55 protein-coding genes are annotated in these 55834 nt (G+C 62.5%); 19 read left to right on the top strand and 36 right to left on the bottom strand.

Annotated elements, in window-relative coordinates:
- Nucleotides 1-61: 61 nt before the first annotated feature.
- Nucleotides 62-1009, bottom strand: coding sequence for a LysR family transcriptional regulator (locus tag VNT00_RS15755; RefSeq protein ID WP_325589174.1), 948 nt, complete (start codon nucleotides 1007-1009; stop codon nucleotides 62-64).
- 285 nt (nucleotides 1010-1294) lie between these two features.
- Here VNT00_RS15755 and VNT00_RS15750 point away from each other — a divergent pair, with 285 nt between their 5' ends.
- From VNT00_RS15750 to VNT00_RS15730, 5 genes are all read left to right on the top strand, one after another.
- Nucleotides 1295-2461 (top strand): ABC transporter substrate-binding protein, encoded by a 1167-nt coding sequence (locus tag VNT00_RS15750; RefSeq protein WP_325589172.1) that lies wholly within the window; start codon nucleotides 1295-1297, stop codon nucleotides 2459-2461.
- Nucleotides 2462-2664: 203 nt separating this feature from the next.
- Nucleotides 2665-3114 (top strand): azurin, encoded by a 450-nt coding sequence (gene azu, locus VNT00_RS15745; protein ID WP_325589170.1) that lies wholly within the window; start codon nucleotides 2665-2667, stop codon nucleotides 3112-3114.
- A gap of 454 nt (nucleotides 3115-3568) precedes the next feature.
- Complete coding sequence (locus VNT00_RS15740) at nucleotides 3569-5557, top strand: acetoacetate--CoA ligase (protein ID WP_325589168.1); 1989 nt, start codon at nucleotides 3569-3571, stop codon at nucleotides 5555-5557.
- A gap of 40 nt (nucleotides 5558-5597) precedes the next feature.
- Nucleotides 5598-6059 (top strand): MarR family winged helix-turn-helix transcriptional regulator, encoded by a 462-nt coding sequence (locus VNT00_RS15735; RefSeq protein ID WP_325589166.1) that lies wholly within the window; start codon nucleotides 5598-5600, stop codon nucleotides 6057-6059.
- 131 nt (nucleotides 6060-6190) lie between these two features.
- A complete protein-coding gene (locus tag VNT00_RS15730; protein WP_325589164.1) occupies nucleotides 6191-6616 on the top strand; it encodes a universal stress protein in 426 nt (141 codons plus the stop codon).
- 74 nt (nucleotides 6617-6690) lie between these two features.
- Here VNT00_RS15730 and VNT00_RS15725 read toward each other — a convergent pair whose 3' ends face one another.
- The 6 genes from VNT00_RS15725 to VNT00_RS15700 form a co-directional block, all read right to left on the bottom strand.
- On the bottom strand, nucleotides 6691-7125 hold the full coding sequence (locus tag VNT00_RS15725; RefSeq protein WP_325589163.1) for an EamA family transporter: 435 nt from the start codon (nucleotides 7123-7125) through the stop codon (nucleotides 6691-6693).
- A gap of 18 nt (nucleotides 7126-7143) precedes the next feature.
- Nucleotides 7144-8523: an ATP-binding protein gene (locus VNT00_RS15720; protein ID WP_325589161.1), complete on the bottom strand. Its 1380-nt coding sequence runs from the start codon at nucleotides 8521-8523 to the stop codon at nucleotides 7144-7146.
- A complete protein-coding gene (locus tag VNT00_RS15715) occupies nucleotides 8499-9164 on the bottom strand; it encodes a response regulator transcription factor (protein WP_325589159.1) in 666 nt (221 codons plus the stop codon). The genes VNT00_RS15720 and VNT00_RS15715 overlap by 25 nt, the downstream gene beginning before the upstream one ends.
- A 28-nt stretch (nucleotides 9165-9192) precedes the next feature.
- Nucleotides 9193-9960 (bottom strand): COG4705 family protein, encoded by a 768-nt coding sequence (locus VNT00_RS15710; RefSeq protein WP_325589157.1) that lies wholly within the window; start codon nucleotides 9958-9960, stop codon nucleotides 9193-9195.
- A gap of 161 nt (nucleotides 9961-10121) precedes the next feature.
- Nucleotides 10122-10970 (bottom strand): slipin family protein, encoded by an 849-nt coding sequence (locus VNT00_RS15705; protein ID WP_325589155.1) that lies wholly within the window; start codon nucleotides 10968-10970, stop codon nucleotides 10122-10124.
- Nucleotides 10971-11021: 51 nt separating this feature from the next.
- On the bottom strand, nucleotides 11022-12389 hold the full coding sequence (locus VNT00_RS15700; RefSeq protein ID WP_325589153.1) for an NfeD family protein: 1368 nt from the start codon (nucleotides 12387-12389) through the stop codon (nucleotides 11022-11024).
- Between the two features lie 103 nt (nucleotides 12390-12492).
- Here VNT00_RS15700 and VNT00_RS15695 point away from each other — a divergent pair, with 103 nt between their 5' ends.
- The gene (locus VNT00_RS15695; protein WP_325589151.1) at nucleotides 12493-12726 is read left to right on the top strand and encodes a hypothetical protein; all 234 of its coding nucleotides are present in this window, start codon (nucleotides 12493-12495) and stop codon (nucleotides 12724-12726) included.
- 42 nt (nucleotides 12727-12768) lie between these two features.
- On the opposite strand, the gene VNT00_RS15690 is transcribed toward VNT00_RS15695, so the two are convergent.
- From VNT00_RS15690 to VNT00_RS15675, 4 genes are all read right to left on the bottom strand, one after another.
- Nucleotides 12769-13155, bottom strand: coding sequence for a DUF488 domain-containing protein (locus VNT00_RS15690; RefSeq protein WP_325589149.1), 387 nt, complete (start codon nucleotides 13153-13155; stop codon nucleotides 12769-12771).
- Between the two features lie 65 nt (nucleotides 13156-13220).
- On the bottom strand, nucleotides 13221-14618 hold the full coding sequence (gene fumC / locus VNT00_RS15685) for a class II fumarate hydratase (protein ID WP_325589147.1): 1398 nt from the start codon (nucleotides 14616-14618) through the stop codon (nucleotides 13221-13223).
- A gap of 102 nt (nucleotides 14619-14720) precedes the next feature.
- Nucleotides 14721-15773 carry a type I glyceraldehyde-3-phosphate dehydrogenase gene (locus tag VNT00_RS15680; protein WP_325589145.1) on the bottom strand — a complete coding sequence of 351 codons (1053 nt, stop codon included), beginning with the start codon at nucleotides 15771-15773 and terminating at the stop codon, nucleotides 14721-14723.
- A gap of 7 nt (nucleotides 15774-15780) precedes the next feature.
- Nucleotides 15781-16551: an SDR family oxidoreductase gene (locus tag VNT00_RS15675; protein WP_325589143.1), complete on the bottom strand. Its 771-nt coding sequence runs from the start codon at nucleotides 16549-16551 to the stop codon at nucleotides 15781-15783.
- Nucleotides 16552-16718: 167 nt separating this feature from the next.
- Here VNT00_RS15675 and VNT00_RS15670 point away from each other — a divergent pair, with 167 nt between their 5' ends.
- Nucleotides 16719-17327 carry a glutathione S-transferase family protein gene (locus VNT00_RS15670; protein ID WP_325589141.1) on the top strand — a complete coding sequence of 203 codons (609 nt, stop codon included), beginning with the start codon at nucleotides 16719-16721 and terminating at the stop codon, nucleotides 17325-17327.
- Between the two features lie 73 nt (nucleotides 17328-17400).
- Here the strand turns inward: VNT00_RS15670 and VNT00_RS15665 are convergent, their stop codons facing one another.
- The 12 genes from VNT00_RS15665 to VNT00_RS15610 form a co-directional block, all read right to left on the bottom strand.
- Entirely contained in the window at nucleotides 17401-18102 is a 702-nt protein-coding gene (locus tag VNT00_RS15665) for an ABC transporter ATP-binding protein (RefSeq protein ID WP_325589139.1), read from the bottom strand.
- Complete coding sequence (livG, locus tag VNT00_RS15660) at nucleotides 18103-18870, bottom strand: high-affinity branched-chain amino acid ABC transporter ATP-binding protein LivG (protein WP_325589137.1); 768 nt, start codon at nucleotides 18868-18870, stop codon at nucleotides 18103-18105.
- The gene (locus VNT00_RS15655; RefSeq protein ID WP_414650944.1) at nucleotides 18867-20159 is read right to left on the bottom strand and encodes a high-affinity branched-chain amino acid ABC transporter permease LivM; all 1293 of its coding nucleotides are present in this window, start codon (nucleotides 20157-20159) and stop codon (nucleotides 18867-18869) included. The genes livG and VNT00_RS15655 overlap by 4 nt, the downstream gene beginning before the upstream one ends.
- A 32-nt stretch (nucleotides 20160-20191) precedes the next feature.
- Nucleotides 20192-21121, bottom strand: coding sequence for an ABC transporter permease subunit (locus VNT00_RS15650; protein ID WP_325589133.1), 930 nt, complete (start codon nucleotides 21119-21121; stop codon nucleotides 20192-20194).
- Nucleotides 21122-21142: 21 nt separating this feature from the next.
- Nucleotides 21143-21736: a VUT family protein gene (locus VNT00_RS15645; protein ID WP_325589131.1), complete on the bottom strand. Its 594-nt coding sequence runs from the start codon at nucleotides 21734-21736 to the stop codon at nucleotides 21143-21145.
- Entirely contained in the window at nucleotides 21733-22566 is an 834-nt protein-coding gene (gene proC / locus VNT00_RS15640; RefSeq protein WP_325589129.1) for a pyrroline-5-carboxylate reductase, read from the bottom strand. Before proC ends, VNT00_RS15645 begins: the two co-directional genes overlap by 4 nt.
- Nucleotides 22567-22648: 82 nt before the next feature.
- Nucleotides 22649-23761 (bottom strand): high-affinity branched-chain amino acid ABC transporter substrate-binding protein, encoded by a 1113-nt coding sequence (locus tag VNT00_RS15635; protein ID WP_325589127.1) that lies wholly within the window; start codon nucleotides 23759-23761, stop codon nucleotides 22649-22651.
- A gap of 8 nt (nucleotides 23762-23769) precedes the next feature.
- Complete coding sequence (locus VNT00_RS15630; RefSeq protein ID WP_325589125.1) at nucleotides 23770-24270, bottom strand: Dps family protein; 501 nt, start codon at nucleotides 24268-24270, stop codon at nucleotides 23770-23772.
- Between the two features lie 140 nt (nucleotides 24271-24410).
- Complete coding sequence (locus VNT00_RS15625; protein ID WP_325589123.1) at nucleotides 24411-25367, bottom strand: LysR substrate-binding domain-containing protein; 957 nt, start codon at nucleotides 25365-25367, stop codon at nucleotides 24411-24413.
- Between the two features lie 85 nt (nucleotides 25368-25452).
- Nucleotides 25453-27540, bottom strand: coding sequence for an ATP-dependent DNA helicase RecG (gene recG / locus VNT00_RS15620; protein WP_325589121.1), 2088 nt, complete (start codon nucleotides 27538-27540; stop codon nucleotides 25453-25455).
- 31 nt (nucleotides 27541-27571) lie between these two features.
- Entirely contained in the window at nucleotides 27572-27958 is a 387-nt protein-coding gene (locus tag VNT00_RS15615) for a Rid family detoxifying hydrolase (protein ID WP_325589119.1), read from the bottom strand.
- Nucleotides 27959-28115: 157 nt separating this feature from the next.
- Nucleotides 28116-28892, bottom strand: coding sequence for a ferredoxin--NADP reductase (locus VNT00_RS15610; protein ID WP_325589117.1), 777 nt, complete (start codon nucleotides 28890-28892; stop codon nucleotides 28116-28118).
- A 463-nt stretch (nucleotides 28893-29355) separates the two neighbouring features.
- Between VNT00_RS15610 and VNT00_RS15605 the strand changes: the two genes are divergently transcribed.
- Genes VNT00_RS15605 through VNT00_RS15595 form a run of 3 tightly spaced genes read left to right on the top strand, consistent with a single transcriptional unit; the run spans nucleotide 29356 to nucleotide 32818 of the window.
- Nucleotides 29356-30396, top strand: a complete 1041-nt coding sequence (locus VNT00_RS15605; protein ID WP_325589115.1) for a Fe(3+) ABC transporter substrate-binding protein — start codon at nucleotides 29356-29358, stop codon at nucleotides 30394-30396.
- Entirely contained in the window at nucleotides 30374-32032 is a 1659-nt protein-coding gene (locus VNT00_RS15600) for an ABC transporter permease (RefSeq protein WP_414650943.1), read from the top strand. Before VNT00_RS15605 ends, VNT00_RS15600 begins: the two co-directional genes overlap by 23 nt.
- A gap of 3 nt (nucleotides 32033-32035) precedes the next feature.
- Nucleotides 32036-32818, top strand: a complete 783-nt coding sequence (locus VNT00_RS15595) for an ABC transporter ATP-binding protein (RefSeq protein ID WP_325589111.1) — start codon at nucleotides 32036-32038, stop codon at nucleotides 32816-32818.
- A 15-nt stretch (nucleotides 32819-32833) separates the two neighbouring features.
- Here VNT00_RS15595 and ntrC read toward each other — a convergent pair whose 3' ends face one another.
- The 6 genes from ntrC to rph form a co-directional block, all read right to left on the bottom strand.
- On the bottom strand, nucleotides 32834-34333 hold the full coding sequence (ntrC, locus tag VNT00_RS15590; RefSeq protein ID WP_325589109.1) for a nitrogen regulation protein NR(I): 1500 nt from the start codon (nucleotides 34331-34333) through the stop codon (nucleotides 32834-32836).
- The gene (gene glnL, locus VNT00_RS15585; protein WP_325589107.1) at nucleotides 34330-35388 is read right to left on the bottom strand and encodes a nitrogen regulation protein NR(II); all 1059 of its coding nucleotides are present in this window, start codon (nucleotides 35386-35388) and stop codon (nucleotides 34330-34332) included. Before glnL ends, ntrC begins: the two co-directional genes overlap by 4 nt.
- Nucleotides 35389-35418: 30 nt before the next feature.
- Entirely contained in the window at nucleotides 35419-36831 is a 1413-nt protein-coding gene (glnA, locus tag VNT00_RS15580) for a type I glutamate--ammonia ligase (RefSeq protein WP_325589105.1), read from the bottom strand.
- 191 nt (nucleotides 36832-37022) lie between these two features.
- On the bottom strand, nucleotides 37023-38249 hold the full coding sequence (hemW, locus tag VNT00_RS15575) for a radical SAM family heme chaperone HemW (RefSeq protein ID WP_325589103.1): 1227 nt from the start codon (nucleotides 38247-38249) through the stop codon (nucleotides 37023-37025).
- Entirely contained in the window at nucleotides 38250-38864 is a 615-nt protein-coding gene (rdgB, locus tag VNT00_RS15570; RefSeq protein WP_325589101.1) for an RdgB/HAM1 family non-canonical purine NTP pyrophosphatase, read from the bottom strand.
- A 49-nt stretch (nucleotides 38865-38913) separates the two neighbouring features.
- A complete protein-coding gene (rph, locus tag VNT00_RS15565; RefSeq protein ID WP_325589099.1) occupies nucleotides 38914-39654 on the bottom strand; it encodes a ribonuclease PH in 741 nt (246 codons plus the stop codon).
- A 155-nt stretch (nucleotides 39655-39809) separates the two neighbouring features.
- Here rph and VNT00_RS15560 point away from each other — a divergent pair, with 155 nt between their 5' ends.
- Complete coding sequence (locus tag VNT00_RS15560) at nucleotides 39810-40751, top strand: YicC/YloC family endoribonuclease (protein WP_325589097.1); 942 nt, start codon at nucleotides 39810-39812, stop codon at nucleotides 40749-40751.
- A 31-nt stretch (nucleotides 40752-40782) separates the two neighbouring features.
- Entirely contained in the window at nucleotides 40783-41505 is a 723-nt protein-coding gene (locus tag VNT00_RS15555; RefSeq protein ID WP_325589095.1) for a hypothetical protein, read from the top strand.
- Here VNT00_RS15555 and VNT00_RS15550 read toward each other — a convergent pair.
- The 4 genes from VNT00_RS15550 to VNT00_RS15535 are packed head-to-tail and all read right to left on the bottom strand — an operon-like array spanning nucleotide 41502 to nucleotide 44676.
- Nucleotides 41502-42428, bottom strand: a complete 927-nt coding sequence (locus VNT00_RS15550) for a ZIP family metal transporter (protein ID WP_325589093.1) — start codon at nucleotides 42426-42428, stop codon at nucleotides 41502-41504. The genes VNT00_RS15555 and VNT00_RS15550 overlap by 4 nt on opposite strands.
- Nucleotides 42429-42431: 3 nt before the next feature.
- Complete coding sequence (locus tag VNT00_RS15545; RefSeq protein ID WP_325589091.1) at nucleotides 42432-43190, bottom strand: SDR family oxidoreductase; 759 nt, start codon at nucleotides 43188-43190, stop codon at nucleotides 42432-42434.
- Nucleotides 43187-43735 carry a cupin domain-containing protein gene (locus VNT00_RS15540; RefSeq protein ID WP_325589089.1) on the bottom strand — a complete coding sequence of 183 codons (549 nt, stop codon included), beginning with the start codon at nucleotides 43733-43735 and terminating at the stop codon, nucleotides 43187-43189. The genes VNT00_RS15545 and VNT00_RS15540 overlap by 4 nt, the downstream gene beginning before the upstream one ends.
- Nucleotides 43732-44676: a 5'-methylthioadenosine/S-adenosylhomocysteine nucleosidase gene (locus tag VNT00_RS15535; protein ID WP_325589087.1), complete on the bottom strand. Its 945-nt coding sequence runs from the start codon at nucleotides 44674-44676 to the stop codon at nucleotides 43732-43734. The genes VNT00_RS15540 and VNT00_RS15535 overlap by 4 nt, the downstream gene beginning before the upstream one ends.
- A gap of 205 nt (nucleotides 44677-44881) precedes the next feature.
- Here VNT00_RS15535 and pbpG point away from each other — a divergent pair, with 205 nt between their 5' ends.
- Nucleotides 44882-45940: a D-alanyl-D-alanine endopeptidase gene (gene pbpG / locus VNT00_RS15530; RefSeq protein ID WP_325589085.1), complete on the top strand. Its 1059-nt coding sequence runs from the start codon at nucleotides 44882-44884 to the stop codon at nucleotides 45938-45940.
- 12 nt (nucleotides 45941-45952) lie between these two features.
- On the top strand, nucleotides 45953-46750 hold the full coding sequence (locus tag VNT00_RS15525) for an NRDE family protein (RefSeq protein WP_325589083.1): 798 nt from the start codon (nucleotides 45953-45955) through the stop codon (nucleotides 46748-46750).
- On the opposite strand, the gene ypfH is transcribed toward VNT00_RS15525, so the two are convergent.
- Nucleotides 46747-47496, bottom strand: a complete 750-nt coding sequence (ypfH, locus tag VNT00_RS15520) for an esterase (protein ID WP_325589081.1) — start codon at nucleotides 47494-47496, stop codon at nucleotides 46747-46749. The two genes, VNT00_RS15525 and ypfH, sit on opposite strands and share 4 nt — an antisense overlap.
- 165 nt (nucleotides 47497-47661) lie before the next feature.
- Here ypfH and imuA point away from each other — a divergent pair, with 165 nt between their 5' ends.
- The 5 genes from imuA to VNT00_RS15495 all read left to right on the top strand — a co-directional run bounded on the left by imuA (nucleotide 47662) and on the right by VNT00_RS15495 (nucleotide 54159).
- Nucleotides 47662-48405 carry a translesion DNA synthesis-associated protein ImuA gene (gene imuA, locus VNT00_RS15515; protein ID WP_325589079.1) on the top strand — a complete coding sequence of 248 codons (744 nt, stop codon included), beginning with the start codon at nucleotides 47662-47664 and terminating at the stop codon, nucleotides 48403-48405.
- Nucleotides 48335-49831, top strand: coding sequence for a Y-family DNA polymerase (locus VNT00_RS15510; RefSeq protein ID WP_325589076.1), 1497 nt, complete (start codon nucleotides 48335-48337; stop codon nucleotides 49829-49831). Before imuA ends, VNT00_RS15510 begins: the two co-directional genes overlap by 71 nt.
- Nucleotides 49832-49861: 30 nt before the next feature.
- Nucleotides 49862-53083, top strand: a complete 3222-nt coding sequence (locus VNT00_RS15505) for an error-prone DNA polymerase (RefSeq protein ID WP_325589074.1) — start codon at nucleotides 49862-49864, stop codon at nucleotides 53081-53083.
- Between the two features lie 157 nt (nucleotides 53084-53240).
- Nucleotides 53241-53699: a GatB/YqeY domain-containing protein gene (locus tag VNT00_RS15500; protein ID WP_414650941.1), complete on the top strand. Its 459-nt coding sequence runs from the start codon at nucleotides 53241-53243 to the stop codon at nucleotides 53697-53699.
- A 22-nt stretch (nucleotides 53700-53721) separates the two neighbouring features.
- On the top strand, nucleotides 53722-54159 hold the full coding sequence (locus tag VNT00_RS15495) for a PaaI family thioesterase (protein ID WP_325589072.1): 438 nt from the start codon (nucleotides 53722-53724) through the stop codon (nucleotides 54157-54159).
- Between the two features lie 48 nt (nucleotides 54160-54207).
- On the opposite strand, the gene VNT00_RS15490 is transcribed toward VNT00_RS15495, so the two are convergent.
- Together VNT00_RS15490 and VNT00_RS15485 are read right to left on the bottom strand one after the other, a co-directional pair.
- Nucleotides 54208-54591: a BPTD_2524 family lipoprotein gene (locus VNT00_RS15490; RefSeq protein ID WP_325589070.1), complete on the bottom strand. Its 384-nt coding sequence runs from the start codon at nucleotides 54589-54591 to the stop codon at nucleotides 54208-54210.
- Nucleotides 54592-54657: 66 nt separating this feature from the next.
- The gene (locus VNT00_RS15485; RefSeq protein ID WP_325589068.1) at nucleotides 54658-55734 is read right to left on the bottom strand and encodes an alkene reductase; all 1077 of its coding nucleotides are present in this window, start codon (nucleotides 55732-55734) and stop codon (nucleotides 54658-54660) included.
- Nucleotides 55735-55834: the final 100 nt, after the last annotated feature.

Here is a 55834-nt window from a genome sequence, read left to right as displayed (position 1 = left end):
TAGGCTTCGATTTCCGATTGGATTGTTTGCGTTATCAGAACAATTGCGCAGGCCAGGCGAGCTATTCGATGTTTGTCGTCGGCGTCAGCAAGCCTTTGGCGATCAGTGCGGTGTCCCAGGGCTGGTCGTCGGAATAGCGCGCCAGCAGGCTTTCGATGAACAGCCGCAATTTGGCGCCTCCTCGGTGGCTGCGCGAATACACGGCCGAGAACCAGAACGACGACAAAGGCCAACTGGGCAGAACCGGCACCAGTTGCCCCTTGACCAGCGATTTCGAAGCCACCAGGGTGGGTATGCAAACGATGCCCGCGTGTTCGCAAGCGTATTCGTTGAGCAGGTGGACGCTGTTGGAAAGCAAGGCCGGCTTGAGGTCGAGGACGATTTTCTGCGGCGCCCCCTGAAACACCAGCTTGTCCCGCGTGGGGTAGCCGGAATACAGCCCCAGCCTGTGGCCCAGCAGATCCCGGGGATGGCGCGGCGTGCCATGTCGCGCCAGGTAGGCCGGCGAGGCGCAGAATACGCGGCGCAGCGGGAAGATCTTGCGTTCCACGAGGTCTTCCGACGAAGGGCGGAAGATTTGCAGGGCGCAGTCGAAGCCCTCTTTGATGGGGTCGACCACGGCATCGTTGACGAAAATGTCGAGCACGATTTCCGGATAGCGTTCCTGGAACTCGCGCAGATGCGTCGCCATATGGCCCAGCGTGAATCCCGGCAGCGCATGCACCCGCAGGCGGCCAGCCAAGGACCCCTTGAGTTCGCGCATCTGGTCGGTAAGCGCGTCGGTGCGCCCCACGAGGTCGATGCAGTCCTGCAAAAAGGCCTGGCCGACTTCGGACAGCCGCACATTGCGGGTGTTGCGATGGAACAGAGGCGCGCCGACGAATTCCTCGAGCTGCTGCACCCGCGCCGTGACCACCGACTTGGACAGCCGCATCTGCCGGGCGGCTTCGGCAAAGCTCTGGGCCTGCGCCACGGTGACAAATGCCTCGATGGTGAGAAAGCGATCCATATCCCGAATAATAAAGAAACATGCCGGCGCTGGGCAACAGCGCGGCGGACAATTTTCGCAGCGGGTTTGCGGTTCATGGAACGCTTATTCGACGAACGCAACTATAGTATGGTTTACCCCAGAAATATAACTATAGTTCTTGACCCGTATTTTTTTACAGCGTAGAGTCCACCCTGAGTTATGCTCTGCGCCATCGGTCCCGGACAGCTCCATGCGATGGCGCGCTCAGGGCTGTAAGCTCGAATAAAAAATACGATTCAGTCCTTATTTATCCCAGGAGGATGCATGAAAGTCCACTTCAAATTGGCTGCCCTTGCGGCCGCGACCACGTTTGCGGCGTTGAGCGCGCCCGCCATGGCCGATATCAACGTCGGCATTTCGCTGTCGTCGACGGGCCCGGCGGCCGCGCTGGGCATTCCGGAAAAAAATACCGTGGCCTTGCTGCCGGACACCATCGATGGCCAGAAGGTCCACTACATCGTCCTGGACGATGCCACCGACGCGGCCCAGGCCGGCAAGAACGCCCGCAAGCTCGTCAACGACGACAAGGTCGACGTGATCCTCGGTTCGTCCTCCACGCCTCCTTCCGCGGCCATTGCCGAAGTGGCCAACGAAAGCAAGACACCGCAAATCGCCGTCGCGCCCCTGGAGCTGCCGCCCAACAAGAACGAATGGGTCTTCCGCGCGCCGCAGCACATCCGCCTGATGGCCGAAGCGCTTGTCGAGCACATGAAAAAACATGGGGTGAAGACCCTGGGCTTCATCGGCTACACCGATGCATACGGCGAAAGCTGGCTCAAGGAAATGACCAAGGCCGCAGAGGCCCAGGGCATCAAGATCGGCGACGTCGAGCGCTTCAATCGCACCGATACCAGCGTGACCGGCCAGGCCGTGAAGCTGGTCGCCTCCAAGCCCGACGCCATTCTCGTCGTGGCCTCGGGCACGCCGTCGGTACTGCCCGAAGTCACCCTGAAAGACCGTGGCTTCAAAAAGCAGATCTACCAAACGCACGGCACGGCCACCAAGGAATTCATCCGCGTAGGCGGCAAGGCTGTCGAAGGCACGATTCTGCCGGTTGGCCCGGTGGTGGTCGCCAATCAACTGCCCGACGCCAGTCCAACCAAGAAGCTCGGCCTGGACTACACCAAGCGCTACGAAGAAAAATACGGCAAGGGTTCGTTCTCGTCGTTCGGCGCCCAGTTCTACGACGCCTTCCTGCTGTTCAAGGCAGCTGTGCCCGTCGCGCTGAAAAAAGCCAAACCGGGCACACCCGAGTTCCGCCAGGCATTGCGTGACGCCCTCGAAAACTCGAAGGAAGTCGTGGCCACCCACGGTGTTTTCAACATGACGCCCACCGACCACTTTGGCCTGGATGCTCGTTCGCGCGTCTTGGTCGAAGTCAAGAACGGCGACTGGAAACTGCTGAAAGACAGCGTCGCCACCAAGAAGTAATTCCATTGCCTCCGGCGGCGGCCCTGCCGCCGCCTTGCGCACGGCCGGCCCGCCTTCACAGGCGGGCTTTCTTTTTCATTGATCGAGATCAATGCCTGAAAGGGGCTTCGTGACTAGAATGGATTCGAGGAACGCGGGCCGTCCATGATCTATGGGTTCATTGGCCTCGCGCATATTGTCTATTCGTCACAACGGAGCTTCTCATGATCGTAAAAATTGCCTTGGCCTCTCTGCTTTCACTCGCCGCCCTGCCCAGCCTGGCTGCGCAATGCGAGGCAACCATCGAAGGCAACGACGCCATGCAATACAGCACCAAGGAAATCGTCGTCGATAAAAGCTGCAAGGAGTTCACCGTGCACCTGAAGCACGTGGGCAAGCTGCCGGCGGCCGCCATGGGACATAACTGGGTTCTGACCAAAAGCGCCGACATGCAGGGCGCGGCCACGGACGGCATGTCGGCCGGGCTCCCCAACAACTACGTCAAGGCGGACGATGCGCGCGTCATTGCGCATACCAAGGTCATCGGCGGCGGCGAATCGGCCTCTGTCACCTTCGATGCCTCCAAGCTAGAAAGCGGCCAGGACTACACCTATTTCTGCTCCTTTCCCGGACACTGGAGCCTCATGAAGGGCGTGCTCAAGCTGGGCAGCTGACAATCGAATTATCCACAAACTCTGTGCATAAGTGGGCCGGCAAGTCATGGTTCCGCCACACAACGGTAACACTTGCGCGGGCTGGAGGTGGGTTGGTTAAAAATCATACAAGCATGTTGCCCCCCACGCTGCGCCGCTAACGCGGCTTGCTGCCCCCCCAAGGGGGGCGCTTTTTGCCTTGGGGCGGCCCGGCGGCAAAAGTTGCCCCCACGCCGCGCCGCTGACGCGGCTTGCTGTCCCATGATCGGGGCTTTTCGATTCATGGTTTTCCCTAGTGCGGATATCTGGACGATTCCAGGCTTCTTTCAGTATGATATTAGTTATGCTTAATAAGCATTATGTGTCATAAGCATTTGGTTCCAACCTTGTCCTGCACGTAAAGCGCGGCGTCGTTGGGCGACGTGCTTTCGTCATGCTTCATCTCCAATCAGCCCATATCAAGGACACCCGCTCAATGACCATCAACCAGGGCGACGAGCTTTGGCGCCCAAGCGCCGCTCAGATCAGCGAAACACGATTGGCCGCCTACATGCAATGGCTAGGCTCCCGGCACAACATCAAGGTCGAGAACTACCAGGACCTGTGGCGGTGGTCGGTCGACGATCTGGAAGTGTTCTGGGCCTCCATCTGGGAATTCTTCGATATCCAGGCCGACGGCGACCCCGCGCGGGTGTTGCCCGTGGCCAGCATGCCGGGCGCCAAGTGGTTTCCCGACACGCGGCTCAATTATGCCGAGCATGTGTTCCGCAACGCCACGGCCTCCCATCCCGCCCTTGTCTCGCGCTACGAAAACCGCGAATTGCGCCAAGTGTCGTGGCAAGAACTCGAGGCCGCAACCGGGGCCCTGGCGGCAACCCTGCGCGGCATGGGCGTATCGGCCGGAGACCGGGTCGTATCGTACATGCCCAATCTGCCGGAAACGGTGGTGGCCTTCCTGGCTTGCGCCAGCATAGGCGCCATCTGGTCCAGCTGCTCGCCGGAAATGGGCGTTTCCGTGGTTGTGGATCGCTTCCAGCAAATCCAGCCCAAGGTCATGTTCGCCGTCGACAGCTACAGCTATAACGGCAAGGTGCACGACCGCAGTGCAACGGTGGCCGAACTGGTCGAAAAACTGCCCTCCATCACCAAGGTCGTGCACGTAGCCGGCCCCAACTCGGCAACACCGGAAAAAACCTGGCCCGATGCGCTGCCCTGGGAACAGGCCGTTGCCACGCCCTCCCCCCTTGTCTACGAGCGGCTGCCGTTCGACCATCCCTTGTGGATCGTGTATTCGTCGGGCACCACGGGCATGCCCAAGGCCATGGTGCATGGCCATGGCGGCATCGTCCTGACCCACCTCAAAACCATGCAGCTGCAGCACGACGTCCGCCCTGGCGACCGCTTCATGTTCCTGGGCAGCACGGGCTGGATCGTCTGGAACCTGATGGTGGGCGGGCTGCTTTCCGGCGCCACCGTCATCCAGTACGACGGCAATCCCACCTACCCCAATTCCGAAACGCTGTGGCGTTTCATCGACGAGCAAAAAGTCACCCATTTCGGTTGCGGCGCCGCCTTCCTCATCCAAAGCAAGAAGGAAGGCATAGCACCCAACGCCCTTGGGCGCTTCGATGCGCTGCGCACCATCAATTCCACCGGATCCCCCCTGCCCCTGGACGCCTACGAATGGGTCTATGCCAAGGTCAAGTCCGATCTATGGCTGGCTTCCATCAGCGGCGGCACCGACATTGCCTCGGGCTTCGTGGCCAGCGCAGCCTGCCTGCCGGTCAATGCCGGCGAAATCCAGTGCCCGGAACTGGGCGTCGCCGCCTATGCCTACAACGAGGCGGGGCAGCCGGTGCTGAACGAAGTCGGCGAACTGGTCATCGTCAAGCCCATGCCGTCCATGCCGCTGTATTTCTGGGCGGACGAAGGCGGCAAGCGCTATCGCGAAAGCTATTTCGGCGAATTCGAAGGGGTATGGCGCCACGGCGACTGGATACTGTTCACCGAACGGGGAACCGCCATCATCTACGGCCGCTCCGACACCACCATCAATCGCTACGGCATACGCATGGGCACCGCCGAGATCTATCGCGTCGTCGAAGCGCTTGCCGAGGTCAAGGACAGCCTGGTGGTCGACCTGGAATACCTTGGCCGCCCTTCCTTCATGCCCCTGTTCGTGGTGACCCGCCCGGGCGTCGCGCTGGACGACGGGCTCAAGGCGCGCATCAAGGAGCAAATCCGCAGCAAGGCATCGGCCCGCCATGTCCCCAACGAAATCTACCAGGTGGATGAAATCCCCCGCACACTGACCGGAAAAAAAATGGAACTGCCTGTTCGCAAGCTGCTGCTGGGTTCGCCGGCTGAAAAAGTTGCCAGTCCCGACGCGATGTCCAATCCGCACAGCATGCGGTATTTCGTCGAGTTCGCCGAGCAGCTTGCCAAACAGCCCGCCGGCGTCTAGGGCCTGTTAACAGGCCCTAATCCGCGTTCGATATTTGCTCATGAGTTCAAGGGAAAGCACCTCGGCGGCCGAAGCGCCCCTGGATCAAGGCCCCATGCCTGATCTGGTGGGCTACAACTGCAAAAGGGCCTTTATTGCCATCGATCCGTTTTCCGACGAGCGTATGGCGGGATACCAATTGCGCTCGACGGATTTTGCCGTGCTCAATCTTTTGTATTTCAACCCCGAGGTCAGCCAGAAGCAGGCGGCTTCGGGAATCCATGTGTCGGCGCCCAACCTGGCTCCCATCCTCGACAGACTGGAATCGCGGGGGCTCGTCCAGCGCCGGCGGCATCCGGGCGACAAACGCTTCCAGGCTCTGTCGTTGACCGCCGAAGGCCGGCGGCTGTATGTCGAGGCCGAAAGAGCAGCGCTGGAAATAGAACACGAAGCGACCCGCATGCTGAGCCCGTCCGAACGCAAGCAGCTGGTCGCCCTGCTGCGAAAAATCTACCTGGCGTAATCTCCGGCGCCTTCGGCATAATGCCAATGATTTACCATTCACCCAGACATGCCGTTTTCCATTACGATCATTACGATATTGCAGCGTCGCACATCCACGCCCTACCGCCATTTTTTCCATAGAGGTTACCCATGAATGTCCTGCTCGTTCCCATCGATGGATCGGAATCGTCGCTCAATGCCCTGCGCAGCGCGCTGGCCATGCTCAATAATGGCCGGGACGGCCAGTTGCACGTCATCAGCGTGCAGCCGCCAATCTTGTCGGGCAACGTCAAGCGTTTCATTTCCAGCGAGATCATCGACGGCTACTACGCCGAGGAAGGCGAAAAAGCCCTGGAGGGCGCCCGCGAACTGCTGCGCGGCTCCGACGCCGCCGCGACCATCAGCGTGCAAGTCGGCCCCGTCGCTGAAACCATCGTCGAATACGCCAAAAAACACGAGTGCAACCACATCGTCATGGGAACGAGAGGCATGGGCCGCGTCAAGGGCCTGCTGCTGGGATCGGTCACGACCAAGGTGCTGAGCCTGGCGGAGATTCCCGTCACGCTGGTCAAATAGTACCGGTTCCCGCAGGCGGGCGGCCGTGACGCGACCGGTCCGCCCTTGTCCCGATCGGGCGATTGGAAGTTAGCTCAACGCTTGAAGGCCAGCAGCAGAACACCGCCGGCAACCATCGCTATGCCCGACCACTCGCGCAACGATGGGCGCTCGCCCAAAAAAGCGAAGGCGAATACCGCCACCAGGACGATACTAAGCTTGTCCACCGGCGCGACCTTGGAGGCTTCTCCGATTTTTAGAGCTCGAAAGTAGCATACCCAGGATGCGCCGGTAGCCAGGCCCGATAACCCCAGGAACAGCCAGGTCGATGGCGAGAGATCGAAAGGATTGGACCATTTCCCGGAGTAAAAAACGAATGCCGACAAAACCACGATAATGATTGCTGTGCGAATCAAAGTCGCCAGATCGGAATCCACGCCTCGAAGCCCTATCTTGGCAAAAATGGCCGTCAGGGCTGCAAAAACTGCCGACAGCACCGCCCAATAAAACCAACCGCCCGATGTCACCATGTTTCTTCTCCATGGTTTTTACGTGCTGGTTGATCGAAAGCCATCCGCCAGCGGAATGAAAATACGAATGCGTAGTCCCGATCGGCTCGATTCGTCCGAAAACCCTAGTTCTATCGTTGCCCCGACTCGATCCGATATGGTCTTGACGATGGAGAGCCCCAGGCCCGAGCCTCTTTGGTCGCTGCCAAGAATACGGTAAAAAGGATCGAAAGCCCGTTGCCGCTCGGCGACGGGAATGCCTGGCCCGCTGTCCTGAATGGCAAGCACGGCGTGCCCGTCGTTGATGGCAACCGACATATCGACCCGGCCGCCTTCCGGAGTGTAGCGGATCGCATTATCCACCAGATTCCTGACCATTGCGATCATATCCAACCGGCTTATCATTACCAGGCCGTCCTGTTCCCCCTCGACGCCGATGTCGATATGCCTGGCTTCGGCAAGCGGCATGAGGTCTTCCAGCACACGGCGGTAAATGTCGTGGATGGATACCGGCAAGATGGCCTGTTCCGCAGGCGACTGAGCCTTGGCCAGGGCAAGCATTTGATCGAGCAGATTGCGGCTGCGATCGATCCCTTGGCGCAACAGCGCCAGTCTTTCCCGTGTGGGACCGGGTAATTCTGCTTCGGCCAAGCGCTCCGCCTGCAGGGACAACGCCGTCAACGGCGAACGCAACTCATGCGCCGCATCCGCGACGAACCTGCGCTGAGACGCCATGGATTGCGCAACGCGGGCAAAAAGATGATTGATTGCGATGATGAACGGGCGTACTTCGGCGGGAAGATGTTTTTCGTCGATGGAATGCAGGTCCTGATCGGTGCGTTGCTCGATTTCCGATGCAAGGGCGACAACAGGGCGAAATATCCTGCGAATCAGGTTCGCAACAATCAGCAACAAAACGGGGAGCAGGATAAGAAACGGCATTACGGTACGCAACGCACTGTCGAGGGCGATATCGTCTCGGGCGTCGGTTTCCTGCGCCACGGCTATTTTCTCGTTGTTGGCCGTCGTCTTGGCCAGCACTCGAAACGGTTTGCCGCCGGCCTCCACCGTATGCAGCCCATCGGACAATGTATTCGGCAGCGGCAAGGGCGTTCCTTCTGCTTCCTTGCCGCTGGTTTGCTTGCTGCTGGACAGATACTGGACAATGACGCGCGAGTCTTCATCGCTATGCGGGGATCGTCCTCGATCCCCGAGATGTGGCAAGGGAAGGTGCTGTTGATCGAATAGCGCGGCGATTTGCCGCAGCGTATCGTCCTGCAGTTCGTGTGCTTCGTCGAAAGCCGACACAAAAGAAAAAACACCCGCGACCATCGCGACCAGAAAAATGGCCAATGACAGGCAAAGCGATAACTTGAGCTGAATCGACGCCGTGTCTACGTGCTTTTTGAAACCATCCATCCCGCTCCCCTGACGTTTTTGATGACTTCGCTGCCCAGCTTTCGCCGCAATGAATGGATAAGAAATTCGACGGCGTTGCTTTCGACCTCTTCCCCCCAGCCATAAATGCGATCCTCGAGATCACCACGAGACAAAATGGCGCCGGGTCTTAGGAGCAGAGCCTGCAAGAGCGCAAACTCGCGATTGGAGAGCCGTACCGCGCCATGGCCTCGAACCGTCGCCTCGCGAGTGGCCATGTCGAGTGAAACAACGCCATTGCCAAGCACAGGAGACGCGTTCTCACCCTTGCGGCGCAAGACGGCGCGCATGCGGGCCAACAGTTCGGACATCTCGAAAGGTTTAAGCACATAATCGTCGGCGCCGCCATCCAGGCCGCGCAGCCTGTCCTCCAGCACGTCGCGGGCAGTGACGATGACCAAGGGAACGGGGTTTTCGCTAGCGCGCAGGTCAGCCAGCACATCCAGGCCGTCTTTGCCGGGAAGTCCAAGATCCAGCAATACCAGGTCATAGTATTGGCCGCATAAAGCTGTAAGAGCGGCCAGGCCGCCCTTGACCCAGTCGACCGCATAAGCGGCATCCCGCAAAGCACTCTGAAGGGCCTCCCCTATCATGGGGTCGTCTTCAACCAGCAATACCCGCACCCGCCACCTCGTACGATGAAGATTAAACTCAATGCGCCGTTCTGGCCGCATGTTGTCGGAACAACGCGATGGCGACCAGAATAAAAGCCAGAAGCGCCGCGGATGCAAAGTAACGGCTTAGCGCCAGGCCACCCGCATCGAGCGGCTTATCGAGAAAATCGCCAAGCACTGCGCCAAGCGGCCGGGTCAGGACAAATGCCGCCCAGAAAAGCAAGGTTTTCGATATGTCGGTCAAATAGTAAACCACGACGACCAATACCAGCATCGATCCGAATACAACGGCCGCGCCGGTATAGCCTAACCCGGCTGTGTCGGCCGTCCAATCGCCCAGCGCGGTACCCAAGGTCTGGGAAAACATGATGGTCACCCAGTAGAACACTTCCGCCTTTGGCGAGCAGATGGTGTTTACCGAGACAGATCCAAGGGTGCGAAACCATACGAACAGCGAACCAAGCAGCAAAACCAGCAGCAGGGCCGAGCCGCCCGCGTACCCAATGCCCAACGATCTGTCCGCGAAATCAGCCAGGGTCGTACCTACCGTCGTGGTGGCGATAATCGTGGCCCAATAGCAGAACGGCCGAAAACTTTTGGACTTGATCTGCATGTAAACCATTGCGAGAAATATCGCTCCGAAAATAGCCGTGCCTACCAGATAGCCAAGATTCATCGACATCGAAACGGCGTCTCCGCCGGTTTCGCCAAGCGTTGTCGCCGCAATCTTGATGATCCAGAACGAAAGCACCACCTCGGGGACTTTGCTCGACCAGGAGGCAGTCGGGGATGAAGAGCCAGTCATTTTTACTTCCAGCCTTGAAGATAAACGTGTGGAAAGTTTAGCGAGCCAAACTTAGCCCAGACATAGGTCGCGCCGCAGCGCGACCATCCGCGTTCGGCGTGAGCATGAAATCTTCGATGACAAATCCGGATGATTTGATCCAATCTGGAAGCAGAAACCCCTCAGGCGACCGGATCGATGCGGGGCGGCAGATCGGGTTTCGGAGTTCCCGGCGCGGCGGGCGGCGCTGGCGGCACGCTTGGCGTTGCGCCATGGCCCATGAAGTTCGTCAGCAGATCGATGGGCACGGGAAAGACCAGGGTCGACGTCTTGTCGCCCGCAACCTGGGTCAGGGTTTGCAGATAGCGCAGTTGCATGGCCGACGGCTGGAGCGCCAGCGTTTCGGCGGCTTCCATCAGGGCCTGCGCCGCCTGCTTTTCACCTTCGGCATGTATGACCTTGGCGCGCCGCTCTCGCTCGGCTTCGGCCTGGCGCGCAATGGCGCGGATCATGTTTTCATTCAGGTCGATGTGCTTGATCTCGACGTTGGTAACCTTGATGCCCCACGAATTGGTCTGTTCGTCGAGTATTTTCTGCACGTCCAGGTTCAGCTTTTCGCGCTCGGACAGCATTTCGTCCAGCTCGTGCTTGCCCAGCACCGCGCGAAGCGTGGTCTGCGCAAGCTGGCTGGTGGCCTCCAGGTAGCGCTCGACCTGGATAATGGCCTTTTCGGGCGAAATGACCCGGAAATACAGAACCGCATTGACCTTGACCGAAACGTTGTCGTGCGAAATGACGTCCTGGCTGGGAACGTCCATGGTCACCACCCGCAGGTCTACCCGTACCATCTGCTGGATGCCGGGAATGACGAATATCAGGCCCGGGCCCTTGACCTTGCTGAAGCGTCCCAAGGTGAAGATGACGCCGCGCTGGTATTCGCGCAGCACCTTCAAAGCATTGAGCACGATGATCAGGACGATGACGATGACGGTAAGAAAACCGATGTTCAGGCTATATAGGCTGTAGAGCATTTGGGATCCTCCTTGATGCCACGGCGTTGCCCCGGCAAAGTTGAAACGGTTTCAGTCTTGCTTGCGATCTGTCCGTGCGCGTTCGACCAGCAGTGTCAGGCCTTCGATGCCCGTGACGCGCACACGATCGCCCGGAGCCAGGGGTTCCTCATGGCGAACCCGCCAGCTTTCGCCCTGGATGTCGGCATAGACGGCATCGTGGCCGGCGGCGGACACGATGCCCTCCTTTCCGAGCATGTCTTCGCGGCCGCTGACGACGGGGCGTTTATGGGCCCGCGCGGCCACCGTGCCCACAATGATCAGGAAGGCCGCGCTGCATAGCGCCACGGCGGCAAGAAAAGGCAAAGACAGATCGTATCCTGGCACGCCGGTGTCGGTCAGAAACAGCCCACCCAGGATGAAGGCGACAACGCCGCCCGCGCCGACTATCCCGAAACTGGGCAGGAAGGCCTCGGCCACCATCAGCGAGATGCCCAATCCCAGCAAGGCTACGCCGGTCCAGTTGACCGGCAGCAACTGGAATGCGTACAGGCCCAGCAGCAGGCAAATAAGACCCGCCACGCCCGGCAAGGCCAGGCCCGGGTTGATGAACTCGTAGAACAAGCCGTAGATGCCCGCCATCAGCAACACCAAGGCCACCTGCGGATTGGCGATAAGGGCCAGCAACTGGCTGCGCCAGCCCGGCGTCTCATGCACGATCCGCGCATCGCGGGTATGCAGCACGACGGAACCTTGCGCAAGCTTGATCTCCCGCCCGTCTACCTTGGCGAGCAGTTCGTCGAGATTACCGGCGACGACGTCGATGACATTGTTCTTCAAGGCGTCGCTGGCCGTCATGCTGGCCGCATCCCGCACCGCGCTTTCGGCGAACTGGATGTTTCGTCCCCGCAATTGCGCCAGGCTGCGTATGTAGGCGACGGCATCGTTGGCGATCTTGGTGCTCATGGTGTCGTGGCCGGAGGCGGGCGACAGCCCGCCGATCTGCACCGGAGAAGCCGCGCCCAGGTTGCTGGCGGGCGTCATGGCCGCAATGTGGCTGGCATACAGGATGAAGGTGCCGGCGCTGGCCGCGCGGGCGCCGCCGGGACTGACGAAGGTGGCGACGGGCACGGGCGACGCCAGAATGGCCTGCACGATGGTGCGCATGGAAGTGTCGAGGCCGCCCGGCGTATCCAGTTGAATGACCACCAGGGCCGCCTTGTCGCTGGCGGCCTGCGAAATGCCCTGGGTAATGAAGCCGGCGCTGGCCGGGCTGATGATGCCGTCGACACGCAGATCGACAACTACGGGCTGGCTGGATTGGGCAAGCGCCTTGGCGCCCGCCGCGCCCAATAGCGCCGCGCCGGCGCCAATCGCCGCGAAACAAAGAATTGCCACGGCGCGACGTGCCTGGACGACTTGCCGGAGTACCCTGAACATATCGGGCTCCTTATGTTTTACGGCGCGGCCCCGACCATGCCGTATTCAGGGCCTGTTAACAGGCCCTAGGGCCTATTAACCCATATTAAGGAGTCGCGAAGCCATGAAAAATCTGACGGATCCAGGCGCCGGGCGCAGCGCGTATGTCGATACGGACAAGCCCGGCAACGCCGAGCCGGCGGTTTTTTCATGGCTTCCCGCAGGGTTGGGGCTGAAACCGGCCGCTCGCGGCGTTACCTCTCCTCGCAAGGCATTGAGCCTTGCTGCGGGAGGCGCCTGGCGTTCAGCCGGTTTCAGCCCCAACGCGATCTCCTTAATATGGGTTAACAGGCCCTAGACCAGTATAGTCCTTCGGACGCCCCGCCTCGAATTTGAAATGCTATTTTTTTGCCGCGGCGTTGAGCACGCGCTGCATTTCGGCGGCGAGAATCACGGCTTGATTGTGCTCGGGGTCTTTGGCGCCGTAGACCAGGGTGATGGTGGATTTCGGGCTTTGGGCGCCCACTTCGCGCATGCGCTCTTTTTGCTCGGGAGTTCGCAGCTCTTGTTCGTAGCTTTCGCGAAAGCCCTGCCAATTCTCCACCTTGTGGCCGAACCAGGTCCGCAACGCCGGCGTGGGCGCCAGATCCTTGCACCATAGGTCGAACTTGAACTTTTCCTTGGAAAGCCCCCGCGGCCAGAGCCGGTCGACGAAGACACGAAAACCGTCGCTGTCCTGCGGTGCCTCGTAAGCCCGACGGATTTGAATATGGAAGCGACGGTTCATGGTTTACCTCTTGTGCAAAGTTCACATGGGTGAATGCCCTCGCGGGGGGAGCGGTGGCGCCGGGGCTAGCTGCTATGCGTCATCTCGATGGGCACTATCCATTGATCGTACTGCGCCTCGGTGACCAGGCCCAGGGCCAGGGCCGCCTGGCGCAAGGTGCTTTTTTCTTTTTGCGCCTTCTTGGCGATGGCCGCCGCGTTGTCGTAGCCGATATGGCGATTGAGCGCCGTGACCAGCATCAGGTTCTTTTCCAGATTGTGCTCGATGGTCTCGAGGTTGGGTTCGATGCCCACGGCGCAGTGGTCGTTGAAGGCCAGGCAGGCATCGCCAAGCAGCTCGATGCTTTCGAGCACGTTGTGCACCATGACAGGCTTGAACACATTGAGTTGGAAATTGCCCTGGCTGCCGGCAAACGCCGTGGCCGCGTCGTTGCCGAAGACCTGCACGCAAACCATGGTCATGGCTTCGCATTGCGTAGGGTTGACCTTGCCGGGCATGATGGATGAGCCGGGCTCGTTGTCGGGAATGACGAGCTCGCCGATGCCGCAGCGCGGGCCGCTTGCCAGCCAGCGCACGTCGTTGGCCATTTTCATGAGGCCGCCCGCCATGGTTCTGAGGGCCGCCGACATGTTGACCAGCGCGTCGTGCGCCGACAGCGCAAAGAACTTGTTGGGCGCCGACCGGAATGGCAGTCCCGTTATACGCGCCATATGGCCCGCGGCAACCTCGCCGAAGCGCGGATGGGCGTTCAGGCCGGTTCCCACCGCCGTGCCGCCGATGGCGAGGTCGTATACGCCGGGAAGCGCCTCACGCACGCAGCCCAGCGAGAAATCCAGCTGGGCGACCCAGGCGCTGATTTCCTGGCCCAGGGTGATGGGGGTGGCGTCCTGCAGATGGGTCCGGCCGGTCTTGACCACGTTCTTGTATGCCTCGGCCTTGCCGGCCAGGGTGTCGCGCAATTTGCCCACCGCGGGCAGCAGGTGGTTGTTGACTTCCTGCGCCACGGCGATGTGCATGGCGGTCGGGAAGGTGTCGTTGGAGGACTGGCCGCGATTGACGTGGTCGTTGGGATGCACGGGGGTCTTGCTGCCGCGCGTGCCGCCGGCCAGCTCGATGGCGCGGTTGGAGATGACCTCGTTGGCGTTCATGTTCGACTGTGTGCCCGAACCGGTCTGGAACACCACCAGGGGAAACTCGGCGTCGAACTTGCCGTGCTCGACCTCGCCCGCCGCCTGGATGATGAGGCGTGCCAGATCCTGGGGCAGTTCGCCCAGCTCGGCGTTGGCTTCGGCCGCGGCTTTTTTGAGGATGCCCAGGGAGCGGATGATGGGCCGCTGCCACTTGAAACGAGCCACCCCTATAGGAAAGTTCTGGATCGAACGCTGAGTCTGCGCGCCCCAATACCGTTCCGCGGGAACTTCGATGGGGCCCATTGAATCAGTTTCTGTACGTGTGGATGCCATGACAATTTCCTTGTGCCGATTTAAGAAGCCGATGTCCGGATTTACCGTCAACTATACGCCAGGCGGCAGATCCCCAAGCGAGTAACCCGCCTGTCGAAAGGATTACCGGGCATGCGTTTGGGCACCCGCCGGGAGCTTCGCCGACCAGGCTGCGGCGGCGTCCAGCATGCGGTTGACGAAGCCCCACTCATTATCGAACCACACGAACAGATTGGCAAAGCGGCTGCCATTGACCCGGGTCTGGCTGCCGTCGATGATGAATGAGCACGGATTGTGGTTGAAATCCACCGAAGCATGGGGGTTGTCGGAATAGCCGGCCAGGCCTGGACTGGCGTTGGCCGCTTCCATCATCAGCGCGTTCAGGCCTGCCGTCGTGACGTTGCCGCCCAGATTGACCATCAGGTCGATGGCCGAGACATTGAGCGTCGGAACCCGGATGGCCTTGGCCTGCACCCGGCCGGCCAGTTGGGGCAGCAGGCGCTCGACGCCACGGGCAAGTCCGGTGGACACGGGAACGATGGACTGCATGGCCGATCTTGTGCGGCGAAGGTCCGAGCTGTGGTAGCCGTCGATGAGAGGTTGGTCGTTCATGACGGAGTGCAGCGTGGTGAGGCTGGCCTGCTCGATACCGAACGATTCGTCCAGCAATTTGAGCACCGGAACTATGGCGTTGGTCGTGCACGAGGCGTTGGACACCAGTTGTTCGCCGCCCGAAAGGCCGTGGTGGTTGATGCCGTAGACCATGGTGAAATCGATGTCGGCGGCGCTGTTGCCGGGATGCGAAAGCAGCACGCGCGGGCAGCCCGCCTTGAGGAACCGGGTCAATTCGTCGCGCGCCCCATAGCGGCCGGAGCATTCGACCAGCATGTCGATGCCCAGGCCGCGCCAGTCGACCTCTTCGGGTTCCGACGCATGCGTGACCCGCACCGTTTCACCGTTCACGATCAGGCAATCCGTGCCCTGCTCCACCGAACCGTGAAAGACGCCGTGCGTGGAGTCGAAGCGCGTCAGGTATGCCATGCTGGCCAGGTCGGCCGGCTCGTTGATGGCGACGATGCGGAATTTGTCCTTGAAGGGAGACTCGTAAAGGGCTCGCAGAAAGCAGCGGCCGATGCGGCCGTAACCATTGATGGCCAGGCGAACGGGAGTAGTCATGTAAAACTCAGAACGTAATGGAAAAACCGCCGTCGACGACCAGGATGTGCCCGTTGACGTACGAGGCGGCGGGAGACGCCAGGAAAACGGCGGCTCCGGCAATTTCATGGGGCTGTCCCCAGCGCCCAAGCGGATTGCGGGCCGCCACGGCCGGCCCGCGAACCGGGTCGGCGGCCAGGCTCTGGTTGGTCTCGGTGACGAAGGTTCCGGGAGCTATGCCGTTGCTGGTGATGCCGTGCTTGCCGAACTCGACCGCCAGCGCCCGGACCAGGCCCGTCAGTCCTTGCTTGGCGACCGGATAGATGGCGTCGCCGGGACGCGCCAATTGCCCGGCAATCGACGTCAGGGTAATGATGCGGCCGGCAATGCCGCTGTCCGCCATGGCCTGCGCCGCAAGCTTCGACAACTGCACGCCCGCCACCAGGTCGATATTGATGAGTTCGAGAATTTCATCGAGGCTGGCCTGGGCCAGGGATTTGCGGATGCGCACGCCGACGTTGTTGACCAGGATGTCGGGCGTCCCCCGCTCGTCCTGGATTTTTTTATAGTGATCCTGCTGCTCGCGCAGGCGGCCGATGTCCATGACCAGCGGATAGGCGCTAAACCCTTGGCTGGCCAGGCGTTCGACGGCGCCGTTGACACGCTGCTCATCGCGTCCGTTGATGATGACGCTGGCGCCGCTGGCGGCGTAGGCTTGCGCGATGGAAAAGCCCAGTCCCTGCGCGGAGCCCGTGATCAGGGCCAGTTTGCCGCGTAAAGAAAAGTCCGGTGCGTCCATGTTGGTTCGAGCCTGTTGAATCGGGTTGCGCCGCAGGCGCGTGGAAAGCTGGGTGGACGGCGGTGCTTGATCGGCGTCCGGTACCTGGATTATGTTAACAGAGCGTCAGGGGATAGAATTGGAGCTTTGCTGTTCAATCTGGACAATCTCATCAAGAAGGAAGAGGAATGAAACTTTATTACATGACCGGCGCTTGCCCATTGGCCTCGCAAATCGTGCTGGAATGGATAGGCACGCCCTACGAGCTGCAATTGGTCGAGCGCACGGCTTTGCGCAACCCTGAATTTCTGGCATTGAATCCGGTCGGATCGGTTCCGGTCCTGGTCGACGGTTCGCTTACCCTTACCCAGAATCCCGCCATCGTCGAATACCTGCTCGAAAAACACCCCGAAACGGGACTGCATGGCAAAACCCCCGAAGAGCGCGCCGAAGTGCGCCGCTGGCTGTCGTTCTGCAATTCCGATCTGCACCGCACGTTCTCGATGATCTTCGGCGCCGCCTCGTACAGCGAAGACCCCGCCGTGCAAAATATCCTTACGCAAAAATCGGTCGATCGCGTGCAGTTTCTTTTCGGCGTGGCCGACAAGAACCTGGAAGGCAAGCAATACCAGGCCGGCAACCGTTCCATTGCCGACCCCTATCTGTACACTATCTTGCGCTGGGCCAAGGCCAAACAGGTGGACTTCTCCGACAAGCCCAATCTTTCGGCGTTCTTCGACCGCATGGACGCCGACGCCGGCGTGCAGGCGGCGCTCAAGAAGCAAGGTCTGGCATAAAGCGCTTCCAGCCTTGGGGCCCGCGCGCCCCGAAGCCAGGTTCCGCTCCAGGTATTTTCAAACCTCGAAAAGCCTATCCCCCCAGATAGGCTTTTTTGACGTCTTCGTTGGCAAGCAGATTGGCGGAGCTGTCGGCCAGAACCAGTTTGCCGGTTTCGAGCACATAGCCGCGATCCGCCGCCTGCAACGCCTTGGCGGCGTTCTGCTCGACCAGGAGCACGGTTACGCCGGTTTCGCGGATACGGCGGACGGCGGCGAATATCTGGTTGATGACCAGGGGCGCCAGGCCCAGCGTGGGTTCGTCGAGCAGCAGCAGCCTGGGCCGGCTCATCAGCGCCCGGCCTATGGCCAGCATTTGCTGTTCGCCACCCGACAGTGTGCCGGCTCGCTGGCCGGACCTTTCCAGCAGCCGGGGAAAAAGGCCCTGCACATGGTCCAGGCCCTGCGCGAGCTGCCGCTTGTTCAGGAAGAAGCCGCCCATGCTCAGGTTCTCGAGCACCGTCAATTGCGAAAACACCCGCCTTCCCTCGGGCGCCACGGCAATGCCGCGACGCATGATTTCACAAGTGGGCAAGGCGGTAATGTCCTCGTCTTCGAACCATACCCTGCCCCGGCTTGCCCTGGGCGAGGCGCAAACCGTCATCAGCAGCGTGCTTTTGCCCGCGCCGTTGGCGCCGATCAGCGCCACGATCTCGCCACGCCTGACTTCGACGCTGACATCGTCCAGCGCCTTGATGGCGCCGTAGTGGGTATGGACGCGTTCCAGCCTCAGCATCTATTCATCCCCCAGATAGGCCTTGATCACCCGGGGGTTCGCGCGTACTTCGTCGGGCGCGCCGCAGGCTATGGCTTGTCCGCGATCCATGACCAGGATGCGGTCGGAGATGCCCATGACCATGCTCATATCGTGCTCGATGAAGAGAATCGCAATGCCGAACTGCGCGCGCAGCTGCAGGATGAGCTGCTGCAGTTCCCGCTTTTCGCTGGGATTGAGCCCCGCCGCCGGTTCGTCCAGCAACAGCACGCGCGGCCCCGCGGCCATGCAGCGCGCGATTTCAAGCTTGCGCTGATGCCCGTACGGCAACTGGCTGGAGGGACGGTCCGCGTAGGCGCCCAGCTCCATGAAGTCCAGCCATTGGTGCGCGGCATCTAGCGCCGCCTTTTCCGCCCGGCGGTACGACGGCATGGTGAAAAAGCCGGGCAGAAGCGCCGTCTGCAAATGCTGGTGCTGGGCCACCAGAAGGTTTTCCAGCACGGTCAGCTTCTTGAACAGACGCGGGCTCTGGAACGTGCGCACCAGGCCCTTGCGCGCCATTTTATGGCTGGGCAGGCCGCTTACGTCCTTGCCGTCGAGCCGCACGCGGCCCGAACCGGGCTTGTAGAAACCGCTGATGCAATTGAAAACCGTGGTCTTGCCCGCCCCGTTGGGGCCGATGACGGCAAAGACTTCGTCGGCTGCGACGTCCAGAGCGATGTTCTCGACGGCCCGCAGCCCGCCGAAACTCATGCTCAACCCGCGAACCTCCAGCAGCGCCGCGCTCATGGCCTGGGCGCCCGTTCGGGCCGTCGGGCCGGCAGCAGCCCCTGCGGGCGCCACATCATCATCAGCACCATGACCAGGCCGAAGATCAGCATGCGGTACTCGACGAGCTCGCGCGCCAGTTCCGGTATGACGGTAAGCAGGATGGCGGCCAGTATGACGCCCGCCTGCGAGCCCATCCCCCCCAGCACCACGATTGCCAGCACCAGCGCCGATTCGGTGAAGGTAAAAGATTCGGGGTTGACCAGGCCCTGCTTCGCCGCGAACAGCGCGCCTGCGACGCCGGCGAACAAGGCGCCCAGCGTAAAGGCCGACAGTTTGATGCGCACGGGGTTGAGACCCAGCGAGCGGCAGGCGATCTCGTCTTCCCGCAGGGCTTCCCAGGCTCGGCCTATGGGCATGCGAACCAGGCGCGTGGTCACGAAAAGCGTGCAAAGCGCGAATGCCAGGGCCAGCAAATACATATAGACCATGGCATGCTGCGTGCTGAAGTCCAAGCCCACCCATTGGTGAAAGGTTTCATGGCCGTCCAGGGCGCGGCGCGTCATGGCGTGGCCGAACACGGTGGGCTTGGGAATTCCCGATATGCCGTCCGGACCGTTGGTAATGGACTGCATATTGGTCAGCACCATGCGGATGATCTCGCCGAAGCCCAGCGTGACGATGGCCAGGTAATCGCCCCGCAGGCGCAAAACGGGAAAACCCAACAGGAAGCCGAACAAGGCGGCGGCAAGGCCCGCCACCGGCAAAGCCTGCCAAAAGCCCCAGCCCGCCCAGTGGTACAGCAAGGCATACGAATAGGCGCCGACGGCGTAGAAGCCCACATAGCCCAGATCCAGCAGACCGGCAAAGCCCACCACGATGTTCAGGCCCAGGCCCAGCACGACATAGATCAGCGCCAGCGTGGCGATGTCGATCTGCGCGCGATCCGCCAGGAACGGCAAGGCGACGGCGGCCAGCAGGAATGCCCACGATAGCGGCCTGCGCGCGCGTTGCGGCAAGGCCGGCCAGGCGGGCACTGCGGGACGGCGGCGGGCAAGCCAGGCGGCCAGGGCCGGACGGAAGAACTGGAACAGGAACACCGCGCCCATGCCGCCCAGCACCAAGGGCCAGTCGGCTTTCAAATGAAGCTGGCCGGCGGCGCGCACGATGTGCAGGCCATGAACGGGCGCAACGATGATGCCGGTCAGGAGCGCCGCGATCATGGCGCTTTTCAGCCTGGAAGGCAGCGTGCCGCCCGGGGATTTTCCGACCCCCGAAGGCGCCGCGCCATCAGCGGAGTCCGGCGGCATGTCAGGGGCGGATCTTGTGCGAAGGAGGCTCTTCATACCTTCTCCACCTCCGGCCTGCCCAGCAAGCCCGTGGGGCGGAACAGCAGCACCAGGATCAACAGCGCAAAAGCGACGATGTCCTTGTATTCGGAAGACAGGTAGGCGGCTGCCAGGGTTTCAGCGAGGCCCAGCAAAACGCCGCCAAGCATGGCGCCCGGAATGCTGCCTATGCCGCCCAGCACCGCGGCCGTGAAGGCCTTGAGACCCACCGTGAACCCGATGAACGGATTGAGCTTGCCGATGGTGAGTGCGATGAGCACCCCGCCCACGGCCGCCAGCACCGCGCCAAGCATGAATATGAACGATATGACTCGTCCGGTGTCGATGCCCAGCAGGCTGGCCATTTGCAGGTCCTGCGAGCAGGCGCGCGAAGCCCTGCCCAGCCGCGAGCGGCCTATATACAGCGACAGGGCGATCATGACCGCGACCGTGACGGCGATGATCAGGAGCCGCGAGTACGAGAAGGTGACCAGAAACGAGCTGCCGGTAAACGCGAACTGCAGCGAACCGGGCAGCAGGGCCGGAACGGCGACGTCGCGCGCGCCCTGTCCCAGGGCCACCCAGTTCTGCAGGAATATGGACATGCCGATGGCCGTGATCAGCGGCGCCAGCCTATGCCCTCCGCGGACCGGCGCATAGGCGATTTTTTCGATGGCGTAGCCATAGGCGGCGGTCACTGCGCCCGCCACCAGCAGCATGGCCAGGATAATCAGCGCCAGCGGCAAGCCGCTGTGCAGGCCGATGGCGGACAAGGCCACCAGGCCGGAATAGGCGCCTATCATGTAGATTTCGCCGTGGGCGAAATTGATCATGCCGATAATGCCATACACCATGGTGTAGCCGATGGCGATCAGGGCATAGATGGCCCCCAGGGAGAGGCCGTTGAAAACTTGCTGGGTAATCTGGGGAAGCAGTTCCACCACGCACAAGCGCCGGCCGGGCGGCTATTGGGTGCTTCGGCGCAGATTGTCCGCCATGCCGGAGCCAAGCAAGGCGGGCCGGCCCAGGTTCCACATCAGCACCCGGAAAGGAACCAGCATGGTGGCGTTGACCACCAGCTTGACGGCCAGGTCGCCGGTAAGCAGCGACACCCAGTCGATGCCCGTGCCGGCAAAGGCCACGCTGAAGAAGATGCACGTATCGAGCGTGGCGCCGGCTACGCCGGCCAGCAGCGGAGCGCGCCACCAGCGTTGCTCGCGAAAGCGGTTGAATACGGTGATGTCCAGCAGTTGCGCGAACAGGAACGCCATGCCCGAAGCCAGGGCGATGCGGGGCGTGGCCGCCCAAACGGAAAAGACGACGGCGGCGACAAAGCCGGCGACGACGACGCGCCGCGCTGCGGACGGGCCGAAGCGGCGGTTCAGCAGGTCGGACACCAGAAAGGCGATGGGATAGGAAATGGCGCCCCAGGTCAGCCACTGATTGATGGGGAACTGAACGAGAATATTGGATCCGACGACCACGGCGCACATCGCGCCGACCGCGGCGAGAAACTGCTTGCCGGTCATGGGCAGAAAGGTTCTGGAAGAAGAAGTCATTGAGCGAACTCGCGGGAAAGATCGGCGGCGCGGTCGTAGGCGGCCTGCATGGCCTGCTGCACGACGGCGGTGAAATTTTGCTGCTTGAATACATCGAGGGCGGCGGCCGTGGTGCCCCCTTTGGACGTCACGCGGTCGCGCAGCGTGGCCGGGGATTCGGGCGACAGCGCCGCAAGCTGGGTGGCGCCATTGAGCGTTCCCAGCGCAAGCAGCCGGGCCTGCTCGGCCGACAACCCCAGTTTCCGGCCGCCTTCGATAAGGGCTTCGATGAACAGAAAGACATAGGCCGGGCCGCTGCCCGACAAGGCGGTTACCGCGTCGAGCAGTTGGTCGCTGTCGACCCAGGCAACTTCGCCCACCGCGCGGAACAGTTGCTGCGCGACGGCTTTGTCGGCCTCGGACACGCCCGGCAGGGCCAGCATGCCGGTCGCGCCGGCGCCAATGAGGGCGGGCGTGTTGGGCATGCAGCGCACCAGGCGGGTCCATGGACGGCCGGGCTCGCCCAGCCAGTCCGAAATGGTCTGGCTGGAAATGCCGGCGGCAATGCTGACGACCAGCGTGTCGGGCTGCAAAAAGGGTTTGCAGCTGGCGACGGTTTCGCGCATGACCTGCGGCTTGACCGCGAACACCCAGACGCGTCGGCCTGACAGCGCGGCATCGGGCCGCAGCGCTACGCTCGCGCCCTTTTCGCGCCATTGGTCGAGGGTGGATTCGTTGATGTCGACAATGTGCACGTCGGAGGCGCCGCAGCGCTTGCCGATAAGGCCGGAAGCCAGCGCGCCGGCCATATTGCCGCCGCCGATGAAGGCAAGATTGAGTTCGTGGTTCATAGGTGCAATATTGTACGGTTTTTTATTGCCGGCTACAGCCGCCGCGGCTTCTGGGATATTGGCGGCAACCCGCCCATATGCTTTATTTATAAAGCGTCTTCGTGCCGTCGCTGTGCCAGCGATAGACGTTGAATCGAAAATTCTTGAGATCGCCCTGCTTGTCCCAGGATATTTCGCCCAGCGGGGTGTTGAACGAATGCGCATGCAGCCAGGCGGCGACCTTGACGGGATCGTCTCCTACGGCCTTGATGCTGTCGGCGATGGCCTGCACCGCGGCATAAGCGGGCAATTGGAAGGCCCCGCCCGGATCGCGGTTCTTGTCGCGGAACGCCTTGACGATGGCGGCGTTGGCGGGATCGGTGGACGGGTCGAGGGGCAAGGTCAGCAGCATGCCCTCGACGGCGGAGCCGGCGATGGCATTGATGTCGGGATTGCCCACGCCCTCGGGCCCCATGAACTGGGCCTTGAGGCCCTGCTCGGCGCCCTGGCGCAACAGCAAGCCCATTTCCGGATGGTAGCCGCCAAAATACACGAAATCCGCCTGGACGCTTTTGAGGCGGGTGATGATGGCCGAATAGTCGCTGTCCCCGGCGTTGATGCCTTCGAACAGCACGACCGGCACGCCGGCGCCTTCCAGGCCCTTGCGCACAGCGCTGGCTATGCCGAATCCGTAGGATTGCTTGTCGTGCAGGATGGCGACCTTTTTCGGCTTGACGGCCGTGGCGATGAACCCGGCGGCGGCCGGGCCTTGCTGGTCGTCGCGCCCTATGGTGCGGAAAATGAAATCGTAATGTTTGCCCTGCGTGACGGCGGGCGCCGTCGCCGACGGCGTGATCATGACGATGCCTTCGGTGTTGTAGATGCTGGCCGCGGCAATGGCCGGGCCGGAGCAGACATGTCCCACTACGTACCCGACGCCGTCATTGACGATGCGGTTGGCAACCACGGGGCCCTGCTTGGACTCGCAACTGTCGTCGTAGTCGACTTCTTCGAGCTGGCGGCCCAGCACCCCGCCCGCCTTGTTGATTTGCTCGATTGCCGTGGCAACGCCCTGCCGGACCATGACGCCGTATTGCGTAACCGGCCCGGTCAGGGGGCCGGCCACGGCAATGCGCAAAGGTTCGGCGGCCATGGCGCCGGCCGCAAGCAGGCTGGCTGCCGCTGCCGCCAGGAAACGGCTGAAAAGCCTGGACACGGGCCGGCCTATTGCAGCAGGCTGCGCAGCATCCAGGCGTTTTTCTCGTGGACGTCGAGGCGCGCGGTAAGCAGGTCGACCGTGGGCTGGTCGTCGGCCGCATCCGCCTTTTTCAGCGCGGTTCGCGCGGTCTTGGCGACGGCCTCGTTGTTCTTGACCAGGATGCGGATCATTTCCTCGGCGTCGGGCACCGACGTGGGTTCCTTGATGGAGGCCAGCCGGGCGTATTCGCTGTAGGTGCCGGGCGCGTAATGGCCCAGGGCGCGTATGCGTTCGGCGATGGAGTCCAGCGCCTGCCATTCCTCGGTGTATTGCGTCATGAACATCTGATGCAGGGTGCTGAACAGCGGCCCGGTGACGTTCCAGTGGAAGTTATGGGTGGTCAGGTACAGCGTGTAGGAATCGGCCAGCATCTTCGACAACTCGGTCGCTATCGCCGCGCGGTCTTTCTCGGAAATACCGATATCGATCATGATGCCCTTGCCTGTTTTTGCGGTTGCCTTAGCCATGAGTGCTCCTGGTGGTATGAACGGAAAAAAGGTGGTTGGACGAGTGGAGAAGACTATAGCTAGCATACCATGGGCGCAGCCCGCCCAGGCCCGGTCAGCGCCGCACGCACCGGCCCGCAAAGCCTGTTTGCAGGCCGGTGTCAGGCGGGTTGGGGATGCTGCGCGCGTTCGTCGCCGATATACTCCACGCCGGGCAGCCGGCTTCGGTGTATTGCCGAAATCAGCGCCTCGATGGCCGTGGGGCGCGGGTAGCTTTTACGCCATGCCAGCACGACCCTCCGGTCGGGAATCGGCTTGACGAAAGGAACGTAGGCCAGCAGATCGCTTTGCGCGTTGTGCACCGAAAGCGAACTGGCCGGCAGCACGGTAATGCCGATGCCCGCCGCCACCATATGCCGGATGGTTTCCAGCGAGGAGCCTTCGAAGGTGCGCTGTATACCCTCGCTCGACGCCGAGAAGCGCGAAAGCTCGGGGCAGACTTCCAGCACCTGGTCGCGGAAGCAATGCCCCGTGCCCAGCAGCAGCATGGTTTCGTTCTTCAGGTCGGAAGAGCGGATTTCCTTGAGCTTGGCCCACGGATGGCTTTTGGGCACGGCCACGACGAAAGGCTCGTCGTACAAGGGCTGGACCATCAGTCCCGAGTCGGGAATCGGCAAGGCGACGATGGCGCAGTCGATTTCCCCCTGGCGCAAAAGCTCCAACAGGCGCGTCGTGTAGTTTTCCTGCAGAATCAGCGGCATCTGTGGCGTGATCTCGATTTGCGCCGGCACCAGCCTGGGCAGAAGGTACGGCCCGATAGTGTAGATGACCCCCACGCGCAACGGACCGGCCAGCGGGTCGTGTCCCTGGCGGGCGATTTCCTTGAGGTTGGTGGCTTCCTCGAGCACGCGCTGCGCCTGGTCGACGACACGCAGGCCGATGGGTGTGACGCCCACTTCGGCGCCACCGCGCTCGAACAGGACCACGCCCAGCTCGTCCTCGAGCTTGCGGATGGCGACCGACAGCGTGGGCTGGCTGACGAAACAGGCGTCGGCGGCACGGCCGAAATGGCGTTCACGGGCTACAGCCACAATGTACTTAAGCTCAGTCAGGGTCATACTATTCCTGTCATAAAACAATAAACAATGGCCGCGCCCGCCTTGCGCCGTCTTGCCGCGAAAGCAAGGCGGCGCCGCCAGCCGGTCAGGTGCGAAGAAAATCCTGCTTGCCGCGCATCCAGCGCGCCAGATGCCGTTGCGCAATGCCGGAGCCGTTTTTCAACAACTCGGCGGCCAGGGTTTGCGCCTGCTCCAGCAGCAAGGCGTCCGTTTCCAGGTTTGCAAACCTGAGCAAAGCGGCCCCGGACTGGCGAACTCCCAGGAATTCGCCGGGCCCTCGCTGCTCCAGGTCGCGCCTGGCTATTTCAAAACCATCGGTCGTTTCGTACATGGCCCGCAAACGCTGCCGGGCGATTTGCGAAAGCGGACCCTGGTACAACAGCACACATACCGATTGCCCGCTGCCCCGCCCCACCCTGCCGCGCAACTGATGCAGCTGCGCCAGGCCGAACCGTTCCGCATGTTCGATGACCATCAGCGTGGCGTTGGGCACGTCGACCCCGACCTCGATGACGGTGGTTGCAACCAGCACGTCCAGGCGCCCCGCCCGGAAATCGCTCATGACGCCGGCTTTTTCATCGGGCTTGAGGCGGCCATGGACCAGGCCGACGCGCAGGCCGGGAAGTTCCTGGGCCAGCCAGGCGTGCGTATCGACAGCCGTCTGCAATTGCAGCACCTCGCTTTCCTCGACCAGCGGACAGACCCAATACGCCTGCCGCCCGGCGCGGATTTCGGTAAGCACGTGGCTGACCACTTCGGTTCTGCGCGTATCCGAGACAAGCTTGGTCACGACCGGGCTGCGCCCAGGCGGCAGTTCGTCGATGGCCGACACATCCAGATCGGCGAAGAACGTCATGGCCAGCGTGCGCGGTATGGGTGTGGCGCTCATGTTCAACTGGTGGGGAATCAGCTCGGCCAGGCCGGCCGAGCCCTCGCCCTTGCGGCTTAGCTCCAGCCGCTGGCCGACGCCGAACCGGTGCTGCTCGTCGAGCACGATCAGGCCCAGCCGCGCAAAATCCACTTTGTCCTGGATAAGCGCCTGGGTGCCGATGGCCAGCTGCGCTTCGCCGCTGGCGATGCTTGCCGTGGCTTCGCGGCGCTTCTTGACGCTCAGGCTGCCGGTCAGCCAGGCTATCCGCACACCCAGGGGCGCAAGCCAATCGGCCAGTTTCATGAAATGCTGCTCGGCCAGGATTTCGGTTGGCGCCATGATCGCAACCTGCGCCCCGGAAGCTATGGCCTGGGCCGCCGCCAGGGCAGCGACAACGGTCTTGCCGCTGCCCACGTCGCCCTGCAGCAGGCGGTGCATGGGAAACGAGCGCTTCAGGTCATGGGAAATCTCGGCCACGACGCGCTTTTGCGCCGCCGTGAGCTTGAACGGCAAGGCATCGAGCAAGGCGCGGACCAGGCCGCCGGTCTTCGCCAAAGGTTCGGCCCGCTGCTCCAGGCGCGCGGCCCGCGCCAGCGCCAGCGAAAGCTGCTGGGCCAGAAGCTCGTCGAACTTGATGCGCCGCCAGGCGGGATGTCCGCGCTCGATGAGATCGTCGTACGACACATTGGCCGGCGGGTGATGCAGCACCCGTATGGCTTCGTCGAAGGGAATCAGGCCGTAGCGCTCGCGGATCGTGGAGTCCAGAGTGTCGTCGAGGTTCGCCGTTTCCAGGGCCTTGTCGATGACCCGCCTGATCGCTGGCTGGGAAAGGCCGTCGGTAGTGGGATAGACCGGCGTCAATGCGGCAGGCAGCGGCCCCCCTGCCGCTCCCACCCTGGGGTGCACCATTTCGAGCCCTTGAAAGCCGTTTCGCACTTCGCCCCTGACCCTCAGGCGCTTGCCGGCCGCCAGCTGTCTTTCCTGGCTGGAGTAAAAATTGAGCCAGCGCAAGACCAGGTCGCCGCTGCCGTCGCTCACCAGGGCGGACAACTGCCGCCTTGGGCGGAACAGCACTTCGCTGCGCAGCACTTCGACCTCGACTTGCGCCGGCTGTCCGGGACGAAGAGAGGCAACGGGCACGATGCGGGTTTCGTCTTCGTAGCGTATGGGCAGGTGCACGATACAGCTTTGAGGATCTGTAAGGCCCAGGCGCTGGAGCTTGCGCTCCAGCAGCGAGGTTGCCGTGGCGCCGCCCGGCGCGGCGGTCTCCGCGGCCTGGCGCTTGCGCTGCGTGTTTGCCATGAATAAGCGGCGGGTGCGGGGCTATCGGTACTTAAATGACGATGACCGCCTCGACTTCGAACTGGGCGCCCTTGGGCAGGCTGGCCACGCCTATGGTGGAGCGCGCCGGATAAGGCTGGGGAATGATGTCGGCCATGATGGCGTTGGCGCTGGCGAACTTGCTGAGGTCGGTCAGAAACAGCGTGAGCTTGACGATGCTGTCCAGGGTGCCGCCGGCGGCCTCGATGACCGCCTGCATATTGGCGAACGATTGCCGGACCTGCCCTTCGAAGTTCTCGGAAACCAGTTCTCCCGTTCCCGGTTCAAGCCCGATCTGGCCCGACAAATAAACCGTTTTTCCCGAGCCCGCAACAACCGCCTGCGAATAAGGGCCGACCGCGGCGGGGGCCGCGTCCGTGTGAATGATTTGCTTGGCCATGAATAACTCTCTGAAATAATTAAACAATAACTTCTATCAGAGTTTAAACAGCTATAGCAAAAATTAAAAGCCCCCGCAGCCAGGATTTGCGCCGCGCGGAAGGCATTTCCGCTAGGACAAACCCGAACCTGCGGGGGCCGGATTGAAACGCCGTCGATTATTTTTCGACGAAGGCGCGCTCGATCACGTAGTCGCCCGGTTCGCCGACACCCGCCGACACGACGAAGCCGCGATCGTCGAGCATCTTGCAGATATCGGTCAGCATGGCGGGACTGCCGCACAGCATGGCCCGGTCGGTTTCCGGATTGAGGGGCGGCAGGCCGATGTCTTCGAACAACTTGCCGTTTTCGACGACGGTGGTGATGCGCCCCTGGTTGCGGAATGATTCACGCGTTACGGTGGGATAGTAGATAAGCTTGTCCTTGAGCATTTCGCCGAAATACTCGTTGGCCGGCAGTTCGTTCTGGATGTAGTCGGCATAGGCCAGTTCGCTGACATGCCGGACGCCGTGCAGAAGAACCACTTTTTCAAAGCGGTCGTAGATGTCCGGATCTTTGATGATGCTCATGAAAGGCGCCAGGCCGGTGCCCGTGGCGAACAGGTACAGATGCTTGCCGGGCTTGAGGTCGTCGACGACCAGGGTGCCCACCGGCTTTCTGCTGACCAGAACCGAGTCGCCCACCTTGAGGTGCTGCAAACGCGAGGTAAGCGGCCCGTTGGGAACCTTGATGCTCAGGAATTCGAGGTTTTCTTCGTAGTTGGCGCTGGCAATGCTGTAGGCGCGCATAAGGGGCTTTCCTTCCACCTCTAGACCCAGCATGACGAAGTGGCCGTTGTGAAAACGCAGCGCGGTGTCACGTGTGGTCGTGAAGGAAAACAGGGTGTCGTTCCAGTGGCGGACACTAAGAACTTGCTCGGAATTGAAGGCTGCCATGGCTGTCTGTCTATATAAAACCCGGGGTCTGAACAGATTGCGAAGAGTCTGGAATCAAAAGCCGGGTAGAGTCAAAAAAGAGTGCAAACATGCTAATTGCACCAGGCCCGAATAAATCTTCGGATCTACAAAGAAACAATTTTAGCGTATTTGGCATATTGCCCATAAAACAACAGTTTGTGCGAACATATCAAATAAAACTAAAACATATTCTTGGCAAATCGCGTTGCTTCTACGCTGAAACTTACTTTGACTCGAACAAAAACCCTACTGCAGGTGCAAATCAAAGCTCAGTGATATACAGCGTATACGCTCTTTTTTGCCTTGTAAAGTTGTTTTCGTCAAAATTGTCTGATATAGTTATTGTATATCTACATAAGAATTATTTTTATTTAGATATATAACGTTGATTCCCACGCAGCCGCTCCCCGCAGTCCATTCCACTTTCCACAAAAGGATCACCATGCGCTCATCTCGAACGCTTACGCCCCTGCTTGGGTCATTGATACTGGCCGGCCTGGCTTTCTCGTCTTCCCTGGCGGCAGCCGCCGAAGTCAATCTGTACACGACCCGCGAACCCAAGCTCATACAGCCGATTCTGGAACAGTTCACCGCCAACAGCGGCATCAAGGTCAATACCGTCTTCATCAAGGACGGCCTGCTCGAACGCGTCAAGGCGGAAGGCGAAAAATCCCCCGCCGACGTCCTCATGACCGTCGATATCGGCAATCTCGTCGATCTCGTCCAGGGCGGGGTTACCCAACCCATCGACTCCAAGGTGCTGGAAAGCGTCATCCCCGCCAATTTGCGCGGCGACGACCATCAATGGTTCGCCCTGTCGCTGCGCGACCGCGTCGCTTACGTGGCCAAGGGCATCGACGCCAAGGGCCTGACCTACGAATCGCTGGCCGACCCCAGATGGAAGGGCAAGGTTTGCATCCGCTCGGGGCAGCATCCCTACAACACGGCGCTGGTTGCCGCCATGATCGCCCATAACGGCGCCGCGCGCACCGAAACCTGGCTGCGCGGCGTCAAGGCCAATCTAGGCCGCAAGGCGGCTGGCGGCGACCGCGACGTGGCGCGCGACATCCTGGGCGGCATCTGCGATGTCGGTATCGCCAACGCCTATTACGTCGGCCACATGAAAAACGCCAAACCCGGCACCGACGCCCGCAAATGGGGCGATGCCATCGACGTCGTCCGCCCTGTCTTCGAACAAGCGCACGACCGGGGCACCCACGTCAACATTTCCGGAGCGTCGGTGGCCAGGCACGCACCGAACAAAGCCCAGGCGGTCAGCCTGCTGGAATACCTGGTCTCGGAAAAAGCCCAAAGCCTGTATGCCAACGCCAACTATGAATATCCGGTCAGGGCCGGCGTAAAGCTGGATCCCGTCGTCGCCGGCTTCGGGCCGCTGGTTGTCGATCCCCTGCCCCTGGCTGAAATCGCCAAGCATCGCAAAGAAGCCAGCCAACTGGTGGATAAGGTTGGCTTCGACAATTAGCGGCGATGGCGGCTGGCGTTGCGGCGCCCTGGCTATCGCCGCATGCGTAGCCGCGCCGGTCGCCGCGCTGGGCTGGCTGGCGACCCAAGGGACGCTGGACCATTGGTCGCACCTGCTGCAGTATGTATTGCCCATTGCCGCGGGCAATACGCTGCTGCTGATGGCCGGCGTCGGCGCCCTGGCCGCAGTTCTTGGCGCCGGCGCCGCCTGGCTGGTAACGGCCTATTCGTTTCCCACCAGCCGCAGCCTGTCATGGGCGCTGCTTCTTCCCCTGGCCGTGCCTACCTATATCGTGGCGTTCGCCTATCTCGATATCCTGCACCCCATAGGCCCGGTCCAGACACTGATCCGCGATGTGCTGGGCTACGACAGCCCTCGCGACTTCCGTCTTCCCGACTTGCGCAGCCTGCCCGGGGCCATTTTTTTGCTGGGCTTTGTCTTGTACCCCTACGTCTACTTGAGCACCCGGATCATGTTTTCCACCCAGGCGGCAAGCCTGATCGAGGCCGGCCGCATGCTGGGGCTGAGCCGCCGCGGCGCCTTTCTGCATGTGGCGCTGCCCATGGCCAGGCCCGCCATCGCGGTTGGCGTCAGCCTGGTTCTGCTGGAAACGCTGAACGACATCGGGGCGTCCGAATTCCTGGGGGTTCAGACCCTTACCGTCTCCATCTACACCACATGGGTGACGCGCTCGGACCTGGCGGGTGCCGCGCAAATAGCGCTTGCCATGCTGGCCCTGGTTGCGGCGCTTATCCTGCTGGAGCGGCGCGCGCGCAAGCGCGAGCGCTACGGCAATACCCAGCGCATGCGTCCCATGCAGCCTGTACGGCTGCGCGGCGTCCGGGCGGTAGCGGCCATGGCGCTGGGCTGGCTGCCCGTTGCGGCCGGCTTCGCCGCGCCGGCATTGTACCTGCTCAACGAAACACGCAAGCATCTGCACTATGCCGGCGGTGTTTCCGAACAACTGCTCGATAGCGGCTACAACACGGTCCGCATCGCCCTCCTCGCCACGGCCGCCACCATGGCCTGCGGCCTGGTCGTCGCCTGGGCGGCCCGCCGCTCGCAAACAGGCCGAAGCCCATTCACGAGCGCGGCGGCGCGGCTGTCCACCATGGGCTATGCATTGCCCGGCACGGTTCTTGCCATCGGCCTGCTCGCTCCCGTGGGACTGGCCGACGGCCTGCTTTCCTGGCTGGCAGGGCTTTTCACCTCTGCGCCGCCCGGCCTGATCCTCATGGGTTCGAGCGGCGTCCTGGTGGGCGCATATGCCATCCGCTTCCTGGCCATCTCTGTGGGCGGCATCGAGTCCGGCCTGGCGCGCATCCCGCCTTCACTCGAGCATGCGGCGCGGCTCCTGGGCGAAACGTCCACGGGTACGCTGCGGCGGGTGCACCTGCCATTGCTGCGCCCCGCCCTGGGCGCCGCGGCGCTGCTGGTTTTCGTGGACGCCATGAAGGAACTGCCGGCCACCCTGCTGCTCAGGCCCGTCAATTTCGAAACACTGGCCACCTGGCTTTACGCGGAGGCGGCGCGAGGCACCTACGAAGAAGGCGCCGTCGCCGCCCTGGCCATCGTCCTGGCCGGGATCGCCCCGGTTGTTCTGCTGGCGCGCCACCAACTCGCACCCCGGTACTGATCCATGTCCACCCTGCTCGATCTCGACCACCTTTCGCTCGCCTACGACACGCCCGAGGGCATCAGGCAAGTCGTGGAAAACCTGTCGCTCGGCCTGGAGAAAGGCCATATAGGCTGCCTGCTCGGCGCATCGGGCTGCGGCAAGACCACGATACTGCGCGCCATCGCCGGCTTCGAGCCCTTGCGCGCAGGCTCCATCCGCCTTGGCGGGGAGATACTGTCGTCGAAGGAAACCCAGATCGAACCCGAACGCCGCCGCGTAGGAATGATGTTCCAGGACTACGCGCTTTTCCCGCATATCACCGTCGAGAAAAACGTGGCGTTCGGCTTGCGCCGCCTCGACAAGAAGCAGCGTATCGCGCGCGTGGAACAACTGCTCGAACTGGTGGGCCTGGCCGGCTCGGCGCGAAGCTATCCGCACGAACTGTCGGGCGGCCAGCAGCAGCGCGTTGCGTTGGCGCGTGCCCTGGCGCCCGGGCCCGAACTGTTGCTGCTGGACGAGCCCTTCTCGAACCTGGATGTCGACATGCGCGAGCGCCTGGCCTTCGAAGTGCGCGACATCCTCAGGCAAACAGGCCATACCGCGCTGCTGGTCACCCACAATCAGGCCGAGGCGTTCGCCATCGCGGATCGCATCGGCATCATGCATGAAGGAGCGCTGCTTCAATGGGATACGCCCCGCGCCTTGCACGAGCGGCCGGCCAATGAATTCGTCGGCGGCTTCATACGCCGCGAAGCGCTGATGGCGCAACGCGCCCAAGCCGGCTTGCGCATGAATGCGGATTGACGGCCCGGCGCGGCTTTATTCAGCGCCGCCTTTGTCGATACCCAGTTCCTGGCATTTGCGCGTAAGCGTATTGCGGCCTATGCCCAGGCGCTGCGCGGCTTCGGCCCGCCGGTTGCGGCAATGCGCAAGCGCGGTGTTGATCAGCACCGACTCGAATTCGCGCAACAGCGTGGCCATGATGGCCGGTTCGTTGCGGTTCAGCTTGCTTTGTGTTTCGCCGGCCAGCAGGGCCGTCCATGAGCCACTGCCTCCAGCCGGCGAGACTCCGGCCCGCACCGGCTCGGCCTGGGCCGGGCCCGCCGGCGCCTGGTTTGAGGGCGCCGCGGTCTCTCTTGCACCATCGGCCCTGGCCGCCGCCATGATTTCGGGCGGAAGATCCTTGTAGCCGACCTGCTGGCCGGACGACATCACCGTCAGCCAGTGGCAAAAGTTCTCCAATTGCCGGATGTTGCCCGGGTAGTCGAAGGCGATCAGCGCCTGCATGGCCTCCGGCGTAATATGGCGCACCGAAACCCCCAGGCTGCGGGCGCTGTTCTGCAGGAACAGTTCGACCAGCGCGGGAATGTCTTCCTTGCGCTCGCGCAGCGGCGGCAGGCGCAATCGAATGACATTGAGCCTATGGAACAGATCCTCGCGGAACAGGCCCTGGGCCACCCGCTGCTCCAGCGGCTGATGGGTCGCGGCGACGATGCGCACGTTGACGGAAACCGCCTGCGAGCCGCCTACCCGGTAGAAACTGCCTTCGGCCAGCACTCTCAGCAGGCGGGTCTGCAGCTCGAACGGCATGTCGCCGATCTCGTCCAGGAACAAGGTGCCGCCGTCGGCCTCTTCGAAGCGGCCGCGCCGCATATGCGTAGCGCCGGTAAAAGCGCCCCGCTCGTGCCCGAACAGCTCGGCCTCGAGCAGGTCGCGCGGTATCGCCGCGGCGTTCAGGGCGATGAACGGACCGTTGGCGCGGGGACTGTGCGTATGCAGGGCCCGTGCGATCAGTTCCTTGCCGGTTCCCGATTCGCCTGTGATGAGCACGGTGGCAGGGGAAACCGCCAGCCGGCCGATGGCGCGGAACACCTCCTGCATGGCGACGGACGACGATTTCAGCATGATGCGTCCCGCGGAGGGGTCGGCGGCGACCGGCGCCTGCGTGTCGGCCTCGGGCTTGCTGGCCGCCGCCCTTTGGATCAGCGCCACCGCGTCATTGATGTCGAAGGGCTTGGCCAGGTAGTCGAAAGCGCCCTTCTGGAAAGCCGCGACCGTGCTGTTCAGATCGGTAAAAGCGGTCATGACGATGACGGGAAGATCGGGATGGCGCCGCTTGATCTCCTGCAGAAGCGTCAAGCCATCTTTGCCCGGCATGCGTATATCGGTGACCAGCACTGAAGGCATTGAAAACTCCAGCGCGTCGAGCATGGCGCCGGCCGACGCGAAGCTTTGCGTCGGCAAGGGTATTCGGGCCAGGGCCTTTTCCAGCACCCAGCGTATGCTTTGATCGTCGTCGACTATCCATACCGGTTTCATACTGACTCCAAAGGCAGGATCATGCGGAATTCGGTGTGGCCTTCCCGCGAATCGAATTCCACGACCCCGCCGTGCTGCTGCACGAATTCTTGCGCCAGGCTCAGGCCCAGGCCCGTGCCGTTGGCGCGCCCCGTGACCAGCGGATGAAAGATCTTGTCATGCAGATCCTGCGGCACGCCCGGGCCGTTGTCGATGACCGACACCACGACGCCCATGCGCACCGGGCGGGTTGCCAGCACCAGCTGTCGCCCTATGCGTGTGCGCAGGATCAGCCTGGGCTCGGCCACCGAACCGCTCTCGACGAGGGCCTGCGCGGCGTTGCGGGCGATGTTCAGCAAGGCCTGCACCAGGCGCGCGGGGTCTCCCGCGAGGTCGGGCACCGAGGCGTCGTAATCCCGTGAAATGTCGATCTGCGCGGAAAACTCGGCGCGCAGCAAGGTATACACCCGCTCGCAGATTTCATGGATATTGAACGGGAGCCTGCTCAGCCCCTCTTCCTGCGGCGCGATCAATCGGTCGATGAGCCCCCTCAGGCGATCCGCCTCGGCGATGACAACGCTGGTGTACTCGCGCAAAGGATGATCGGGCGGCAGCTCGGCTTCGAGAAGCTGCGCCGCGCCGCGTATGCCGCCCAAAGGGTTCTTGACTTCGTGCGCCAGATTGCGCAGCGATTCGCGCTGAACCTTGAGTTCTTTGCTCAATTGCAAAGTGCGGTCCAGTTGATCGTGCTGGTCCAGCCCGCGGATTTCGAGCAAGGCGCTCCAGGGCTGGCCTTCCAGAGGCACGAGCACCAGGCTCGCCGGCACGGCGGCTTCGGCCTGCCGGATGGTGATGTCCCGGCGCAGCACGCCATACTTGCCGTGAACCGCATCCAGGAAACGCGGCTCCAGCATGGCATCCGACCCGAACAAGGCGCTGCCGAAAGCCCCGAGCAACTGCTTGCGCGACAGCCCGAACAGTTCTTCCGCGCTGATGTTTGCATACCGCACCCTGCCCTGTTCGTCGAGCAGGATGACCGCGGTGGCGAGCAGGTCGTAACTTTCGATATTCAGCATAAGGTTACGGCCTGCCCGGCATGGCAAAGGTTAAAGGCTGTAGTACATATCGAACTCGACCGGATGGGTGGTCATGCGCAGGCGCGTGATCTCGGCCATCTTGAGTTCGATATAGGCATCCAGCATGTCATTGCTGAACACACCGCCGCGCGTCAGGAATTCGCGATCCGAATCCAGGGCGGCCACCGCTTCTTCGAGCGAGGCGCACACGGTCGGGATCTTGGCGTCTTCTTCAGGCGGAAGGTCATACAGATTCTTGTCGGCGGGATCGCCGGGGTGGATCTTGTTCTGCACGCCATCCAGGCCGGCCATCATCAAGGCCGAGAAAGCCAGATAAGGGTTGGCCAGGGGGTCGGGGAAGCGCGCTTCGATGCGGCGGCCCTTGGGGCTGCCGACGTAGGGAATGCGGATCGACGCCGAGCGGTTGCGGGCCGAGTATGCCAGCTTGACCGGTGCTTCGTAGTGGGGCACGAGGCGCTTGTACGAGTTGGTGCCCGGGTTGGTGATGGCATTCAGGGCGCGGGCATGCTTGATGATGCCGCCGATGTAGTACAGCGCGAACTCGGACAGACCGGCGTAGCCGTTGCCCGCGAACAGGTTTTGCCCGTCTTTCCAGATGGACTGGTGGACATGCATGCCCGAGCCGTTGTCGCCGACGACGGGCTTGGGCATGAAGGTTGCCGTCTTGCCGTAGACGTGGGCTACGTTATGAATGGTGTATTTCAAGATCTGGTTCCAGTCGGCGCGCTTGACCAGGGTGCTGAACTGAGTGCCGATTTCCAGCTGGCCCGGGCCCGCGACTTCATGGTGGTGCACTTCGACCGGCACGCCTTGCTGCTCGAGCAGCAGGCACATTTCGGAACGCATGTCCTGGAAGGAATCGACCGGAGGCACGGGCACATAGCCGCCCTTGACGCTGGGCCGATGACCCAGGTTGCCGCCATCCAGTTCGAGGCCGCGCGACCACGACGCTTCTTCGGATTTGATCTTGACGAAGCAGCCCGAGGCGTCGTCGTTCCAGGTAATGCCGTCGAAGACGAAAAACTCGGGCTCCGGGCCGAAGTAGGCGGTGTCGCCCAATCCGCTGGACTTCAGGTAGGCCTCGGCGCGTTTCGCCAGGGAGCGAGGGTCGCGGTCGTAGCCCTTGAGGTCGGAAGGCTCGACGACGTCGCAGGTGAGGATCAGCGTGGTTTCTTCGCGGAACGGGTCCAGGCGGGCGGAGGCGGTATCGGGAATCAGCACCATGTCCGATGCCTCGATGCCCTTCCAGCCGGAAATCGACGAACCGTCGAACGCCTGCCCGGATTCGAGCTTGTCTTCGTCCACCGTATGGCCCGGCACCGTCATGTGGTGTTCGCGGCCCAGGGTATCGGTAAAGCGGAAGTCGACGAATGCGACTTCGCGGTCTGCAATTAGCTTAACAACTTCTTCGGGGGTGGACATAAAAACTCCTGGATCAAGGAAATATCGAACATTGGCATTGCTGCTTGAATGACACTAAAGCAATAACCGTGCCAGTTTCAAGACCGGAATATCGGCACGGCATGGCGATGCGAAGGCAAATGGACTGCTCGAAATCGGTGCAACGCCCCATTATGGGGCAAAATGCGGTGCAATAGCAGTGCAAAAAGAACTCAGGGCAAAAACTCCGCCAGCAAATCGTTCAAAAACCGCCATCCCAGCGGGCTGGCCTGCAAGCGTGCGGGGTCGGCAAGCAACAGCCCCTTGTCCACGGCGGCATCGATGCAAGGCATGATGGCCGCCAGCGATAGCCCGGTGCGTTCGGTAAAGCTGCTGGACGGCACGCCCTGCCGCAGGCGCAGCGCGTTGAGCATGAACTCGAAAGGCAGCTCTTCCGGCAGCACCTGCCTGTCTTCCGCCAGATGGCTGCCATTCATGAGCGGCGCTTTTTCCATCCAGCTTTTGGGGTTCTTCAGCCTGGCCTGGCGGATGATTCTGTCGTGGAACGACAGCTTGCCGTGCGCCCCGGGGCCAATGCCCAGGTAATCGCCGAACTCCCAGTAATTGAGATTGTGCCGGCAGCGCCCGCTCTTTCGGGCATAGGCGGAAACCTCGTAGCGCTCCCAGCCGCCCTGCTCCGCCAGTTCGGCAACCTGGTCCTGCATGGCTGCGCTCGTATCGTCATCCGGCACGGCGGGCGGAAACTTGGCGAATACGGTGTTGGGCTCCAGGGTCAGGTGGTAAAGCGACAGATGCTCGGTCTGGAAGGACATGGCCTGGCGCAGGTCGGCGGCGCATTCCTCCATGGTCTGGCCGGGCAAGGCGAACATGATGTCCAGGTTGACGCGTTCGACGCAGTTCTGCGCGGTTTCGATGGCGGCACAGGCCTGCCTGGCGTCGTGGATGCGGCCCAGGGCTCGCAGCGCGGCATCGTCGAAGCTTTGTATGCCCAGCGAAAAGCGGTTGATGCCGCTGCGCGCGTACTCGCGGAAACGCGCGGCCTCCACGGTTCCGGGGTTGGCCTCCATGGTGATTTCCGCTTGCGGCCAAAGATTCAGGTAGGCGCGGAACATGGCCAGCATCTGGTCGACGGCGGCGGCGGACAGCAGGCTGGGGGTGCCCCCGCCAATGAAGATGGAGACGACCTGTCGTCCCCAGATCGACGGCAGGGCCTGCTCCAGGTCGGCGCGCAGGGCCTCCAGATACTGCTCTTCGGGAATCTCGCCGCCGGCTTCGTGCGAGTTGAAATCGCAATAAGGGCATTTGCGCACGCACCAGGGCACGTGCACGTACAGCGACAAAGGCGGCAAGCTGGTCAGCACGGACAGCCCCGCGCCGGCCGCGTCGCTTCTGCGTTGGATTTTTTCTTCCGGAACGATGGAAAAAACGGGACGGACCATTCAGGCGCCGCTTTGCTCGCGCAAGGCTTGCAGCAGCTTTTTCAGGGCCTGGGCCCGATGGCTGATGCTGTTCTTGACGGAGGGCTCCAGTTCGGCGACGGTTTGCCCCAGCTCGGGCAGATGGAAATGGGGGTCGTAGCCAAAGCCGTGCCCGCCACGCGGCATATCGACGATTTCGCCCTGCCATATGCCCTCGGCGATGATGGGCCGTGGGTCATCGACGCTGCGCACATAAACCAGCACGGCAATATAGCTGGCCTGCCTGTTCGCCACTCCCGCCAGCCGGCTTACCAGCAGACGGTTATTGGCGGAGTCGGATTTTTGCCCGCCCTCGTTCATAGCCGCGTAACGCGCCGAATACACGCCGGGCGCGCCGCCCAGGGCATCGACGCACAAACCCGAATCGTCCGCCAGGGCGGGCAGCCCGGTGGCGGCGCTGGCGTGGCGTGCCTTGGTCAGCGCATTTTCCACGAAAGTCGCGTAAGGCTCTTCCGCCTCGGAAACCCCCAACTCCCCTTGCGGCACCATATTCATTCCCACCGAAGACAAAATGGCGGAAAACTCTTTTAGCTTGCCCGGGTTGTTCGAGGCCAGGACGACTTTGCTGGTATTCATGGGACTGGGACGGAAAATAAAGGAATGGGCAACGGCGCCGGCTTCCAGTTTAACCGACGTCCCGCAAGGCCCGGTTCTGCGCCTGGATCAACTGGCTGATTCCGGCATGGGCCAGATCCAGCAAAGTGTTCAAGGAGACGCGGTCGAAGGTATCGCCCTCGGCCGTGCCCTGCACTTCGACGAAACCGCCCGATCCGGTCATGACGATATTCATGTCCGAATCGCAGTCCGAGTCTTCCGGGTAGTCAAGGTCCAGCACGGCCTGGCCGCCGACCATGCCGACCGAAACCGCCGCGACATTGTCCTTGATGGGATCGCCCGCAAGCTGGCCTTGCGCCGCCAGCTTGCGCATAGCCAGCGCCGCCGCCACCCAGGCGCCGGTGATGCTTGCGCAGCGCGTCCCGCCATCGGCCTGCAGGACGTCGCAGTCCAGATGCAGGGTGCGTTCGCCCAGGGCGCGCAGGTCGAATACCGCCCTGAGGCTGCGCCCGATGAGACGCTGGATTTCCTGGGTGCGGCCGCTTTGCTTGCCGCGCGCCGCTTCGCGGTCGGAGCGGGTATGCGTAGATCGCGGCAGCATGCCGTATTCGGCCGTCACCCACCCCTGCCCTTTGCCCTTCAAAAACGGGGGAACCTTGTCCAGCACGCTGGCGTTGCACAGCACATGCGTATCGCCGGCCTTGATGAGCACCGAGCCTTCGGCGTGGCGGGTATAGCCGGTTTCGATGGAAAGCGGCCGCAGTTGGGCGGCGGCGCGCCCCGATGGGCGCTGAGTGCTGGATGTCGACAAGAACTGCTCCTTGATTTGATGGACCGTGAAGCCGCCGGGGCGGCACGGGATTGGCCGGGCGCGCGCCCCATCGGACAAAGCGCCTGGGGCACGCGGGTGTGAATATGGGCAATAATAGAGAAATTGTAGACACCTTGCGCAGGACACCCTCTTCCATGATTCGTAGCATGACCGCATTCGGCGCTGCCCGCGCCGAATCTCCAGAAGGAACGCTGACCCTCGAATTCCGCAGCGTCAACAGCCGGTTCCTGGACGTCAACTTCCGTCTTCCCGACGACCTGCGCATGCTGGAAGGCATGATCCGCGAAAAGCTGGGACAGACCCTGGCCCGGGGCAAGGTCGACATCCGCGTCAACTACTCGCGGGCCAAGGCCGAAAGCGTCAAGACCCTGGATCCCGCTTATGTGACGGCCGTTGCCGAACAGCTCGCCAGCGCCCGCCGGCACATTCCCGATGTCGCGGCTCCCCAGCTCGGCGAACTGCTCAAGGGCTCGGGCGCCGACGACCAGGCCGTCACTCCCGAGACCTGGACCGCCATGTGCGCGCAGGCCATGGAACAGGCCCTGGCCGACTTCCAGGCCAACCGCGAACGCGAAGGCGAACGACTTGCGCAAATCATGCTCGGATGCGCGGACGGCATCGCCGGCATTGTCGACGAGGTGGAACTCGTCCTGCCCCAGCTGCTTTCCGAGCACCAGCAAAAGCTGGCCGCCAAGCTGCACGACGCCCTGCAGGCCGCCTGCCCGGGCGGCTTCGCCCAGATCAGCGGCGCCGAACTGTCGGCGCGCATCGCCCAGGAAACATCGCTGTTTTCCCTGCGCATCGACGTGGCCGAAGAACTCGCCCGCCTGCGCTCGCACCTGGGCGAGCTGCGCCTGTTGCTGACCACCGGCGGCGCAGCCGCCAAGGGCAAGGACCAAACAGCCAAAGGCAAACCAGGCAGCCTGGGCAAGCGGCTGGATTTCCTGTTTCAGGAAATGAACCGCGAAGCCAATACACTGGGATCAAAAGCCGGCAGCCTCAGCGTCACGCAAGCCGCCATCGACCTCAAGCTGCTCATCGAACAATTGCGCGAACAAACCCAGAACATCGAATGACCGCCAGCGGGCGCAAACACCTCGAGGCGGCATGAAAGGCATCATCGCAACCGGCATTGTCGTGGCCCTGGGAGCGGGCTTGGGCGGATGCGCGGCCAACGGCCCGCCGGCGGCGAAAACCCCTCACAACGAGGAGATGTCGTTCGACCAGTTCGCCCAGACCGATTTCAACCGCACGGTCACCATCGCCATGCGGGACAACCTGGAAAGCCTGAACCGGCTGCTCGAGAAACTCTACCGCCGCAATCCCGCCGAATGGCGCAAAGCCGGTTTCCCCGATCTGGAAACCGCCATCAAGACGGGGCGCAGCGCCATCCTCAGCGGACAGGCGCCCCGCCAGCTTCGCGGCTTGGGCGACATCCAGATTCTTTCGGTTTCCCTGGATCCCGCCTACCAGGGCGATCGGGTCGCCGCCTTCGTTTTCGGGCTGGCCGACATGATCATCCAGGCTCATAACGGCAAGACGCGCTTCTATGTATCCGACCAGTTGAGCGCCCAGCACATCTACAATGCCGCCCGGAACGTGGAGATCGCCGACTGGCTGCTGAGCACGCGGCGCAACGCGGCAGGACAGCCCCTGCTGCTGTCCAATGAAATCAGCGGCGGCCAGGCCAACCTCAGCTTCGAACGCGAATTCGGGCAGATAATAGGCCGGCTGGACCTGGTGGCCAATCTACTTGACGAGAACCTGCGCCGGGTCGGCATCAATTACGTGCAGGGCCTGCTGTTCTTCAATTTCCTGCCGGTGCGCTAGAGCGCCGTATCCAGGAACATCATGGTGGCGAAGCCCGCCATCAGCCCTATGGTCGCCGCCGTTTGATGCCCGTTGCGATGCGTTTCGGGAATGACCTCGTGCGACACCACGAAAATCATGGCGCCCGCCGCCAGGCCCAGGCTGATGGGGTACGCCCCCGGGAATCCGCTGGACATGCCCACGCCGACCAGCGCTCCCAACGGCTCCATGAGGCCCGAAGCCACCGCGACCAGAATCGCCGGCCGCATGGACAGGCCCGCCGCGCGCAATGCCATGGCGACGGCGAGGCCTTCGGGAATGTCCTGGATGGCAATGGCAGTGGTGAGTGGCAGGCCGACGCTCATGTCGCCATGCGAAAAGCTGACGCCGATCGCCATGCCCTCGGGAAAATTATGCAGAATGATGGCCAGCACGAACAGCCATATCCTGCCGATGCGTTCATTGTTCGGCCCGCAAGCTCCCGCGTTCTCGTGTGCGTGAGGAGTAAAGTAGTCGAGCCCCAGCATCAGCAGCACGCCCAGGGCCAGGCCGATGACAACGCTCAAGGCCCCCAGCGACGCATTGCCGAACAGCTTTGTTCCCGCCTCCAGGCCCGGCAGGATCAAGGAAAAGGAACTGGCCGAGAGCATCATGCCTGCCGCGTAACCCAGCATGATGTCCTGCGTGCGATCGGTAATGCCGCGCAGCACCAGGATGCTGACGGCCCCGAGCGCCGTCGCGCCGAATGCCGCCAGCCCCCCGCGCCAGGCGTACCCGATGAAAATATGGCCGTCGCCCGCAAACGCCTGATACAGGCTGATGATGACGAACCAGATGACGATCAATGCGGAGGCCCCGAGGCCCAGGGTCACGGGGGGATTGCTTTTGGCATAGCGCAGCCAGGCGTCCCAAATGGGGGGAATGGGTTTGTGCAGTGTGTCCATGATTCAGCCGCGCCCCACGAAAGGCATCTTGGTGGCCATTACGGTATGGAACAGTACATTGGCTTCTAGCGGCAGGTTGGCCATGTACAAGACGGACTGCCCCACGATGTCCACGTCCATGAGGGGTTCGGGCACGATCTCGCCGTTGGCCTGCCTGACCCCTTTTGCCATGCGCGAGGCCATGTCGGTTCCCGCGTTGCCGATATCGATCTGGCCCACCGCGATGTCGTGCTCCCGTCCGTCCAGCGATGCCGCCTTGGTCAGGCCACTGACTGCATGCTTGGTCGCCGTGTAGGCAATGGAGCCCGGCCGGGGCGAGTAAGCGGAGATCGACCCGTTGTTGATGATGCGTCCGCCTCGGGGCCATTGGTTCTTCATGACGCGGAAAGCCTGGCGGATGCAAAGAAACATGCCGGTCAGATTGACGTCCACCACGTTTTGCCATTGGTCGAGCTCCAGGTCTTCCACCGGGGTCGCCGGCGCGCTGACTCCCGCGTTATTGAACAGGACGTCCAGCCTGCCGAACTTGCGCACGCAGACCTCGAACAAATGCTCGACCGAATCGGGATCGCGGACATCGGCCGGCGCAGCCAGGGCGTGCTGACCGAAGCCGGACTCCTCGATGACGCCGGCAAGGGGCTCGGGCCTGCGGCCGGCCAGCACCACACGATAGCCATCCCTCAGCAAGGCCAGCGCCGCCGCCCGTCCGATGCCGGTTCCCGCTCCGGTTACCAAGGCTACCCTGGATTCACCTGTATTCATTCATTTCCTCCCGTCTGTTTCAACAAACGCCGCACCAATGCCGGGTGATGCTCGGCCCAGGGCCGCAGGTCCTCGGCGCGGGCAAGCTCGAACTCGCTGAACTCGAAGCCCGGCGCCACCGTGCACCCGACAAAGGAAAAACCGCCCGGCCGCGCCGGCTCGGCGGCAAACCAGCGCCCCTTGGGGACGACTGCCTGAAAAACGCCGTCGGCAAGCTGCAGGGCATTGCCCAGCCGATGCGTGACGACCCGCCCCTCGTCCTCCAGGACATGCACCAGCAAGGGATCTCCGGCATGGAAATGCCAGATCTCGTCGGAGGCGATGCGATGCCAGGCCGAATACGCCCCGCCGTCGAGCAGATAGTAAATGGCCGTCGATGCGCTACGCACTGCCTCGGGATCCAGGCGCCGGACATCGTGTCCGGAGCGATAGGTTTCTCGATAGTAGCCGCCCTCGGGATGCGGCTGCAGGCCGAACCGCCGCACCAACTCGGTCACCATCTGGCGGCCGGCTGGCTGCCCGGCTGGGGTCGCGGAGCTGGTCATGGCTGCCCCTTCGCCTGCCAGGCCTGCAAGAAAGCCAGCAGGACTTTGGCCGAATTGTCGGCGGCGATGTTCATGAATGTGTGCATTTCATTGGCCTCCTTGCCCCCGCCGGCCAGATCGCTCAGCGAGCGGAAAGCGATGAAGGGCACGCCGTTGCTGTACGCGACCATGGCGCATGCCGCGCTTTCCATGTCCAGCACATTGGCGTGGAAAGCCTTGAAGACATAGCGGCGGAACTTGGCGTTGTCGACGAAGGCCGCTCCCGAAACACCGTTGCCGCCCACCACCAGTTGCGGCTGGCGCTCCAGGCAGTGATCGGCCGCGGAGCAGGCGGTAAGCTCGACTCCGCTCAGGGACTTGGCCACGGCGAACATGGCGGGATCGACGTCGAACCAGAATTTCTTGTGTATTTGCGGCTGGCTGGCCGATTTCACCTTGACCGGCCGGGTGTACATCATGCCGAAGTGCGGCAAATCGGCATTTTCGCCATCGCCTTTGCTGCCGTACACGCCGGGAGCGGTCTCGCGGGCCATCAACAATTCAAGGTATTGCCCCCATCGCTCGGCCACCGTGACGTCGCCGATATGCAGATCGGGATTCACCCCGCCGGCAATGCCGCTGAAAAGGATGTGGGTGATCTTGAACCTGTCGAGGGCCAGCTGCGTGTTCATCGACGCGTTGACCATGCTTATGCCGCTCAGGAACAGCACCACAGGCTTGCCCTGCAGCACTCCCGTCGTGAACTTGACGCCATTGGCGAAGTATTCATGCGGCTGTTCCAGCTTGCCGAGCAGCAGATCGAGCTCTGGTCCGAAAGCCGAGATCACGGCCACGCGCGGGGTCGAGTCGAACGGTTCAGCCAGGGCGGGACGCAGCAGGCAAAGCAGGGAAAACAGGACGGCGGCGGATGCATGGACGGTAAAGCGCGCAAATCGGATCATGAATGGAAAATTCCGCGAAGTTGTTGATGTTGAGACGCTGACGAGGCACTAAAATACCGCTGCATTCAGGCGAGCACAACGTTTTTTGCGCCGGGCCTTAAAAATCCCTTTAAAAAGATAATGTAACTCACTAATATATTGGTGTTATTTTAATTTTCTGATATGATTTGCCTGACCCAAAAACATTCCCTCACACCTGCGGCCTATGCAAGCTATTCAAAATAAAGCCCCTTTTTGGGTATTCGCATATCTGATCATCCTTGCCTTTGGCCTGTGCTCGGTCGCCAATGCCCGCACGTCCACGCCGCAATCAACGCACTCCGCCAAAAAAGCCTCGACGGCCAAGCATAAAAAAGCCGCCGCCAGGAAAGGCGTTCAAAAAAGCAAGATCGTCACGCGCCGCAGCCTGCGGTCCAGCGGCAAGCCAAGCAAAATCCAGGTCGGGCTGCGCGAACGCCAACTCGACGACATTATCATGCACCGCCCTAAATCCGGGCTCGACAATTCTTCTGCCCAGTTGCGCTCCGAGGCCGCATTCGTTCTCGACCTGAAAACCTCCACCATCCTGTACGACAAAAACAGCGACGAAGTCCGCCCCATCGCTTCCATCTCCAAACTCATGACCGCCCTGATCGTCACCGAATCGGGACTGTCCATGAGCGACCCCATTACCATCAGCGAAGACGATGTCGATCATCTGCGCCACTCGCGCTCCAGGCTGGCGGTCGGCACACGCCTGAGCCGCGCCGAAATGCTGCATCTGGCCCTGATGTCGTCCGAGAACCGGGCCGCCCACGCGCTGGCACGCTACTACCCGGGCGGAATGCCCGCTTTCGTGCGCGCCATGAACGACAAGGCCCGCTCGCTGGGCATGCGCCACACTCACTTCATCGAACCCACCGGGCTTTCCTCCGAAAACGTGTCCACGGCGCGCGATCTGGTCAAGCTGCTGCGCGCCGCCAGCAAGCAGGCGCTGATCCACCGCTACACCACCGACGACACCGAGCAGATCACCCTCAACAACGGCCGCCAGCTTACCTACAACAATAGCAATCAGCTGGTCAAGAATCCCGGCTGGGACATCAAGATTTCGAAAACCGGCTTCATCAACGAGGCCGGGGAATGCCTGGTCATGGTAACCCGCATCGACGGCCGCGACGTCGCCATGGTGCTGCTCAACTCCACCGGCCGCTACTCGCGCATCGGCGACGCGGTGCGCATGCGAGCCTATGTCGAGCGCGGCACGACGCTTGCCATGCTTTGACGCCGGGCCTTCATGTGCATTGCCTACCTGGCCATCCAGGCCCATCCCGACTGGCCGCTTTTCATTGCCGCCAACCGCGATGAGTTCCATGCCAGGGCGGCCAGGTTCGCCGCTCCGTGGCTGCGGCGTCCCGACATCATTGCCGGCATCGACGAGGTGGCGCACGGAACCTGGCTGGGAATCACCCGCCAGGGGCGTTATGCCTTCCTGACCAATTACCGGGATCTTTCCGCCTTCAGGGCCCAGGCCCCTTCGCGGGGCGAATTGAGCAGCCGCTATCTGGAAGGCCAGGAAAGCCCCCGAGACTACGTCCATCACGCGGCCGCATCGGCCCAAGCCTATAACGGCTTCAATCTTATCGTCGGCGACCTGTCGTCGGCGTTCTACCTGGGCAACTGCCCGCCACCCGGCCAGACGCGCGAACTGGGAAGCGGCCGCTATGTCATCTCCAACCATTTGCTGGACACGCCCTGGCCCAAGGCCGAACGGCTGCGCCAAGCCTTGGGCATCTACCCATCGGAAGCCTTGCAGCATTCGCTGGACCCGGTTTTCGACATCCTGAAGGACGGCACCCAGGCGTCCGACGCCGACCTGCCCGCCACCGGCCTTTCGCTGGAGCGCGAGCGCCTGTTGAGCAGCCCTTTCATCATCAGTCCCGACTACGGCACCCGTTGTTCGACGATCATCGCCGTTCATCGCAGCGGGCGCGCCATTCTCAGCGAAACCAGCTACGCGCCGGACGGGCGTCCCACCCAGCGGCACGACTGGCCTTTCGTCATCGAACCGCCGGCGGGCGCTTCCGGCACTTAATGCAGCGTGGGGCCGGGTTTGTCGCTTCCGGGCAGGAAGTCGAAATCGGGCTCCTCGTCGCCAGCCTCTTTTTTCAGATTGCTGAGGGCCTCCTGCCAGCTGCGCAGCGGCACGCAGGTCTGCAGCCGGGTGATGGCCTGGCGAACCAGCGCATCGTGCAGTTCGTGGCCGACCCGGGAGGCGATGTCCAGCGTGGCATCGCCCTGCAGATCGGCAATATGGCTGTGGATGTCGCGGATGTCGGCCACCGGCACGAGCGGATCGTCGGCCCCGTGCAGCAAATGCAGCGTGGTGGCCGCCGGCGCCAGGCCGGGCAGCCTTGCGTAGCTGCCCGAAAACGCCAGCACCCTGCCCGCCAGATTGGGCTGAAGCAGGCTGGCCTCGAGTGCAATCGTGGCCCCCTGGTCAAAGCCGGCCAACGCCGTGTGCTCGCCCGTCAGGCCGTATTTGGCCTGGATTTTTTGAATGTAGGCAACAAGCGGCGGCAGCGCGCCTTGCACCCGCTGGACATAATTGCCTTCGTTCAGGCCTTCTTGCTCGAACCAGTCGTAAAGCCCGTCTTTGCCGGCAACCGTGCCATAGGGCAGAACAACCAAGGCCTGCGGGAAAGCGAGCTTGACGGCCTGGGTAAGGGTTTCAAGCTGTTCGGGACTGGCGGCTCCTCCGTGCAGCAGGATGAACAACTGCCTGGGCTGTCCGGACGATGGAGCGAAAACAATGGGGCCGGGAGTGGTGGATGCAGTCATGGCGGCATGGATATTGACAATATATTCACACTATACCAGCCGCCTATGGCGTTCCGGCCGGCGCTTGGGCAAAAGCCGGCGCACCGGATTTCCGGCCCTGGCCTTGCCATCTCAGATACTGTATATTAATACAGTATCCATATCCGGCGCAGCCTTTCGCAAGGCATGCCCGCACACCGCCTGAACATCGCCGCCTCCATGGTTTTACAGCATCCCGAACATATTCATCCGGCCCTCTGGCGCGGGTCGCAACTGGCGCAGTCCTCCTGCCGCACCGTGCCTACAGGATTCCCGCAGCTCGACCGCGAACTGCCCGGCCAGGGCTGGCCTCTGGGCGCTCTTGTCGAAATCGCTCCAAGCCAGGCAGGCATAGGCGAAATCTACTTCCTTGGACCCGCTTTTTCCCGGCTGGAGCCGCAACGCCGGATCGCCCTGGTCCGTCCGCCCTACACGCCGCTTGCCCAGTGCTGGAGCAATTGGGGGCTGGACACCCGGCGATTGCTCTGGGTGCGGTGCCCCCAGGCCTCCGACTCCCTCTGGGCATGCGAACAGATCCTCAAGCACAACGCTTGCGCCGCCCTGCTCTGCTGGGCCGCAAACGTACATCCGGCGGGCTTGCGCCGCCTGCACATGGCCGCCCGGCAAAGTGACACCTTGTTCGTGCTGTTGCGGCCCGCAATGGCCTTGCGGCAGCACAGCCCCTCGCCCTTGCGCCTGGGCCTGCGTCCCTTCGAGCAAGGGCTGGAAATATCCATCGCCAAGCGCCAGGGCCCATGCCGCGCCCAATCTGTTTTCATTGCGTTGCGCCCCGCCGCAGCAACCCCACGGAGTACGTTCCATGCCCCTCTGGATCGGCATCCATCTGCTCACACACAGCCTCGACACGCTTTTCCCGCTGTGGCCCACTGATACTCCCGTGGCGGTGGTGCTGCAGCAAGGCCGCGTTCATGCCGCCACACCCATGGCGCAGGCGCTGGGGCTGCGCCCGGGCATGCGCCGCAGCACCGTCCAGGCGCTGGCGCCCGGCGCCGTCCTGCAAGTCCGTAATGTCGCGCTCGAAGAACAACGCCTGCAGCAAATAGCCCTGGAGCTTCTGCAATACACGCCCAATCTCGCCCTGGGCCCCGATCATGCACGGCATACGCTGTTGCTGGAAGTCGCCGACAGCCTGCAGTTGTTCAAGGGGCCGCGCAATCTGTGCCGCCTTGTCCGCGCCTTGCTGCGCCGGCATCAAGCGCCGCACCATCTGGGCATGGCTCCCACGGCCCAGGGCGCGCGCATCCTGGCCTGCCAAAATCAAAGCGCGCGGCGGCGCAGCCTGCAAACCGAAACCCTGCGCCGCCGGCTCGACCCGCTGCCGGCCGGAATGCTGCCTGCCGACCAGACCCATCTCGACTGGCTCGAAAACCTGGGTTGCCATACTTTGGAACACGTACGCAACCTGCCTCGCGAGGGCGTACGGCTACGCTGCAGCCCGGACATCATTCGCGAACTGGACGCCGCCTACGGATTCACCGTCGAACCCTGCTCCTGGTTCAAGGCCCCCGAGATTTTTTCACAGCGCTACGATCCCCAGGAATACCTCGAGCATGTGCATGCGGTCCAGGCTGTTGCCACGAAACTGATCGAACAGCTCTGCGCCTGGCTCGATGCCAGGCAATGCGCCGCCGACACCCTGGTCTTTCTGCTGCATCACGAAAAGGGCCGTCACGCCCGCCCGCCCAGCCGTCTGCTTTTGCTGCTGTCCCGGGCGGGCTGGCGTTCCGGCGATTTTCTGCATGTGTTGGCCGAGCAACTGCAGCAGTTCGTGCTGCCCGCCCATGTCGTCGCCGTGGAGCTTTCCATTCCCGCCATCCAGCCGCGCCCCGCGCCCCTGGCCGGCCTGTTCCCCGAGCCGGCCCAATGGCAGGAAGACGAAGCGCGCCTGCTCGACGTGCTGCGGGCAAGGCTCGGGGCCGCTCAAGTGCTCGAGCCCCGGCCCGAGGCCGACCACCGCCCCGAGCTCGCCAATGCCTGGAAAGCCGCGGCGCCGGGCTTGCAGCGACCTGGCCCGGGGCAAAGCCCTTGCGGGCCGCCGGGGCCGCAAGCCCGGCCCTTTTGGCTGCTGCCCCAACCCTATCCCCTGGAAACCCTGCGCAACAGGCCTGTCTACAAGGGTATGATCCTGCGGCTCGTAAAGGGGCCCGAACGCATCGAAAGCGGATGGTGGGAAGACGGCGGCGGCGATCGCCGCGACTACTTCATTGCCGAAGACGCCCAGTCGGCGCGCTACTGGGTATATCGCCAGCGCGAATCCCTCGAAGCAGGCTGGTTCCTGCACGGCCTGTTCGGCTAGGCCTTTCGCCAGGCCTTGCATTTCCTGCTCATGAACTCATCCGTCCCAAGCTCTGTTCTGGCCGGCTATGCCGAGCTCGATTGCGTGTCGAACTTCTCGTTCCTGGCGGGCGCATCGCATCCCGGCGAACTGGTGCAGCGGGCGGCCGAGCTGGGCTACAGCGCCCTGGCCCTGGCCGACGATTGCTCTTTGGCCGGCATCGTGCGCGCGCACGTCGCCACGAAAAAACTGCACGACGCAGGGTTTCCCGACTTCAAGCTCATCGCCGGCAGCCGCTTCTTCCTGGATTGCCAGGCCGAGGCCCCCATGCAGATCATTGCGTTGGCCCGCAATGCCGAAGGATACGGAAACCTGGCCGAGTTCATTACCATGGCCCGCGTCCGATCCAATCGGAAAAGCCGGTATTCGCTTGGCATCCGGGACATCCTGCAGCCCGATCCCGGATACCGGCATCTGGGCGGCCTGCCCGACTGCCTGGTCATCTACATCCCCGGGTATGGCCTTGGCCCGGAAGAGATGCTGCGCCAGATGGACTTGCTGGCGCCCGTGTTTCCAGGCCGGCTTTGGGTGGGCTGCGCCCAGCACTATCGCCACGATGATGCCTTGCATGCGGCAACGTTGGCCCATGCGGCGCAGGCACGGGGGCTGCCGGCGGCGGCGGTGGGCCAGGTGCAAATGCATACGCGTTCGCGCCAGCCGCTGCATGACGTCCTGACTGCCATCCGGCGCCATGAAACCGTGCAGCAATGCGGCTACGCACTCAACGGCAATGCCGAGCACCATCTGCGCAGCCGGACCCGGCTCATGCAGATCCACCCCGCGCACATGCTTCAGGAAACACTGCGCATCAGCCAGCTATGCCGCTTCAACCTGGACGAAATCGCGTATCAATATCCCACCGAGATCGTGCCCGTCGGCCTGACCGCCACGGCCTATTTGCGCCAGGAAACCCTGGAAGGGGCACGAAGGCGCTATCCGCGGGGCGTTCCCTCTCAGGTAAAGGCCCAGCTCGAATCCGAACTTGGCATCATCGCGGGCCTGGGCTACGAGCCGTACTTCCTCACTGTCTACGACATCGTGCGATTCGCCTGGCGGCAAGGAATTCTGTGCCAGGGCCGGGGCTCGGCGGCGAATTCCGCCGTGTGCTATTGCCTGGGCATTACCGAAGTCAACCCCGAGAACGGCAATTCGCTATTCGCGCGCTTCATCAGCACTGAAAGAAACGAACCGCCCGACATCGACGTCGATTTCGAACATCAACGGCGCGAAGAAGTCATCCAGTACATCTATCGCAAATACGGCCGGCAGCGCGCCGCCTTGACCGCCGTCGTCGTCACCTACCGCATACGCAGCGCGCTGCGCGACACCGGCAAGGCGCTGGGGCTGGATCCCGAACTCATCGCTCGTGTCACCGACGCCTTCCACCAATGGGACAGGCGGCAGCCCTTCCTGGAAAAAATGGCCGCACAGGGCCTGGACCCCGATAGCCGCATCGCCCAGGCCTGGGCCGCGCTGGCTCAAACCCTTATGGGTTTCCCCCGCCACCTGTCCCAGCACCCGGGCGGATTCGTCATCGCACGCGGCACGCTGTCCCGCCTGGTTCCCATTGAAAACGCCGCCATGCCCGAACGCAGCGTGGTGCAATGGGACAAGGATGACCTGGACGCCATGGGCCTGATGAAGGTAGATGTGCTGGCCCTGGGCATGCTTTCGGCCTTGCACCGCATGCTGGACATGGCCGGCATGCGCCGAATGCGTCCCTTCGTCTTGCAGGACATCCCCGAAAACGACGAGGCCACGTTCGAGATGATCCGCCGGGCCGACACCATGGGCGTATTCCAGATTGAATCGCGCGCGCAAATGAGCATGCTGCCGCGTTTGCGGCCGCAATCCTTTTACGACCTCGTCATCCAGATCGCCATCGTCAGGCCCGGCCCCATCCACGGCGACATGGTGCATCCCTACCTGCGCCGCCGCCAGAGGCCGGAGCTAATAGACTACCCGTCGGCAGAGATCAAGCAGGTTCTGGAAAGAACCCTGGGAATTCCCATCTTTCAGGAACAGGTCATGCAGATCGCCATCATCGCCGCGGGATTCAGCCCCGGCGAAGCCGACGAGCTGCGCCGCTCCATGGCGGCCTGGAAGCGCAAGGGCACCGTCGACACCTTGCGCCCCAAGCTCATCGCCGGCATGCGAGCCGGCAACTACCCCGACGACTTCATCCAGGCCATCTACCGGCAACTGGAAGGTTTTGGCGAATACGGCTTTCCGGAAAGCCACTCGGCCAGCTTTGCCCAACTGGCGTATTTCAGCGCCTGGTTCAAGCGCCACGAGCCGCAGGCCTTCCTGGCCGCCCTGCTCAATTCCCAGCCCATGGGGTTTTACGCTGCCAGTCAATTGGTGCAGGACGCGCGCCGCCACGGCGTCATTGTCCTGCCCGCCGACATTACAGTCAGCGGCTGGGAGACATCCCTCGAACCCCTGCCTGAAACACCGGCCGAAGCCGCTGTTCAGCGGGACGGCTCCTGCGCGAATCCCGCTCATCCGGCTGTGCGCCTGGGCCTGCAGCTTATAGGCGGCCTGTCGCAGGAAGCCGCCTTGCGCATCGAAGCCGCCCGCCATGCCCGGCCATTCGCCAGCCCGCACGACCTGGCCTTGCGGGCTTCGCTGAGCCGGCACGATATGGACGCGCTGGCCAGCGCCAATGCCTTGCAGGCGCTAAGCGGCCACCGCCGCCAGGCTCTTTGGCAGGCCGCCAACATGCCGCTCAAGGGGCTGCTGCGCGAGGCCGCCATCTCCGATGTCGTCCAGCCCAGGCTGCAGGCGCCTTCGGAGCAAGGACAAATCAGGGCGGACTATCAGGCCATGGGACTGACGCTGCGGCGCCATCCGCTGGCATTGCTGCGGGCAGAACTGCAAGTGCGCCGCTTCGTCTGCGCCAGCATTCTGCACAGTGACTACCCTCACCAGCGACTGGCCAGGGCCTGCGGCATCGTGACCACGCGCCAGCGGCCGCAAACGGCAAAAGGCGTCGTGTTCGTCAGTCTCGAAGACGAAACCGGCCTGGTCAATGTCATCGTCCGCCCCGAGCTTGCCGAACGCCAGCGCCGGGAGCTGCGGCAAAGCCAGCTTCTGGGTGTGTACGGAGTCTGGCAGCGCCAGAACAACGTCTGCCACCTGGTGGCAAGCCGCCTGGTCGACTTGACACCCATGCTGGAGGGCCTGCCAACCCGCAGCCGGAATTTCCATTGAACCGCCCGGCGCCACGCCGCACGCCGGTTTCCTGGCCTCTTTCCCTTGCTTTCTTCTTTCTGCACCCGCCCCGGGCCGGCGGAGCGGGTGCGCTAAAATAACGCGATCCTTCCCGCGCGGCAGCTTGCCGCGCCATCCATTTATTCAGGAATCCATCATGAGCAACTCGCTCAAGCCCCGGCTTGCCGATGCAGTCAAAACCGCCATGCGGGCCAAGGATAGCGCCCGGCTGGGCACCCTGCGCTTTCTCCAGGCCGCCATCAAGCAAAAAGAGGTCGACGAGCGCCGCGATCTGGACGACGCCGAGATCGTCGCCATTGTTGAAAAGCAGGTCAAGCAACGCCGTGAATCGATTGCCGCCTTCGAACAAGCCGGCCGGACCGAAACCGCCCAGCAAGAGCAGAACGAATTGCTGGTTCTGCAGGAGTTCCTGCCTCAGCAAGCCGACGCCCAGGAAATCGACGCCGCCATCCAGGCAGCCATTGCCGAGGTCACGGCGCAGGGCGTAACCGGGGCGCCGGCCATGGGCAAGGTCATGGGCCTGCTCAAGGCGGCCCTGGCCGGCCGCGCCGACATGGCGGCCGTATCGGCCCAGGTCAAAGCCCGGCTGGCCTAAGGCCTGTCAACAGGCCCTGCCAATGCCCGACAATACGCCACCGTCCTCCGCCCAAATCGCCAACGGATATTTCGGCATCGATATTCCATTCATGAGCTATATCGGGCTGATCCCCGAGCTGTTCTCGCCCGAGCTTACCCGCACCCGCCTGCCTTACCGCAAGGAAATCAGCAATAGCCGGGGCGAAATCCATGGCGGAACGCTCATGAGCGCGCTGGACTTCACGCTTAGCGCCGCGGCCAGGGCTCACGACCCATCGGCCGGCATGGCGACCATCGACATGACGACCCATTTCATCGCGCCCGCGAACGGAACCGTGGTCTTCGAAACGAAATGCCTGCGCCTGGGCCGCAGCCTGGCCTTTTGCGAGGGCCGCGCCCTGGACGAGCGGGGCGAACTGCTTGCCACGGCCGTCGCCACCTTCAAGATAGTCAGGCCCAGACAGCCAAAAGCCGATTGACGCCCCCGCCGCCTGCGGCGCGCAATCGGCTATTCGTACAAGCGATTATTATTTGTAGACGGTGCAGACCGAGCTGTCCATCAGGATAGATTCGCGCATGGCCGCCAAGGCCCTTGCATCCCAGAGCTCGTGCCCCCAGACGGTATGCGTGACCTGCGTATGCTGGGCATCGACGGCCTTGAGCGTCGTGCGGGCCACGACGGCCCCGCTCAGGGGTTCGCGAACCTCGACCGAACCGCTTTGCATGGCCGGATCGACCTTGCCCACCACGTCGTATTCGCTTTTCCCGCGCAGGCACTCCGTGGCCTGGTTCTGGGCCCGCAGGTATACGGTCTGATAATTGCGCGGCACGGTGTACGAAACACTGGGCGACTTGTCGCCGGGCTGGATGCCCAGCGCGCAGCCGGCCAGGATTACGGACAGGCCGCCCATTGCGGCCAGATTTCGCCAATTTACGCGTGGACTTCTCATTGGCCGGCCCCCTTGCCGAAGCATCGGTTACGTGGTTACCTCGGGCTGGCCCGCCGCCAGCGTCGGGTAATCGGTATATCCCTTGGCCCCGTCCCCGTAGAACGTGCTGGAATCGGGTTCGTTCAGAACCGCGCCGGTGCGCAGGCGCGTCACGAGGTCGGGGTTGGCGATGAACGCCCTGCCGAATGCCACCGCATCGGCGTGCCCCTGGCTTAATATACGCTCCGCGCCGGCCAAATCATAGCCTTCGTTGGCGATGAGAGGGCCGCCGAAGCGCTTTTTCAATTCCGCCATCTGGCTGTCTTCGCCAAGGGACTCGCGGGTGAAGATGAACGCGATCTTGCGCTGGCCCAGTTGCTCGGCCACGTAATTGAAAATAAGCGACGGATTCGAATCCGACATGGAATGGGTCCCGCCGCGCGGCGACAAATGCACGCCTACCCGGTGGGCGCACCATATGCCAATGCAGGCGTCCACGACCTCCAGCAAGAGGCGCGCCCGGTTCTCGACCGAACCGCCGTACTTGTCGGTGCGTTTGTTCGAGCCGTCATGCAGGAACTGGTCCAGCAGATACCCATTGGCGCCATGCACCTCGACACCGTCGAAGCCTGCCTCCTGGGCATTGCGCGCCGCCTGCGCGTAATCGGCCACAATGCCGGGGATTTCCTCGGTGTGCAGGGCCCGCGGCGTGACGAAGTTGCGCACAGGCCGGATCAGGCTGACGTGGCCGCCGCAGGGGATGGCGCTGGGCGCGACAGGAATGCCGCCGTTCAGGTATTCGGGGTCGGAAACGCGGCCCACATGCCACAGCTGCAGGAATATTTTGCCGCCTTTGGCGTGAACCGTATCGGTGATTTTCTTCCAGCCTTCGATCTGGGCCTTGCACCAGATTCCGGGCGTGTTGGGATAGCCTACGCCTTGCGGAGAGATGGATGTCGCTTCTGAAATAATGAGTCCGGCGTCGGCGCGCTGGCAATAGTACTTGCGCATCAACTCATTGGGGATGCGCCCCGGATACGCCCGGGTGCGTGTCAGCGGGGCCATGACAATGCGATTTTTCAGCTGCACCGCGCCCAACTTGACCGGTTCAAACAAGTTCACCATGTGAAAAAGCCACCTCTATATTAAGGTTTACCCTAGTATTTCTAAAATTAACACATCTGCGGCGAATATATGCACAATTCTAGGAATTATTTGCCGATCC

This window comes from Eoetvoesiella sp. (assembly GCF_035555955.1).
In the GTDB taxonomy this organism is placed as follows: Bacteria; Pseudomonadota; Gammaproteobacteria; order Burkholderiales; family Burkholderiaceae_B; genus Eoetvoesia.
This window is presented reverse-complemented; position numbering and strand designations above follow the sequence as displayed.

What these genes read in the sequence shown, in the direction of transcription:
- recG (WP_325589121.1), bottom strand. Translation starts at nt 27,540, where the DNA reads ATGGCAAACACGCAGCGCAAGCGCCAGGCCGCGGAGACCGCCGCGCCG.
- VNT00_RS15505 (WP_325589074.1), top strand. Translation starts at nt 49,862, where the DNA reads ATGAACTCATCCGTCCCAAGCTCTGTTCTGGCCGGCTATGCCGAGCTC.
- livG (WP_325589137.1), bottom strand. Translation starts at nt 18,870, where the DNA reads ATGAGCGCGGCGCTGCTGGAGGTTCGCGGGTTGAGCATGAGTTTCGGC.
- VNT00_RS15700 (WP_325589153.1), bottom strand. Translation starts at nt 12,389, where the DNA reads ATGTTCAGGGTACTCCGGCAAGTCGTCCAGGCACGTCGCGCCGTGGCA.
- fumC (WP_325589147.1), bottom strand. Translation starts at nt 14,618, where the DNA reads ATGGCATCCACACGTACAGAAACTGATTCAATGGGCCCCATCGAAGTT.
- VNT00_RS15755 (WP_325589174.1), bottom strand. Translation starts at nt 1,009, where the DNA reads ATGGATCGCTTTCTCACCATCGAGGCATTTGTCACCGTGGCGCAGGCC.
- VNT00_RS15655 (WP_414650944.1), bottom strand. Translation starts at nt 20,159, where the DNA reads ATGCCGCCGGACTCCGCTGATGGCGCGGCGCCTTCGGGGGTCGGAAAA.
- imuA (WP_325589079.1), top strand. Translation starts at nt 47,662, where the DNA reads ATGCCCGCACACCGCCTGAACATCGCCGCCTCCATGGTTTTACAGCAT.
- VNT00_RS15720 (WP_325589161.1), bottom strand. Translation starts at nt 8,523, where the DNA reads ATGGATGGTTTCAAAAAGCACGTAGACACGGCGTCGATTCAGCTCAAG.
- VNT00_RS15555 (WP_325589095.1), top strand. Translation starts at nt 40,783, where the DNA reads ATGAAAGGCATCATCGCAACCGGCATTGTCGTGGCCCTGGGAGCGGGC.
- VNT00_RS15725 (WP_325589163.1), bottom strand. Translation starts at nt 7,125, where the DNA reads ATGGTGACATCGGGCGGTTGGTTTTATTGGGCGGTGCTGTCGGCAGTT.
- VNT00_RS15740 (WP_325589168.1), top strand. Translation starts at nt 3,569, where the DNA reads ATGACCATCAACCAGGGCGACGAGCTTTGGCGCCCAAGCGCCGCTCAG.
- proC (WP_325589129.1), bottom strand. Translation starts at nt 22,566, where the DNA reads ATGAACCACGAACTCAATCTTGCCTTCATCGGCGGCGGCAATATGGCC.
- VNT00_RS15750 (WP_325589172.1), top strand. Translation starts at nt 1,295, where the DNA reads ATGAAAGTCCACTTCAAATTGGCTGCCCTTGCGGCCGCGACCACGTTT.
- azu (WP_325589170.1), top strand. Translation starts at nt 2,665, where the DNA reads ATGATCGTAAAAATTGCCTTGGCCTCTCTGCTTTCACTCGCCGCCCTG.
- ntrC (WP_325589109.1), bottom strand. Translation starts at nt 34,333, where the DNA reads ATGAAACCGGTATGGATAGTCGACGACGATCAAAGCATACGCTGGGTG.
- glnL (WP_325589107.1), bottom strand. Translation starts at nt 35,388, where the DNA reads ATGCTGAATATCGAAAGTTACGACCTGCTCGCCACCGCGGTCATCCTG.
- VNT00_RS15535 (WP_325589087.1), bottom strand. Translation starts at nt 44,676, where the DNA reads ATGATCCGATTTGCGCGCTTTACCGTCCATGCATCCGCCGCCGTCCTG.
- VNT00_RS15545 (WP_325589091.1), bottom strand. Translation starts at nt 43,190, where the DNA reads ATGAATACAGGTGAATCCAGGGTAGCCTTGGTAACCGGAGCGGGAACC.
- VNT00_RS15550 (WP_325589093.1), bottom strand. Translation starts at nt 42,428, where the DNA reads ATGGACACACTGCACAAACCCATTCCCCCCATTTGGGACGCCTGGCTG.
- VNT00_RS15490 (WP_325589070.1), bottom strand. Translation starts at nt 54,591, where the DNA reads ATGGGCGGCCTGTCCGTAATCCTGGCCGGCTGCGCGCTGGGCATCCAG.
- VNT00_RS15525 (WP_325589083.1), top strand. Translation starts at nt 45,953, where the DNA reads ATGTGCATTGCCTACCTGGCCATCCAGGCCCATCCCGACTGGCCGCTT.
- ypfH (WP_325589081.1), bottom strand. Translation starts at nt 47,496, where the DNA reads ATGACTGCATCCACCACTCCCGGCCCCATTGTTTTCGCTCCATCGTCC.
- VNT00_RS15730 (WP_325589164.1), top strand. Translation starts at nt 6,191, where the DNA reads ATGAATGTCCTGCTCGTTCCCATCGATGGATCGGAATCGTCGCTCAAT.
- VNT00_RS15735 (WP_325589166.1), top strand. Translation starts at nt 5,598, where the DNA reads ATGAGTTCAAGGGAAAGCACCTCGGCGGCCGAAGCGCCCCTGGATCAA.
- VNT00_RS15695 (WP_325589151.1), top strand. Translation starts at nt 12,493, where the DNA reads ATGAAAAATCTGACGGATCCAGGCGCCGGGCGCAGCGCGTATGTCGAT.
- VNT00_RS15690 (WP_325589149.1), bottom strand. Translation starts at nt 13,155, where the DNA reads ATGAACCGTCGCTTCCATATTCAAATCCGTCGGGCTTACGAGGCACCG.
- VNT00_RS15595 (WP_325589111.1), top strand. Translation starts at nt 32,036, where the DNA reads ATGTCCACCCTGCTCGATCTCGACCACCTTTCGCTCGCCTACGACACG.
- VNT00_RS15495 (WP_325589072.1), top strand. Translation starts at nt 53,722, where the DNA reads ATGCCCGACAATACGCCACCGTCCTCCGCCCAAATCGCCAACGGATAT.
- VNT00_RS15605 (WP_325589115.1), top strand. Translation starts at nt 29,356, where the DNA reads ATGCGCTCATCTCGAACGCTTACGCCCCTGCTTGGGTCATTGATACTG.
- rdgB (WP_325589101.1), bottom strand. Translation starts at nt 38,864, where the DNA reads ATGAATACCAGCAAAGTCGTCCTGGCCTCGAACAACCCGGGCAAGCTA.
- VNT00_RS15630 (WP_325589125.1), bottom strand. Translation starts at nt 24,270, where the DNA reads ATGGCTAAGGCAACCGCAAAAACAGGCAAGGGCATCATGATCGATATC.
- glnA (WP_325589105.1), bottom strand. Translation starts at nt 36,831, where the DNA reads ATGTCCACCCCCGAAGAAGTTGTTAAGCTAATTGCAGACCGCGAAGTC.
- VNT00_RS15610 (WP_325589117.1), bottom strand. Translation starts at nt 28,892, where the DNA reads ATGGCAGCCTTCAATTCCGAGCAAGTTCTTAGTGTCCGCCACTGGAAC.
- VNT00_RS15680 (WP_325589145.1), bottom strand. Translation starts at nt 15,773, where the DNA reads ATGACTACTCCCGTTCGCCTGGCCATCAATGGTTACGGCCGCATCGGC.
- VNT00_RS15645 (WP_325589131.1), bottom strand. Translation starts at nt 21,736, where the DNA reads ATGACTTCTTCTTCCAGAACCTTTCTGCCCATGACCGGCAAGCAGTTT.
- VNT00_RS15615 (WP_325589119.1), bottom strand. Translation starts at nt 27,958, where the DNA reads ATGGCCAAGCAAATCATTCACACGGACGCGGCCCCCGCCGCGGTCGGC.
- VNT00_RS15500 (WP_414650941.1), top strand. Translation starts at nt 53,241, where the DNA reads ATGAGCAACTCGCTCAAGCCCCGGCTTGCCGATGCAGTCAAAACCGCC.
- VNT00_RS15625 (WP_325589123.1), bottom strand. Translation starts at nt 25,367, where the DNA reads ATGACCCTGACTGAGCTTAAGTACATTGTGGCTGTAGCCCGTGAACGC.
- VNT00_RS15540 (WP_325589089.1), bottom strand. Translation starts at nt 43,735, where the DNA reads ATGACCAGCTCCGCGACCCCAGCCGGGCAGCCAGCCGGCCGCCAGATG.
- pbpG (WP_325589085.1), top strand. Translation starts at nt 44,882, where the DNA reads ATGCAAGCTATTCAAAATAAAGCCCCTTTTTGGGTATTCGCATATCTG.
- VNT00_RS15485 (WP_325589068.1), bottom strand. Translation starts at nt 55,734, where the DNA reads ATGGTGAACTTGTTTGAACCGGTCAAGTTGGGCGCGGTGCAGCTGAAA.
- VNT00_RS15710 (WP_325589157.1), bottom strand. Translation starts at nt 9,960, where the DNA reads ATGACTGGCTCTTCATCCCCGACTGCCTCCTGGTCGAGCAAAGTCCCC.
- hemW (WP_325589103.1), bottom strand. Translation starts at nt 38,249, where the DNA reads ATGGTCCGTCCCGTTTTTTCCATCGTTCCGGAAGAAAAAATCCAACGC.
- VNT00_RS15510 (WP_325589076.1), top strand. Translation starts at nt 48,335, where the DNA reads ATGCCCCTCTGGATCGGCATCCATCTGCTCACACACAGCCTCGACACG.
- VNT00_RS15705 (WP_325589155.1), bottom strand. Translation starts at nt 10,970, where the DNA reads ATGCTCTACAGCCTATATAGCCTGAACATCGGTTTTCTTACCGTCATC.
- VNT00_RS15670 (WP_325589141.1), top strand. Translation starts at nt 16,719, where the DNA reads ATGAAACTTTATTACATGACCGGCGCTTGCCCATTGGCCTCGCAAATC.
- VNT00_RS15675 (WP_325589143.1), bottom strand. Translation starts at nt 16,551, where the DNA reads ATGGACGCACCGGACTTTTCTTTACGCGGCAAACTGGCCCTGATCACG.
- VNT00_RS15560 (WP_325589097.1), top strand. Translation starts at nt 39,810, where the DNA reads ATGATTCGTAGCATGACCGCATTCGGCGCTGCCCGCGCCGAATCTCCA.
- VNT00_RS15665 (WP_325589139.1), bottom strand. Translation starts at nt 18,102, where the DNA reads ATGCTGAGGCTGGAACGCGTCCATACCCACTACGGCGCCATCAAGGCG.